The 56,881-nt window shown below is 63.4% G+C and carries 48 protein-coding genes (2 of these 48 only partly in view); 17 read left to right on the forward strand and 31 right to left on the reverse strand.

The genetic code is table 11. From position 1 onward, the window contains the following. The 7 genes from ACYVHC_RS18405 to ACYVHC_RS18435 form a co-directional block, all read left to right on the forward strand. Window positions 1-564, forward strand: partial view of an alpha/beta hydrolase fold domain-containing protein gene (locus ACYVHC_RS18405; RefSeq protein ID WP_460615260.1) — the 3' portion only. 306 nt of this gene lie to the left of the window's left edge; only the last 564 of its 870 coding nucleotides appear in the window; its start codon lies beyond the left edge, outside the window; it ends in the stop codon at window positions 562-564. A gap of 84 nt (window positions 565-648) precedes the next feature. Next, window positions 649-1,968 (forward strand): serine hydrolase domain-containing protein, encoded by a 1,320-nt coding sequence (locus ACYVHC_RS18410; RefSeq protein ID WP_460615261.1) that lies wholly within the window; start codon window positions 649-651, stop codon window positions 1,966-1,968. A 126-nt stretch (window positions 1,969-2,094) separates the two neighbouring features. After that, window positions 2,095-4,218 carry a family 43 glycosylhydrolase gene (locus ACYVHC_RS18415; protein ID WP_460615262.1) on the forward strand — a complete coding sequence of 708 codons (2,124 nt, stop codon included), beginning with the start codon at window positions 2,095-2,097 and terminating at the stop codon, window positions 4,216-4,218. 370 nt (window positions 4,219-4,588) lie between these two features. Then, window positions 4,589-6,004 (forward strand): MBL fold metallo-hydrolase RNA specificity domain-containing protein, encoded by a 1,416-nt coding sequence (locus tag ACYVHC_RS18420; RefSeq protein WP_460615263.1) that lies wholly within the window; start codon window positions 4,589-4,591, stop codon window positions 6,002-6,004. 61 nt (window positions 6,005-6,065) lie between these two features. Then, a complete protein-coding gene (locus ACYVHC_RS18425; protein WP_460615264.1) occupies window positions 6,066-6,818 on the forward strand; it encodes an LOG family protein in 753 nt (250 codons plus the stop codon). A gap of 73 nt (window positions 6,819-6,891) precedes the next feature. After that, window positions 6,892-7,911: a 2-hydroxyacid dehydrogenase gene (locus ACYVHC_RS18430; RefSeq protein WP_460615265.1), complete on the forward strand. Its 1,020-nt coding sequence runs from the start codon at window positions 6,892-6,894 to the stop codon at window positions 7,909-7,911. 75 nt (window positions 7,912-7,986) lie between these two features. Next, window positions 7,987-8,850, forward strand: coding sequence for a universal stress protein (locus ACYVHC_RS18435; protein WP_460615266.1), 864 nt, complete (start codon window positions 7,987-7,989; stop codon window positions 8,848-8,850). A gap of 53 nt (window positions 8,851-8,903) precedes the next feature. On the opposite strand, the gene ACYVHC_RS18440 is transcribed toward ACYVHC_RS18435, so the two are convergent. The 9 genes from ACYVHC_RS18440 to ACYVHC_RS18480 form a co-directional block, all read right to left on the reverse strand. Then, window positions 8,904-11,471, reverse strand: coding sequence for a cation-translocating P-type ATPase (locus ACYVHC_RS18440; protein WP_460615267.1), 2,568 nt, complete (start codon window positions 11,469-11,471; stop codon window positions 8,904-8,906). A 297-nt stretch (window positions 11,472-11,768) separates the two neighbouring features. Further along, window positions 11,769-14,984: an efflux RND transporter permease subunit gene (locus ACYVHC_RS18445; protein ID WP_460615268.1), complete on the reverse strand. Its 3,216-nt coding sequence runs from the start codon at window positions 14,982-14,984 to the stop codon at window positions 11,769-11,771. A gap of 109 nt (window positions 14,985-15,093) precedes the next feature. Next, a complete protein-coding gene (locus tag ACYVHC_RS18450; protein ID WP_460615269.1) occupies window positions 15,094-16,239 on the reverse strand; it encodes an efflux RND transporter periplasmic adaptor subunit in 1,146 nt (381 codons plus the stop codon). After that, the gene (locus ACYVHC_RS18455) at window positions 16,223-16,837 is read right to left on the reverse strand and encodes a hypothetical protein (protein ID WP_460615270.1); all 615 of its coding nucleotides are present in this window, start codon (window positions 16,835-16,837) and stop codon (window positions 16,223-16,225) included. Before ACYVHC_RS18455 ends, ACYVHC_RS18450 begins: the two co-directional genes overlap by 17 nt. A 1-nt stretch (window position 16,838) precedes the next feature. Then, on the reverse strand, window positions 16,839-18,083 hold the full coding sequence (locus ACYVHC_RS18460; protein WP_460615271.1) for a TolC family protein: 1,245 nt from the start codon (window positions 18,081-18,083) through the stop codon (window positions 16,839-16,841). Between the two features lie 102 nt (window positions 18,084-18,185). Next, window positions 18,186-18,731 (reverse strand): heavy metal-binding domain-containing protein, encoded by a 546-nt coding sequence (locus ACYVHC_RS18465; RefSeq protein ID WP_460615272.1) that lies wholly within the window; start codon window positions 18,729-18,731, stop codon window positions 18,186-18,188. Between the two features lie 43 nt (window positions 18,732-18,774). Further along, window positions 18,775-19,506 (reverse strand): DUF305 domain-containing protein, encoded by a 732-nt coding sequence (locus ACYVHC_RS18470; protein WP_460615273.1) that lies wholly within the window; start codon window positions 19,504-19,506, stop codon window positions 18,775-18,777. Window positions 19,507-19,556: 50 nt separating this feature from the next. Further along, window positions 19,557-20,519 (reverse strand): heavy metal-binding domain-containing protein, encoded by a 963-nt coding sequence (locus tag ACYVHC_RS18475; RefSeq protein ID WP_460615274.1) that lies wholly within the window; start codon window positions 20,517-20,519, stop codon window positions 19,557-19,559. Window positions 20,520-20,853: 334 nt separating this feature from the next. After that, on the reverse strand, window positions 20,854-21,342 hold the full coding sequence (locus ACYVHC_RS18480) for a hypothetical protein (RefSeq protein WP_460615275.1): 489 nt from the start codon (window positions 21,340-21,342) through the stop codon (window positions 20,854-20,856). 378 nt (window positions 21,343-21,720) lie between these two features. Here ACYVHC_RS18480 and ACYVHC_RS18485 point away from each other — a divergent pair, with 378 nt between their 5' ends. From ACYVHC_RS18485 to ACYVHC_RS18510, 6 genes are all read left to right on the forward strand, one after another. Beyond that, the gene (locus ACYVHC_RS18485) at window positions 21,721-23,994 is read left to right on the forward strand and encodes a heavy metal translocating P-type ATPase (protein ID WP_460615276.1); all 2,274 of its coding nucleotides are present in this window, start codon (window positions 21,721-21,723) and stop codon (window positions 23,992-23,994) included. Between the two features lie 4 nt (window positions 23,995-23,998). After that, complete coding sequence (locus tag ACYVHC_RS18490; protein WP_460615277.1) at window positions 23,999-24,376, forward strand: cupredoxin domain-containing protein; 378 nt, start codon at window positions 23,999-24,001, stop codon at window positions 24,374-24,376. A gap of 361 nt (window positions 24,377-24,737) precedes the next feature. Then, window positions 24,738-25,889: a DUF4856 domain-containing protein gene (locus ACYVHC_RS18495; RefSeq protein WP_460615278.1), complete on the forward strand. Its 1,152-nt coding sequence runs from the start codon at window positions 24,738-24,740 to the stop codon at window positions 25,887-25,889. Window positions 25,890-25,937: 48 nt separating this feature from the next. Then, window positions 25,938-27,047: an imelysin family protein gene (locus ACYVHC_RS18500; RefSeq protein WP_460615279.1), complete on the forward strand. Its 1,110-nt coding sequence runs from the start codon at window positions 25,938-25,940 to the stop codon at window positions 27,045-27,047. Then, a complete protein-coding gene (locus tag ACYVHC_RS18505; RefSeq protein ID WP_460615280.1) occupies window positions 27,047-28,414 on the forward strand; it encodes an HTTM domain-containing protein in 1,368 nt (455 codons plus the stop codon). Before ACYVHC_RS18500 ends, ACYVHC_RS18505 begins: the two co-directional genes overlap by 1 nt. Next, window positions 28,395-30,872: a TonB-dependent receptor domain-containing protein gene (locus ACYVHC_RS18510; RefSeq protein ID WP_460615281.1), complete on the forward strand. Its 2,478-nt coding sequence runs from the start codon at window positions 28,395-28,397 to the stop codon at window positions 30,870-30,872. The genes ACYVHC_RS18505 and ACYVHC_RS18510 overlap by 20 nt, the downstream gene beginning before the upstream one ends. A 60-nt stretch (window positions 30,873-30,932) precedes the next feature. On the opposite strand, the gene ACYVHC_RS18515 is transcribed toward ACYVHC_RS18510, so the two are convergent. After that, window positions 30,933-31,223: a hypothetical protein gene (locus ACYVHC_RS18515; protein WP_460615282.1), complete on the reverse strand. Its 291-nt coding sequence runs from the start codon at window positions 31,221-31,223 to the stop codon at window positions 30,933-30,935. 313 nt (window positions 31,224-31,536) lie between these two features. Here ACYVHC_RS18515 and ACYVHC_RS18520 point away from each other — a divergent pair, with 313 nt between their 5' ends. The 3 genes from ACYVHC_RS18520 to ACYVHC_RS18530 all read left to right on the forward strand — a co-directional run bounded on the left by ACYVHC_RS18520 (window position 31,537) and on the right by ACYVHC_RS18530 (window position 35,887). Next, the gene (locus ACYVHC_RS18520; RefSeq protein ID WP_460615283.1) at window positions 31,537-33,135 is read left to right on the forward strand and encodes an amidase; all 1,599 of its coding nucleotides are present in this window, start codon (window positions 31,537-31,539) and stop codon (window positions 33,133-33,135) included. Between the two features lie 200 nt (window positions 33,136-33,335). Continuing rightward, window positions 33,336-34,544: a metal-dependent hydrolase family protein gene (locus ACYVHC_RS18525; protein ID WP_460615284.1), complete on the forward strand. Its 1,209-nt coding sequence runs from the start codon at window positions 33,336-33,338 to the stop codon at window positions 34,542-34,544. 11 nt (window positions 34,545-34,555) lie between these two features. Beyond that, entirely contained in the window at window positions 34,556-35,887 is a 1,332-nt protein-coding gene (locus ACYVHC_RS18530; RefSeq protein WP_460615285.1) for a Zn-dependent hydrolase, read from the forward strand. 767 nt (window positions 35,888-36,654) lie between these two features. Here ACYVHC_RS18530 and ACYVHC_RS18535 read toward each other — a convergent pair. The 8 genes from ACYVHC_RS18535 to map form a co-directional block, all read right to left on the reverse strand. After that, window positions 36,655-37,065: a DUF6691 family protein gene (locus ACYVHC_RS18535; RefSeq protein ID WP_460615286.1), complete on the reverse strand. Its 411-nt coding sequence runs from the start codon at window positions 37,063-37,065 to the stop codon at window positions 36,655-36,657. Between the two features lie 12 nt (window positions 37,066-37,077). Further along, window positions 37,078-37,638, reverse strand: a complete 561-nt coding sequence (locus ACYVHC_RS18540) for a YeeE/YedE family protein (RefSeq protein WP_460615287.1) — start codon at window positions 37,636-37,638, stop codon at window positions 37,078-37,080. 11 nt (window positions 37,639-37,649) lie between these two features. Beyond that, window positions 37,650-38,291 (reverse strand): class I SAM-dependent methyltransferase, encoded by a 642-nt coding sequence (locus ACYVHC_RS18545; protein ID WP_460615288.1) that lies wholly within the window; start codon window positions 38,289-38,291, stop codon window positions 37,650-37,652. A gap of 27 nt (window positions 38,292-38,318) precedes the next feature. After that, complete coding sequence (locus ACYVHC_RS18550) at window positions 38,319-38,657, reverse strand: rhodanese-like domain-containing protein (protein WP_460615289.1); 339 nt, start codon at window positions 38,655-38,657, stop codon at window positions 38,319-38,321. A 78-nt stretch (window positions 38,658-38,735) separates the two neighbouring features. Then, window positions 38,736-40,091, reverse strand: a complete 1,356-nt coding sequence (locus ACYVHC_RS18555) for an MBL fold metallo-hydrolase (protein ID WP_460615290.1) — start codon at window positions 40,089-40,091, stop codon at window positions 38,736-38,738. Between the two features lie 79 nt (window positions 40,092-40,170). Then, window positions 40,171-40,983, reverse strand: a complete 813-nt coding sequence (locus ACYVHC_RS18560; RefSeq protein ID WP_460615291.1) for a sulfite exporter TauE/SafE family protein — start codon at window positions 40,981-40,983, stop codon at window positions 40,171-40,173. Between the two features lie 71 nt (window positions 40,984-41,054). Beyond that, a complete protein-coding gene (locus tag ACYVHC_RS18565; RefSeq protein WP_460615292.1) occupies window positions 41,055-41,372 on the reverse strand; it encodes an ArsR/SmtB family transcription factor in 318 nt (105 codons plus the stop codon). A 328-nt stretch (window positions 41,373-41,700) separates the two neighbouring features. Then, window positions 41,701-42,465: a type I methionyl aminopeptidase gene (gene map / locus ACYVHC_RS18570; RefSeq protein ID WP_460615293.1), complete on the reverse strand. Its 765-nt coding sequence runs from the start codon at window positions 42,463-42,465 to the stop codon at window positions 41,701-41,703. Between the two features lie 173 nt (window positions 42,466-42,638). Between map and ACYVHC_RS18575 the strand changes: the two genes are divergently transcribed. Continuing rightward, window positions 42,639-43,481: an alpha/beta hydrolase-fold protein gene (locus ACYVHC_RS18575; protein WP_460615294.1), complete on the forward strand. Its 843-nt coding sequence runs from the start codon at window positions 42,639-42,641 to the stop codon at window positions 43,479-43,481. Window positions 43,482-43,648: 167 nt separating this feature from the next. Here ACYVHC_RS18575 and ACYVHC_RS18580 read toward each other — a convergent pair whose 3' ends face one another. From ACYVHC_RS18580 to ACYVHC_RS18640, 13 genes are all read right to left on the reverse strand, one after another. Further along, window positions 43,649-44,695: an LLM class flavin-dependent oxidoreductase gene (locus ACYVHC_RS18580; RefSeq protein WP_460615295.1), complete on the reverse strand. Its 1,047-nt coding sequence runs from the start codon at window positions 44,693-44,695 to the stop codon at window positions 43,649-43,651. 68 nt (window positions 44,696-44,763) lie between these two features. Continuing rightward, window positions 44,764-45,888, reverse strand: coding sequence for an LLM class oxidoreductase (locus ACYVHC_RS18585; RefSeq protein WP_460615296.1), 1,125 nt, complete (start codon window positions 45,886-45,888; stop codon window positions 44,764-44,766). A gap of 60 nt (window positions 45,889-45,948) precedes the next feature. Beyond that, window positions 45,949-46,077 carry a hypothetical protein gene (locus ACYVHC_RS18590; protein WP_460615297.1) on the reverse strand — a complete coding sequence of 43 codons (129 nt, stop codon included), beginning with the start codon at window positions 46,075-46,077 and terminating at the stop codon, window positions 45,949-45,951. A gap of 17 nt (window positions 46,078-46,094) precedes the next feature. After that, window positions 46,095-47,000, reverse strand: a complete 906-nt coding sequence (locus ACYVHC_RS18595) for a Rossmann-fold NAD(P)-binding domain-containing protein (protein ID WP_460615298.1) — start codon at window positions 46,998-47,000, stop codon at window positions 46,095-46,097. Between the two features lie 72 nt (window positions 47,001-47,072). Next, window positions 47,073-47,930, reverse strand: coding sequence for an SDR family oxidoreductase (locus ACYVHC_RS18600; protein ID WP_460615299.1), 858 nt, complete (start codon window positions 47,928-47,930; stop codon window positions 47,073-47,075). A gap of 56 nt (window positions 47,931-47,986) precedes the next feature. Continuing rightward, window positions 47,987-48,433, reverse strand: a complete 447-nt coding sequence (locus tag ACYVHC_RS18605) for an organic hydroperoxide resistance protein (RefSeq protein WP_460615300.1) — start codon at window positions 48,431-48,433, stop codon at window positions 47,987-47,989. 54 nt (window positions 48,434-48,487) lie between these two features. Continuing rightward, on the reverse strand, window positions 48,488-49,261 hold the full coding sequence (locus ACYVHC_RS18610) for an NADPH-dependent F420 reductase (protein ID WP_460615374.1): 774 nt from the start codon (window positions 49,259-49,261) through the stop codon (window positions 48,488-48,490). A 64-nt stretch (window positions 49,262-49,325) separates the two neighbouring features. Next, entirely contained in the window at window positions 49,326-49,601 is a 276-nt protein-coding gene (locus ACYVHC_RS18615; protein ID WP_243514952.1) for an ArsR/SmtB family transcription factor, read from the reverse strand. 78 nt (window positions 49,602-49,679) lie between these two features. Then, on the reverse strand, window positions 49,680-51,107 hold the full coding sequence (locus ACYVHC_RS18620) for a TolC family protein (protein WP_460615301.1): 1,428 nt from the start codon (window positions 51,105-51,107) through the stop codon (window positions 49,680-49,682). Between the two features lie 4 nt (window positions 51,108-51,111). Continuing rightward, window positions 51,112-54,303, reverse strand: coding sequence for an efflux RND transporter permease subunit (locus tag ACYVHC_RS18625; RefSeq protein WP_460615302.1), 3,192 nt, complete (start codon window positions 54,301-54,303; stop codon window positions 51,112-51,114). Between the two features lie 12 nt (window positions 54,304-54,315). Then, a complete protein-coding gene (locus tag ACYVHC_RS18630; protein ID WP_460615303.1) occupies window positions 54,316-55,476 on the reverse strand; it encodes an efflux RND transporter periplasmic adaptor subunit in 1,161 nt (386 codons plus the stop codon). Between the two features lie 255 nt (window positions 55,477-55,731). Beyond that, entirely contained in the window at window positions 55,732-56,019 is a 288-nt protein-coding gene (locus ACYVHC_RS18635; protein ID WP_460615304.1) for an ArsR/SmtB family transcription factor, read from the reverse strand. Between the two features lie 397 nt (window positions 56,020-56,416). After that, window positions 56,417-56,881, reverse strand: partial view of a GNAT family N-acetyltransferase gene (locus ACYVHC_RS18640; RefSeq protein ID WP_460615305.1) — the 3' portion only. It continues 12 nt past the right edge of the window; the window shows 465 of its 477 coding nt (coding positions 13-477); its start codon lies off the right edge, out of view — the gene reads right to left on this strand; it ends in the stop codon at window positions 56,417-56,419.

The following is a 56,881-nucleotide window of genomic DNA, read 5'->3' on the forward strand; positions in this document are numbered from 1 at the left end:
CTGAAAGGGTACGTGACCCTGAATGTCAACTACCGGCTAACCGGCGAAGCCCCGTTTCCAGCCTGCATCGAGGATGTAAAGACGGCGGTGCGCTGGCTGCGGGCTCATGCCGACACCTACCACGTGGACCCGGAGCGGGTTGGGGCCTACGGGCATTCGGCCGGGGCCCACCTGGCCCTGATGCTCGCCATGACGCCGAAGTCAGCCGGCCTGGAAGGCGACGGCGGCTGGAACGACTACTCCAGCGGGCTGCAGGTGGTGGTCGGCGGTTCTCCCCCCACGGAGCTGGGCCGGGATCTGCCCATGGCCAACCCCGTCTGGTGGCCGATCGGCTACGTGGCGGCCAGCCAGCCGCCCATGCTGCTTATCCAAGGCAGTGAGGACCCGGTGGTGCGCCCCGAGCGAACCGAGGCGTTTGTCCAGCGAATGAAGCAGGCCGGCGCCCCCATTGAATACCTGAAAATAGAGGGGGTGGGCCACGGGGTAGCCTACGCCGACAAGCTCGAGGTAACCGATCCGGCGATCGAGAACTTTCTCGCCAAGCACTTAAAGCCGCGGGAATAAAGAGGTGGATGCATTTCAAACCCAGGGGGGCTGAGCCGTTGCGTGCCTGCGCCAGACCTCCCTTACTACCAAGCCCCAGCTGCTATGCCTAACGCCTACCTGACTACCGTTTCCCTAGCGGCCGCCTTGTCCCTGCTGGGCGGCTGCACCGCCCCGCGCCACACCACGGCCGTCCCCCAACGATTTACCCCGACCGCTGCCGGGACAAATGCTGCGGTCAGCGCCCGTAACGTTGCCAGCATGGACTCCCTGCTGCAGTCCTTTGTCAACCAAAAGAAAGCGAGCAGCGTGGTGGGCTTCGTGGCCAAAGGCGGCACCATCGTCTATAAAAAGGCCTTTGGCTGGAAGGACCTTGCCAACAACACCCCGGCTACCGCCGACGACTACTACATCCTGTTTTCCCAAACCAAAGCCGTAACCAGCGTGGCCTTCATGACCCTGGTGGAGAAGGGGTTGGTGAAAGTTGATGATCCGGTGGCCAAGTATTTTCCCGGCATTCCCGATAAGGTAGTCACGGCCGTCCACGCAGACGGAACCTATGAAACCCGCCCGGTAGCCACGCCCATGACCTTTGCCCACCTGCTGTCTCACTCCTCGGGCCTGAACGCCGGCCTCGTGGGCGATATCCGCCGGGCTCAGAATACGCAAGGCCGCCCCGCGGCGGCCGCGGCCCCGGCTGCGCTCAAGGGCCAACGCACGGGCGGGCAGGGGGAGGCCAAGTACCTGGAGGAAGAGATGCTGGCCCTGGCCAAGTACCCGCTGGGCTTTGATCCGGGGACGGAGTGGAACTACCACCTCAGCACGAACATGCTGGCCTACCTGATTGAACGCATTTCCGGCCAGCCGCTACGGCAGTATGTCAAGGCAACCATTCTGGAGCCGCTCGGCATGCGGGACACCGACTGGTACTATGAGCCCGCCAAGCTAGGCCGCTTCGTGAAAGCCTACAACGCGGTGGACGGCAAGCTCGAGCCGGCTTCGAATCTGTACAGCGAAGCTACCGTCAGTGCCGAGCAAACCTACGCCGAAGGGGCTATTGGCTTAAACGGACCGATTGAGGACTATGCCAAGTTCTGCCAGATGCTGCTCAACCAAGGCGAGTTCAACGGGCACCGCATCCTTAAACCCGAGACCATTGCCCAGATGCGGGTAAACCAATTGCCGGCGGTAAACGCGGGCGGCCCCGGATTCCAGTTTGGGCTCGGCTTTGAACTGTACAATGCCACCAAGAAACCCGCCCCGGCCGTGTCTAACACCGCCTTTGCCTGGGGCGGTTTGTACGGTACGGAGTACGTTATTGACCCGGAAAACAACCTGATTGCGCTGTTCTACCTGAACATGCCCCGGCGCGAGCCCCTGTACCCGACCTTCCTGCAGAAGGCCTATCACCTATTTAACAAGTAACATTCGCCCCGCGGCATTCCTACCCCTTACCCCAGGGCGGCTCCTGGACGGCGCTTACGGGAATGCCTAGCCCCCCGGGCGGCGCAGACCAGGGAATCACCCACTACGTACAGAAAGTCACTACCCATGAAAGTAAATCGTCTACTTGGTAAGCTGCTGGGCACACTGCTCGGGCTGTGCCTGACGGCGGGGCTGCCCGCGCTGGCCCAGAAAAAAGCGGCTGCCAGCATACTTGCGGCCCCCACCTGGACGTCGGACAACGGCAACGGCACGTTTACCAATCCCCTGTTCTACGACGAGTTTTCCGACCCCGACCTGATCCGGGTGGGCACGGACTACTACCTGACGGGCACCACCATGCACGCCATGCCCGGCCTGCCGGTGCTGCATTCCAAGGACCTGGTTAACTGGGAGTTTCTAACTTATGCCGCGGGCACCCTGGACTTCGGGCCCGCCTACCGGCTGGAAAACGGCCAAAGCATTTATGGGCAGGGAATCTGGGCGCCGAGCTTCCGCTACCACAACGGTACGTTCTACATCTTCACCAACGTGAACGGGCGCAAAACCCAGCTGTACACCGCCACCAATCCCCGGGGGCCCTGGAAGCACACCGAACTCAAGCAGTCCTTCCACGACCTGTCGGTGCTGTTTGACGACGACGGCAAGGTGTACGCCGTCTGGGGCTACGAGGACCTGCACCTGGCCGAGCTCACCGACGATTTAACCGACATCCGGCCCGGAACCGAGCAGATCATCGTGACCAAGGGCAGTGGGGCGGGCGAGGGCTGCCATTTCTACAAAATCAAGGGCCAGTACTACATTACCAACACGATCTACGATCCGCTCTGCTACCAGGTGTGCCTACGGGCCGCTTCCCCGCGCGGCCCCTACCAGGTGCAGGTAATCAGTGCCGAGGAAAACCTGGGCTTCGGCACCGGCTACCTGCTGGCCGGGGGCACCCAGCCCCCGTTTGCGCTTACGCCCCCCGTACCCAACCTCGTGCGTAGTGTCACCCTGCACCAGGGCGGCCTGGTGGAAACCCCCTCGGGGGAGTGGTGGGGCTGGTCGATGATGGACCACAATTCGGTGGGCCGGCTTACCTGCCTCTCGCCCGTGACCTGGCAGGAGGGCTGGCCGTACTTTGGGCTTCCCGGCAACCTTACCCGGACGCCCGGCACCTGGGTGAAGCCCGCCACCGGGACCAGCGGGGCGCCGCGCGCCCCTTACCGCCGCAGCGACGACTTCGCCGCCGCCAGCCTGCAGCCTGTCTGGCAGTGGAACCACGCCCCGGCCCCGGGCCAGTGGTCCCTGGCCGAGCGCAGGGGACACCTGCGCCTGCACTCCCTGCCCGCGCCCGATTTCTGGCAGGCCCGCAACACGCTCACCCAGCGCGCGGTCGGCCCCGAATCGGAGGTAACCACGGAAGTGGATCTGCGTAACCTGCAGCCCGGCGACGTGGCCGGCCTGGCCCTGCTTAACTGGCCGTATTCCTGGCTGGGCGCGGCCCGGGGAGCCGACGGGCTGGAACTGCGCCAGTACGACCATGTTACCGGCCAAACCGTCCGGCGGCCGCTGGCCGGCAAGCGCCTGTGGCTGCGGGTAAGCTGTAATTTCGATACCGAAAAGGCCCGGTTTAGTTACAGCCCCGATGGGCGCACGTATACCGACCTGGGGCCGGAGTGTACCATGGTATTTCAGCTGCGCACGTTCCAGGGGGTGCGCTACGCGCTGTTCAACTACAACACGCAGGGCCAGCCCGGCGGCTACGCTGACTTCAACGACTTCGTGGTGCGGGAGCCTCGCCCCCGGGGCCTGACCCGGCCGATTCCCTACGGTCAGGAAATTCAGCTTACGAGCCTGGCCGACAGCACTGTGCTGGTCAGCTGGAAAAACCTGCTGCGGCCCCTGCCCGCCCGCGATAAACTCGTCGCCGGCCCCGCCAGCCGCTTCCGGGTGGTTGACCGGGGAAAGGGACAGGTGGCGTTGCAGTCCGTCGCATCCGGCCACTGGGTAACCGTGCGCGGGTTGGGCGGCCTGGCCGAGGTGCGGTTGGAGAAAGAGGAGCAGGGGGCCGCTTCCCTGTTTCAGTGGCAGGACATGCAGCGCGGGGATCTGATGCTCCAGTCCCTGCTTACCCACCGCTACCTGTTTGCCGACCCCCACGCGGGCAGCCTGTGCTCGGCCGATGCCCCAGGCACCCGCCCGGATCGGCGCGATGGGGCCTGCTTCGCTTGGTCGGTGGCCAACTGAGGTGGCCAACTGGTGTTTGCCCCCCCCCGCCCGTCTGCACTCTGCTGGTGTAGGAGGCGGTTCGGAGTGCCGCCGGGGCCCGGCAGATCCCGGCCGATTAAGAGTCTGATGCAACCAGCCGGACGGCATCCTGGCAAACTGAAATAGCCTAAAGAACATTCTTGCTGCTACGGAAAACGGGCTTCAGTAAGCCTACCGCAACTAGGTAATAAAGTGCTTGTGCCGGACAAGACAGCCGGCTGCGAGTAGGGCGGAACCAGCATTCCGGGGGCCGGCGGTAGAATATTAGGCTTCCGGCTGATTTTTGTCATGGCACCTGAGTGGCTGGCGGGCTAATCTTGTGGTAGCTACCCCTTTTGCTTGCCACCCTATGGATGTCAGCCTGCAATTTCTCGGCGCGGCCCACTGCGTTACGGGCTCCAAGTACCTGCTCACCCTGGCGGGCGCTCCTCCCTCGGATGGGCCCACCCGCCGCCAGCAGGTGCTTATCGACTGCGGCCTGTTTCAGGGACTCAAGGAGCTGCGGCTGCGCAACCGTGCAAGCCTGCCCTGCGACCCGGCCGAGCTGGCGGTGGTGGTACTCACTCATGCCCACATCGACCACAGCGGCTACCTGCCCAAGCTGGTGCGGGACGGATTCCGGGGCCGCATCTTTTGCACCGAGCCCACCGCCGATCTGCTCAGCATCATGCTGCTTGACTCGGCCAAGCTCCAGGAAGAAGAAGCGGCTTTCGCCAACCGGAAAGGGTATTCCAAGCATCACCCCGCCCAGCCCCTCTACACCCAGGCCGACGTGCTGCAGGTGCTGCCCCTGGTGGAAAGCGTGGCCTACGACGCTCCCCTGACTTTCCTCGACGGCGCCCTTACCCTAACCTTTCGCGAGGCGGGCCATATCCTGGGGTCGGCCGTGGCGGAGCTGGCCGTGCAGGGAAGCACGCAGCGCAAGCAGCTGGTGTTCAGCGGGGACCTGGGCCGCTACAATAACCCAGTCATGCACGACCCGGCGCCCATAGAGCAGGCCGATGTGCTGCTGGTAGAGTCCACCTACGGCAACCGGGATACGCGCCTAAACGACCCGGAAGCCGAGCTGGCGCGCGTCGTACATGACGCCGTAAGCCGGGGGGGCGTCCTACTGGTGGCCGCGTTTGCCGTGGGCCGTACCCAAACCGTGCTCTACCACCTCAAGAAGTTACGAGCCGAGGGCCGCGTACCCCTGGTGCCGGTGTACGTGGACAGTCCCATGGGCATTCGCGTGTCCGACCTCTATCCCCGCCATCCGGCGGCCCACCGGCTGGGGGACGGCAACGTGCTTGGCTTTCCCGGGCTGCGCTTCGTGACGGATGCGTCGGACTCAAAGGCTTTAAACGACAAGGCCGGGAAGGCGATTATTATTTCAGCCAGCGGCATGTGCACCGGCGGCCGCATTGTCCATCACCTCTACCATCGCCTGCCCCGGGCCCAGGATACGCTGCTGCTCATTGGCTATCAGGCCGAGGGTACGCGCGGCCGCCGCCTGCAGGATGGGGAAACGGCCGTGAAGATGTTTGGGGAGCTGGTGCCCGTGCGCTGCCGCCTGGAGCACCTGGACGGCTTCTCCGCCCACGCCGACCGGCAGGAGCTGCTGCGCTGGCTGGGCAATTTCCAAGCGCCCCCCAAGCGCACCTTCGTGGTGCACGGGGAACCCGCGGCCGCGGATGCCCTGGCCGCCACGCTGCGGGAGCGGGGCTGGCCTAATGTGGCGGTGCCCGAGTACCTGGATAGTGTTCGTCTGTTCGAGGGAATATAGGGGATCTCGCCGGCTGGCCCGCGGGTAGCGGCCCTCATCACCACTTCTTACGCGTTTTCCAATGGCTGCTGCCCGAACTTCTGCGCCGGTTTCCCCGCCTGCCGCCCGCCGCGAGAACCGGGCCGAACGGCGGTTTCTGGCCGGTCCCCGCAGTCGGCGCAGTGAACTACGCTTTCTGTGGACCGTGGTAGGGGAGTTTATGCGCGGGTTCCGGACCCTGCATTTCGTGGGGCCCTGCGTGACGGTGTTCGGGTCGGCCCGGGTAGCGCCGGGCACCCCCTACTATGAGCTGGCCCGGGCGGTGGGGGCCGGCCTAAGCCGGCAGGGCTTCACGGTGCTTACCGGCGGCGGACCGGGCATCATGGAAGCCGCCAACCGGGGCGCCCGGGAGGCCGGGGGGCCATCCGTGGGGTGTAACATTGTCCTGCCCCAGGAGCAGCAGCCCAACGCCTACCTGGACCGGTGGCTGGCCTGCCGCTACTTCTTCGTGCGCAAGGTGCTGCTGGTAAAGTATTCGTACGCCTTTGTTATCATGCCTGGCGGCATCGGCACCCTCGACGAGCTGTTTGAGGCCCTGACCCTGATTCAGAACCGCAAAATCCAGAGTTTCCCGGTCGTGGTGGTCGGCCGCGCCTACTGGCAGCCGCTTTTGGCCCTGCTGGCCCGCATGCAAGGGCAGGGCATGGTCGCCGCCGCGGATCTGCAGCTGCTCACCTACACCGACTCGGTGGAGGAAGCCCTGGCCCACATTGAGCGGCACGCCGTGGTCAAGTTTAAGCTGGCCACCCGCCGCCGCTGGTGGCTGGGGGAATGACAGCTACCTAATAACCCCGGGCGGTGCCCCCGCCGGCCAGGCACCCATCTCACCGGCGTAAACCTTACTTCTCATGCACGTTACCGTCTACAGTGCCCGCAACTACGAGTGGCCCTTTCTGCTGCAGGCCACGGCCTCGCATCACGTCCTGCACCTGCGCGCCGAGGCCCTGGGTCTGGCGTCGGCCGAGCGGGCGCAGGGAAGCGAAGCCGTGGCCATTTTCGCCAACGATGACGCCTCCGCCCCGGTGCTGGCCCGTCTGGCTGAGCTGGGAGTCCGCTACGTGGTAGTGCGGGGGGCGGGCTTCGACCAGGTTGATCTGGCGGCGGCCCAGCGGCTGGGGGTGCGCGTGGCCACCGTGCCCGACTACTCGCCCTACGCCGTGGCCGAGCACACCGTCGCCTTGCTGCTGGCCCTCAGCCGGCAGCTCTGGCGCAGCCAGCAGCAGCTGCGCCGCCATGACTTTCGCCTTGACCATCTGGTGGGATTCGACCTGCACGGTAAAACGGTGGGTATCGTGGGCTGCGGCCGCATTGGGAGCGTGCTGGCCGGTATCCTGCACGGCTTCGGGTGCCAACTGCTCGGCCATGATGTGGCCCCCAACCCCGAGCTGACCGTGCGCTACGGCCTGCGCTACCTGCCCCTGCCGGAGCTGTGCGCGCAGGCCCATATTATCAGTCTGCACACGCCCCTGACGGCGGCGACCCACTACCTGTTTGGGGCGGAGCTGCTGGCCCACTGCCAGCCCGGAGCCATGCTGCTCAACACCGGCCGCGGGGGGCTGCTGGATACGCGGGCCGCTTTGGCCGCCCTGCGCTCCGGCCGCCTGGGCTACCTGGGGCTGGATGTATACGAGCACGAAAAAGGTATTTTCTTTGAAAATCATGTGCCCGAGCCCCTGCAGGACGCGCTGCTAACCCAGCTGCTGGCTCAGCCCAACGTTTTGATCACCGGCCACCAGGCCTTCCTCACCCGGGAAGCCCTGGCCAATATTGCCACCACCACCGGGGCCAGCCTCGATGCCTGGGCCGCGGGCCAGGTGGCCATCCACGAGCTGGCGCCCCCGGCATTGGCCCCCGCCGGGGGCCGGTAGCCCGGCCGTATTTTTTCTGCCACCTTAACCCTCAGCGCGCTATTGCCCGCGCGCCTCGTTAACCTCTCGGTCGCCATGCAACCTACCTTCTTAGTCTTGGCCAGCTTAACGCCCTCGGGGGAGCTGAGCGCCCGCTACGCCGCCGCGCTGGGCGCTTGCCTGCCGGCGCACCTGCGCCTGCTGCATATCTATCACGACCCGGGGCTGGACCCCGAGCTGGTGACCATCACGACCGCCCATGCCATCCGCAGCCAGGAGGAAACGCTGGCCCAGCTCACGCACCTGGCCCGGCAGCTGCCGGTTCCCGCGCAGGCGCGGCTGTCGGTGCAGGGAGCCTTCGAGGCCGTGCGCGAAGCGGTGCGCTGCTACCAGCCGCTGCTGGTGGTAGCGGGCCTGAGCGCCGAGCAGGATCTGCTGGATTATTTTCTGCACAACCAGGCCCTGCCGGCGCTGCGGGCCACGCACCGGCCGCTGATGCTGATTCCGGAGGCCGCGGCGCCGCCGGCACTCCCGCGGCGGGTGGCCGTTGCCGTGGATGCCGAGTCGTTCACGCTCAATGCCGCCTCCCACGCCCTGGCTCCGCTGCTGGCTTCCTGGCCCGCGGAGTACACGGTGGTGCACGTGACGGTACCCGGGGAGGCGGAGGCCTTTCCGGGGCAGCGCGCCCTGGGCCACCTCCGCGCCAGCCGCCTGCTGCCGAACCCCGCCGGCCCGGAGCTGTATGCGCCCGCGCATATCTCCGCCGCCGCCGGCATTCTGCAGGCCGTGGAGGATGTCCAGGCCGACCTGCTGGTGCTGGTTGCCCGGCCGCGCAGCTTTCTGGGGCGGTTGTTTCACCGCAGCTGCACGGCCCAGGTGCTGCGGGGCAGCCGGGTGCCGGTGCTGCTGCTGCCGGCGGAAGCCCCGACCCAGCCGGGCTGGATGCCCAGCCTGAGCTGATTTCTGCGCCCCGTGCCGTTTTGCTTGGGTGGCCGGGGGGCGGGCCGAAGCGGTTAGCGAAGGGGCTCCGGCCGTTCGGCTCGCCGCCCTTTGTAAAGCTCAAACCAGCCCGTGCTCAGCACGGCTACTCCCAGGCATCCGGCCAGCTGGGGCAGCGTGAGCCCTTGCAGCTGAAACAGCTGGCGCAGGGCCGGCAGCAGTAGGCACAAGGCCAGCAGGGCCAGGGTGAGCGCAAGCATAAGCGGGAGCAGGGGGTTGGGGTAGCGCCAGGTTTGCCGCAGCGTGTAGCGGCGCGAGCGGCTTACCAGCGTGAGCAGCACGTTGGCCAGCACCAGGGTGGTAAACACCAGGGTCCGCGTCAGCACCTCACTGTAGCCCAGGGTGATGGCGATGGTGGCCACGCCCAACACCCCGGCCGTCACCCCGGCCCCCTGCAGCAGGGCCATGCCCAGCTCCCGGAACCGCAGAAAGGAGCTGCCCGCCGGCCGGGGCGCCTGCTGCATGGTTCCGGCTTCCGTGGGCTCGTTTTCAAACACGATGGAACACGTCGGCCCCATCAGCAGCTCCAGAAACACCACGTGCACCGGCCCCAGCAGCACGGGGTACTCCCAGCTCAGTAGCGAAGGCACGAGCACGGTCAGAATAAGCGGGATGTGGATGGTGATGATGTACTGCACGGCCTTTTTCAGGTTCTGGTAGATGCGGCGGCCATACTCGATGGCCGTCACCATGCCGCTCAGATCGTCGTCGAGCAGCACCAGGGCCGCGGCCTGCCGGGCCAGCTCGGTCCCGCGCCCGCCCATGGCCACCCCAATGTGGGCCGCCTTGAGGGCGGGCCCGTCGTTGACCCCATCGCCGGTCATGGCCACTACTTCCCCGTTGGCTTTCAGGGCTTCCACCACCCGGAGCTTAGCTTCGGGGAACATGCGCGCGAACACGCTGACTCCACCCACCCGGGCGCGCAGCGCGGGCTCCTTCAGGGCCATAACTTCGGCACCGGTCAGCGGGCTGCCCTCGTGCCGCAACCCTACCTGCTGGGCGATGGCGCTTGCCGTAACGGCATTGTCGCCGGTAATCATCTTCACCTGCAGGCCCGCCGCGTAGAACGCCTGCACTACGGCCGCGGCGGTGGCTTTGGGCGGGTCCGCAAAGGCCACCAATCCCACAAACTCCCAGGCAAAGGCTTCCTGCGCCGCGGGGTAGGCCGCCGGTATTGCCGGGCAGCGGGCGACGCCGAGCACCCGCAGCCCGGTGGCCGCCAGCTGCTGCAGCGCCGCCAGTGCCGCCTCGCGGTCCGGCTCCGGCAGGGCGCAGCGCGCCAGTATGCCTTCGGGCGCTCCCTTCGCGGCCACGAGGCGGTGCCCGGCGGCGTCGGCAAAGACGTGGGTCATCATGGGGGGGAGCCCGCCCAGCGGGTACTCGTGCACCAGCCGGTACGCGGGGCGGCGGTCGGCCGCGCCGGCCTGCTCGCCGTAGGCCCGGTGCAGGGCCTGCTCCATCGGGTCAAAGGGGTGGGGCTCGCTGGCCCACATGGCCGTTTCCAGCAGCCGCAACTCCTGCTCGGACAGGGGGGAGGCTTCCGGGCGATAGGGGTGAGCGGCCTGCTGCCCGGGGCAGTACAGCTGGTCTAAGCGCATGCAGTTTTCGGTGAGCGTACCGGTTTTGTCCACGCAGATCACGGTGGCGGAGCCCAGCGTTTCCACCGTTTGAGGCTTCTTGGTAAGCAGGCGGCGGCGCATAAGCCGCCACGCCCCCAGGGCCATAAAGGAGGACAGGGCCACGGGTATTTCCTCGGGCAGCACGGCCATGGCCAGCGTCAGCCCGTGCAGCAGCCCGTGCACGAAGCTGCCTGACTCCCACCAATTAAAGCTGAAAACCAGCGCGAAGGCGCCCGCCCCGACCAGGGCCATGCGCCGGACAAAGGAAGCCACCTGATGCTGCAGGGGGGTGGGCGGAGTTTTTACCTGCTCGATCAGGCCGCCGATGCGGCCCAGGCGGGTCTGCGGCCCCACTGCCGTCACGCCGAGCACGGCGCTGCCCCCGCTGACGGAGGAGCCGGCGTACAGCAGCTGCCGGCCGTCGGCGGTCTTGTCCACCGGCAGGGACTCGCCGGTCAGAAACGACTCGTCGGCCTGCAGGTCGTTGGCTTGCAGCAGCACGCCGTCGGCTACCACCTGCTCGCCCTCGGCCACCCGCAGTACATCCCCGACCACCACCTCGGCGGCGGGAATATCGGCATCCTGGCCCGCGCGGCGCACTCGGGCCCGCGGCTGGGTAAGCTGCTGCAGGGCCTGCAGGGCCCGGTCACTGCGGGCTTCCTGGTAGAGCGAGATGCCCGCCACGAGGATGGTGGCCGCCAGCATCGTGATGCTCTCCGGGTAGCTGCCAATCAGCCCGTAGACTACGGCTGTGACGACCAGCAGAATAAACATGGGCTCGGAGCCAATGCCGCGCAGAATGCCCAGCAGCCGATTCCGGGCGGCCGGGGCCAGCGTGTTCGCGCCGTAGCGCTGCCGCTGCACCAGTACCTGCGCGGGCGTAAGCCCATCCGGGGTGGTGTCCCCCGCCCGGCTGGGGGCTGACCGGGGCCGGGAAGGAGGCGGCAGAAAGGGCGTGGGCATACACAAAAAGTAATCCAGGCGCCTGGGGTGCGGCAAGGAAGGGGTACACCCTAAATGTCTGCGATGCTGCCAGCAATAACAATGAGAAAAGTCAGGTCCCCGCCTGCTATTATGCAGCCGGTCAGGTCGTAACCCCCACGGTAGCTCTCTGCCGGCCGGGCGCCGTTGACTAGATTATTTTCTAAAGCTTGGAAAAGCGGGGGTGCTGATCATCCTTCCGCCGGTAGTAAGGGGACAGAGCCCCACCTGACGGTCAACAATGGGGCGGGCGATGAGCTGACCGGCCTATTTTACCGACTAGGCCGCCCCGGGAGGCAGATCGGAAGCGGGGGGCAGGGGGGGCGTGTCCAGCTCCTGCGGGTGGTCATCCAGGCCTACCTCCTGGTGGGAAGCAAAGTACTGGGCCAGGGCTTTTTCGCCCACCAGCCAGAACACCACCGGGGTGACGATGATGTCCAGGAAGGTGGAGGACAGCAGGCCCCCCAGGATAACCGTGGCCACGGGATAAAGGATTTCCTTGCCCGGCGCGTCCTTGGCCAGGGTAAGCGGCACCAGGGCCAGGGCCGCCACCAGGGCCGTCATCAGCACGGGCACCAGTCGCTCCAGGGAGCCCCGGACAATCATTTCCTGGCCGAACTTTTCGCCCTCGTGCTCCACCAGGTGGATGTAGTGGGAAATCATCATGATGCCATTGCGCGAGGCAATGCCGGTAAGGGTGACAAAGCCCACCAGCGAGGCGATGCTGAAGGTGCCCCCGGTGAGCAGCACGGCCACCACCGAGCCGATCAAAGCCAGAGGAATGTTTAGCATGATTTGGCCCACCATGAGCGAGGACTTGAAGTGGGAAAACAACACCAGAAAAATTCCCGCCAGCGAAAACAAGCTTAGCCACAGAATCTTCTGGGAGGCCGACTGCTGGCTTTCAAACTGCCCGCCGTAGGTTAGGTAGTAGCCCGGGGGCAGCTTAACCTGCTGACTTACCTTGGCCTGAATCTGCTTGACGGTGGAGCCCAGGTCGCGCCCGGCTACGTTCAGGGAGATGGTAATGCGGCGCTGGGTGTTTTCGTGGTTGACCGTGTTGGGGCCGGGCTCGTAGAGGATGTCGGCCACCTGGCTGACGGGAATCAGGGCCCCGGAGGGCGTTTCAATGCGGGTCTGGCTGATGGCGGCCAAATCGTTGCGCTGGGCTTCGGGCAGCTTTACTACCAGGTCAAAGCGCTTCTGCCCGTCGAGCATCTGCGAGACGACGGCCCCTTGAAACAAGGTTTCCAGGTCCCGCACGACTTCGCCGCGGGCCATGCCGTAGGCCCGCAGGGCCTCGTCGCGGGGGCGGATCAGCAGCTGGGGAATCTGCACCTGCTTTTCCACCTGCAGGTCCACCACCCCGGGCACGGCGGCGGCCACGGCGCGGATGTCATTGGCGTAGCGGCGCAGCTCCAGCAGGTCGTTGCCGAACACCTTAATGGCCACCTGGGCGCGCACCCCCGAGAGCAGGTGGTCGAGGCGGTGGGAGATGGGCTGGCCGATGTTCACGTTGACGCCCGTGATCAAGCTAAGCTTCTGGCGCAGGTCGGCCAGGATTTCGTCGCGGCTGCGCCTGGTTTTGCCTTCCTTTTCCAGCTCCTCTTCGGTCTTGAAGGCCACCTCGATTTCCGAGTTGTTGACCGACTCGGCGTGCTCGTCGAGCTCGGCCCGGCCGGTGCGGCGGGCAGTGTAGGCCACCTCCGGAATCTTCAGCATCTGCTGCTCGCCCAGGGTGCCCAGGCGGTTGGACTCCGTGAGCGAGGTGCCGGCGGGGGCGGAGAAGTTTACCGTCAGCGAGCCCTCGTTGAAGGGCGGCAGAAACTCGGTGCCGAAAAACGGGACCATAGCCGCCGCTGCCACGAACAGCGCTGCCGTGGTCGAGAGCACCAGCTTGGGGTGCGTTAGTCCCCAGCTCAGCAGGCGGGTATCCTTTTTCTTAAGCCAGCGCACCAGGCCCCCGTCCGTTTCGGGGTGGTGCATCTGCTTCATCCCGGGCAGCAGGTAGTAGCAGAGCACCGGCGTGACGGTGAGCGACACGAACAGGGAGGCAACGATGCTGGTGATGTAGGCAATGCCCAGGGGCGCGAAAATGCGGCCCTCCATGCCCTCGAGGGCAAACAGGGGCAAAAACACCAGCACCACGATGATGGTGGCGTACACGATGGAGTTGCGTACCTCCGAGGAGGCCGCGTAGATCACCCGGAGCACCGGCTGCGGATTGGGCTGCTGCTGGTTTTCGCGCAGGCGCCGGTACACGTTCTCCACGTCCACGATGGCGTCGTCCACCAGCTCCCCGATGGCAATGGCCAGCCCGCCCAGGGTCATGGTATTGATGCTGATGCCCGCCAGGCGAAACACCAGGGCCGTCACCAGCAGCGACAAGGGAATGGCCACCAGGGAAATAAAGGTGGTGCGCACGTTCAGCAGAAAAGCAAACAGCACGATAACCACCAGGACGGCCCCGTCCCGCAAAGCTTCCTCCACGTTGGTAATGGAGGATTCAATAAACTCGGCCTGCTTGAACAGGCGCGTGTTCACTTGCACGTCCCGGGGCAGGGAGGGCTTAAGCTCCACCAGGGCCTTTTCCACGGCAGCGGTGAGGCCCACCGTCGCCGCGCCGGGCTGCTTCTCAATGCTCAGGATAACGGCCGGCTGGCCGTTCACGCTGCCGTCCCCGCGCTTGAAGCGGGCCCCGAACTCCACCCGGGCCACGTCCGCCACCCGGATGGGGGACTGCTCCCGGTAGCCCACGACGATGTTCTCGATGTCCTGCACCGAGCGCAGGCGCCCCAGGTTGCGAATCAGCACCTCCGAGCCCTGCCGGTCAAAGAAGTTGCCGGTGGTGTTCAGGTTGGAGCGGCGCAGGGCCTCTTCGACCTGGTTTACCGTCAGGCCGGTGGCATTCAGGCGGGGCATATCCAGCAGGACCTGGTACTGCAGGTTGTCGCCCCCGATGGGAATCACCTGGGCCACCCCGGGAATGGAAAGCAAACGCTGGCGCACGGTGTAGTTGGCCAGGGTGCGCAGCTCCGCCGCGTTGGTTTGCGGGCCGCCCGACAGGCCGACGAGCATAATCTGGCCCATGACCGAGGAGATGGGCCCCAGCACCGGCGTGATGCCCTCGGGCAGCTGCTCGCCGGTGGTTTGCAGCTTTTCGCTGACAATCTGCCGGGCCGTGAAGATGTCGGTGCCGTAGTCGAACTCCACGAACACCATGCCCAGGCCAATGGCCGAGTTGGAGCGCACGGCCGACACGCCGGTAGCCCCGTTCAGGGCCGTTTCCACGGGCAGGGTCACCAGGGCTTCCACTTCTTCCGGGGCCATGCCCGGGGCCTCCAGGAATACGGTCACCCGGGGGCGGTCCAGGTCGGGCAGCACGTCCACGGGCAGCTGGCGGGCGGTGTAGGAGCCCGCCAGGAGCAGGCCCAAGGCAAAGGCCAGCATGAGCAGACGGTTCTGCAGGGCAAAGCGAATAATCTTATCGAGCATGTTTTTTCGTAAGCGGTTAACTGACAGCGGCTAGCCGATAGCTCCGGGTCAAAAATGCGAGTAGCGGTTATCAGTCAGCCGTTAGCGGTTCATCGCGGGCAGCTGGTGGCTACTGATTAAGGTAGATGGACTTGAGCTGGTAGGTGCCGGCGGAAACCACCCGGTCGTTTTCGTTGACCTGCCCCTCCGCCAGCACGGTTTGCTCGCCCGTCACGGCCCCCGGCTGCACAAAGCGAATCTTGAAGCGCTCGGGCTCAGTGTGCACAAACACCACGGGCTTACCATTCAGATCGGTGATGGCGGCGGTGGGCACCACGAGCTGGGGTTTGCCCCCGCCGGTCTGGCCTACGACCTGCACGTTCACGGCCTGGCCGGCGCGGTAGGCGCTGCCCGGCTGGGCGTCGAGCTCCAGTACCAGCTGGCGAGCCTGGTTCACGGGGTTGACCACGTTGCTGAACACCACCAGCCGGGCCGGCACACTGGCTTGCCCCTGCAGGCCTTCAACCCGGAATTGGGCGCCGGGCGTGACTTTGGCCAGGTCCTGGGCAAACACCTGGGCTTCCACGCGCAGCTTGCCGGGGTTGATAACCCGAAACAGCTCCTCGCCCTGGCCGACCTGCTGGCCGACGGCCAGGTTAAACACGTCCACGGTCCCGCTGATGGGTGAGGTGATCGTCACGCGGCGCTGCCGGGCCTGGCCGTTGTAGATGGCCGCGTTCTGCCGGGCCTGGCGCAAACGCAGCTCGGCGGCCACCACGTCCTTGCGGGCGGCAATGTCGGCGATGCTCTGCAGGCGGGCGTAGTCCTGCTGGGCGGCGCGCAGTTCGGCCTGGGCGTTGGCCCGCTCGGTGCTGAGGCCGATCTGCTGGGTGGCATCCAGGGTTTGCTCGATGACGGCCAGGGTCTGCCCGGCCCCCACCGACTTCCCGACTTGTGCGGCGAGGCTCACGATGCGCCCGGTTTGGGGCACCACGATGCGGCCTTCGCCGCCCGCGGCCGCCGCTACCGTGCCGTAGAGCGTGGCCCGGCTGTAGGTCGTGGAGTAGGCCGCCAGCTGGGTGCGCACCTCGAACAGAAACTGGCTTTCCTTGGGCAGCAGCACCTCGTCGGTGAGGGCCACGCCGGTGCTGGCCTGGGCTTCCCCGCCGTGGTCTTCGCCGCCGTGGGCCTGCACCAGGCCCGGGGGAGGCAGCAGCAGAGTCAACACCAGGCCGGCGGCGGTGGTAACCGCCAGAAATTTATGCGTGGTTTTCATAGACGGCGGGGGTAGAAGTGGAAACTGGAGCGGCCGGGCGGCGCCGGCGCAGCAGCAGGAAAGTCAGGGCAATCCCCAACGCGAAAGCGCCCACTAACGCCAGGATCGTTTTCCCGGAAGAAAACAGCCCGGGAGCCTCGGCGTGTGGGGCGGCCGCTACGGGCAGCTTCTGCCCGACGTTGATACCTTCGAGCAGCAGCAGGTCCGCCTGTTCTCCCGCCACGATGTTGAGGGCGAAACTGTAGGCTTTATTGGCCGGAAACTTTCCTTCGACCAGGTAGCTGCCCGGCTCCTGCTCGGTTACCGCCCACTGCAGGGTGGCATCTTCCGGGTTAGTCAGGGTCAGCTTGGCGCCCTTGATGGGGGCGTTGGTGGCGTAGTCGGAGAGGAACAGGCGCAGGTCGGCGGGCTGGCCTCCTTCCAGGGGCTCGTAGCGCAGCAGCACCTCGAACTGCTCCGAGAGTGCCGCCACGGAAAAGGAGGTAGCCCCGGCCGGCGTAGATGCTTTTGCTTCGTCGCCGTGGTCTTCGCCCCCGTGGGCCTGGGCTTTCCCGCTCAGCAGGAGCAGGCCTAGCAGCAAAATCAGGAGTTGTTTCATGTTATTCACCCCGCAGGTAGTTAAGTTCGATGAGGGCCTGGCGGTAATCCCGGATAATCGTCAGGTAGGTATTCTGGATGGCAAAGGCCTGGTTTAAACTCAGGATGAGCTGCAGGTAGCTGGCTTCCCCGGCCCGGAACAGGCGCTGAGACTGGCTGATGATGGCCCGCGACTGCGGCAGGCCGGTTTGCTCGTAGTAACCCAGCGAGGCCCCAAACTTGCGCGTGTCGGCCAGGGCCTGCTCGTACTGGGTGCTCAGCTCCAGGCGCTGGGTTTGCAGCTGGTAGCCGGCGGCCTGGGCGCGGGCCGTGGCCGCCTGCAGCTGGGCGCGGTAGGTCCACAGCCAGAGGGGCACCGACAGGCCAAACTGAAAGCGGTACTTGAGTTGGGAGTTCTCAAAGGCCTGGTTCTGATAGCCCAGCGTGAGGGCCGGCGTGCGCCGGGCCCGTACCAGGCTGATGCCCGACTGGCTCAAAGCCACGTTCTGGGTGGCGGCCGCCAGCGTGGGGCTGGCCGCCAGGGCCGTGCTGTCCTCGGTGGGCAGGCCCGCAAGCAACGCCCCGCCCGTCTGGGCCAGCTCCGGGCCGCTACGGCCCAGGTCGGTGCTGGTGGCGAGGGCCGCGGTGGGCTGACCGAGCAGCAAGCCCAGGCGGCGCTGGGCGGCTTGCCGGTCGGCAGTGGCCTGCAGCAGCAGCACGCTCACCTGCCGGGCTTCGGCGTCGGTGCTGATGCGCTGCAGGGAGGTGACTTCCCCGGCGGCGAACAGACGCTCAGTAGCCAGCCGCAAGACCTGAAACAGGCTGTCCTGGTAGGTGAGCTGCCGCACCTGGGCCTCGGCGAACTGCAGATTCAGATACGCCAGGCGGGTGTCGCGCAGCACGCTGGCCCGGCTTACGTCGCGGTTGCGCTCGGCCAGCGTGATGCCGGCCTCGGCTACTTGGCGCTGGCGCCGGTACACGTTGGGCAGGTCGATGGTTTGCACCACGCCCGGCGCCCACATCTCGCCCGTGGGGGCCGAGAACAGGAAGTCCGGGTTGGCCGGGGCAAACGAGCCCCGCTTAAGGGCGCGCTGCTCCGCAATTTCCCGATCCGACTGCCGCAGCCGGGGGTGGCGGCGCAGGGTCAGGGCTACGGCGCTGTCTAAGCTGATGACGGTTTGGGCGCGCGCGGCCTCGAAGCTGAATCCCAGCAGAAGGGCCAGAACCAGCAGAAAACGCCCGCTGCATGTCAATTTCGGATACTTCATAGATTCAGGGTAGAACGAGCCAGTGGGCCGCCCGCCGTTGCAGCGGCAGACGACCCCGACCAAGCGGGTCGGGACGCCCGGCGTCCGAAAAGCCCGCGCCGGCTAGGACTTTTTCACCAGGGCCATACCGCACTTCGGGCAGCTGCCGGGCTGGGCGCTGGCCGAGCCTTCGCAGTTCATGGGGCAGGTATAAGCCGTGGCCTTGCCGGCTTTGGCGGCCGCGTCAAGCTTATCAAAGCGGGCGCTGAGCAAGCTACCGTTGGCTTTCACACTCACGATGGCCGTGCGCAGGGTGGTGCCGGCGGGCACGGCGGCCACGAAATGGTTGCCGCTCGGCGTCAGCTTCACGCTGGTGGTTTTGCCCGCCGTGCTCAGCAGCAGGGCCGTGCCGGTGGAGCGGGTCAGGGGCAGGGTTTTTTCGTTCTCGTCGAGCAGGTACACGTGCACCCCTCCGGCTTGCTGCACCAGCTCGAGGTGGTACTTGCCGGCGGTGCGCACCGTGCCGCCGTGGGGGGATTTATGGGCGTGGGATTCGCTGGCTGCCTGGTGGCCGTGGGCGGCGGTGCCGGGCTTGTGGCGGTGCTGGGCCAACACGGAGAAGGGCGCAGCCAGCAGGGCAGCGAAGAGGAGAGCTTGCGAGAATTTCATCAGTTGGGGGTTAAGAAATGAGGGGTGGGGCTGGGCGGCGGGCCTACATCTTATCGCCGTTTTTGCTGCGCCAGTCCTTGAACTGCTGGATTTCCTTTTCCTGGGCCGTTATCATCTGCTGGGCCATCTCCTTGAGCTTGGTGTCCTTGCCGTGGGCCAGCTCCGCTTTGGCCATGTCCACCGCGCTTTGATGGTGCACGGTCATGAGCAAGTTAAAATTCACGTCGGGGTCAGCTACCGGCTGGGGCATGTTCTGCATCATTACGTCCATCGAGGCCTTCATCTTGCTGGTGAAGGGGTCGGAGAGGTCGGAGGGCTTGTAGTTGGTAGGAGCGTTGTCGAGACGAGTGGCGGCGGCCTCCAGGGCGGTGATTTCCTGAAGCTGGTCGGCCTTGATTTTTTCGGCCATCTGGCGCATGGTAGCGTCTTTGCCGTCGCGCAGCTGGATGTCGGCCATCACGACCGCGCCCTTGTGGTGCTCCAGCATGTGGTGGGCAAAGTCGTGGTCGGTGTTGCCCTGAGGCTTGGTGGCATGCATCTTCTGCATCATCGCGTTCATGGCCCCCAGCTGCGGGGAGGCACCGGCTGCGGCCGCCCCGTCGTGGCCCATGGCCGAGTGGTCCATGCCGGCCATGTCGCCGGTAGCGACGGTGTCGGTGGCAGGCATTTCAGTTGGGGTGGTCGCCGTGGAGCCAGCGGTTTTGTCGCTGTTGCAGGAGGCGAGTAGCAGGGTGCCCGAGCAAAGGGCCGTGAGGAAGAAAGCAAACTTTTTCATGGGATTGGGTTGGGGCTAAGGAAAAGTGAAATGGGCCTAAGCACTTGTGCTTAGCTAGCAGCCGGGTTCTTCACGTTGATGGTGAAGTCGCCGGTGTGAATCTTGCCCGCGTGGTTGAACTGCAGGAAGACGCGGTACAGGCCGGGCTTTTCGAAGTTGGTGTTAAAGCCGATGTTCGGGCCTTTATCGGCCTGGTCATTGGGGTGCACGTGCAGGTACTGCTCCGTGTCCTCGCTGATGACCACCACGTGGCCCAGGGCGCCGAGGTAGTTGGCCAGGTCGGTTACCGGCTGCCCGCCTTTGGTGAGGTTGATTTTCATGCCCAGCAGCTGGCCCGTGGTCAGCGGCTTGTCGAAGGAGAGCGTGGCCTGATAGCCGTCTTTGTCCCACTGCATATCGTCGTTTTTAAATTTCACCGGGGCGTAAGCCGGGCCCTTCACCGTGAGGGGCTGGCGGCCGAGCTGATGGCCCGAGCCCGTGGGCGTGTAGTCCTGAAACAGCACGTAGTCGCCGCCCTTGGGGAAGGTGTACTTTACTTTGTAGTCGCCGGCCGCGGTGTATTCGGGGTGCTCGTGGTAGAACTGGCCTAAGTCCTTGCTGACGATAATGAGGTGGATTTTTTTCTCGTGCACCACGGCCAGCGGCACGGGGGCTGACTCGTTTCCAATTTCATAGGGCGTGAACCTGAGGGTCGTGGGCTGCCCGGCAGTGACTTCCGTGGGGGTGGGCACGAGCTGCATCTCATAGGTTTTGCCGCTCCCGGCTACTTTGTCATTGTGCTCCAGGTTCATGCCGCACTTGGGGCACTTGTCGCCCTCCTTGGTGCTGGTCACTTCGGGGTGCATGGGGCAGGCGTAGGTGTGGCCGCCGCCGTGCTCAGCGGTGCCTTCGGCCGGGCCGGTGGTAGGTGTAGTGACGGTGTCAGTCGCGCTGCTCGATTCCGCTTCGGAAGAACAGCTGCTAAAAGTGAGGACGCCGGCCAGAGCCAGCAGGGAAAACGGTAAGCGGTACATAAAAAAGGGGTTGGGTTGATCAGGCAATTGCCCTGGCTTCAGTCGCCCGGGAGCTCCTAGCGCGGCCTCAGGTTTGCCACTGCTGCCCGAGCGCGCAGCCCAGCACAGGGGCAACCACGGCGCACCAGCAGGTGGGAAAGCAGGCGGCGACCCGGTCCTTGGGGAGCGGGGCCACCGGCTGCCTTGCAACAACGCTTCTTTGTTGGGCAGGGGTAAACCAGGAAGAGGAGGGAGGGGGTGGCGCAGCCGGGCGCCGGGCGGACACGACAAGGCAAAGGCCCGCCCCGGACATAGCAGAGCTATGCCAGGGCGAGCCTAGGGCGCGTCAAACCAATCAGACCGTCAGGGACTGAATAAAAATGCGGATGTCGGGTATTTTGGGGGGCAGGTGCTCGCCGGGCACCAGAACAACCGAATGGGTGCGGTCCCACTGTCCGGCAACGGGCCGGAAAAAGAAGTCGTTGCTGGCGGGCAGCAGCGCGGGGGCAGCCGTCAGCAGCTGCTTTTCAGCGGGCGTGGTGAGCGACTTGAGGATAGCCGCGGAATTGTCCTTGCAGCAGTCCGACTTTTTGGAGGGGTCTTTGGACTTGCTGTCGGGGCCATGCTGGGCCTTGGCCGGCTTTTGCTTGGTGGGGGCTTTGGCGTGGCCGTGGCAGCCGGGGTGGCTGGGCTTGGCCGCCGGGGTAGCCTTGGCCACCGCCACGGGCGCAGCCAGCACCGGATTCAGGGTTGCGCACCAGCACTGGCCCACGAACACGTTGACGAAGACGAGCAGGAGGCTCGTCGCCAGCAAACGGCGGAAAGGCAGCAGGGTACGGAACATGACAAGCGTTAAGCAACCGCAAAAGTAAACTTCTCCACGAAAGAGCGGTACGGCTTATTTACCCCGTTTCTAGGTAAAGAGTTTCCCGGCGTCCTCCCGGCGCCCGGCGCTGATCCGCATAATGTGCCACACTTGAGTTGATGCGCAGCTTTTGATCAACAGAGCCGGAAAAGCCCAGTACCCCTGACTACAAAATTATGCAAGTCGGCGGCCGGATTATGTAAACCCATTCGTGACGGGCTGCGTGCAAATTATGCAAGTTTCGAGTGAGATTCCGTACCAACTCTCTGGAAGGGTAGCTGTTCTTTTGTAAAGTGCTTTTAAGCCCTGGGCGTCTTCATTCCCGGGCTCTATACGGCAGTAGTACTGTTTATTCCTATGGAACCAACTACCAAAACTGAAACCCTCGACATCGAAGGCATGACCTGCGCCTCGTGCGCGTCCTTTGTCGAGAAGTCCCTGACCCGCACGCCCGGCGTGCAGCGGGCCGTGGTCAACTTTGCCACGGAAAAAGCCACTATCGACTACCTGCCCACCCAGGCAACCCCTGCCACGCTAAAGGAAGCCGTGGTGAATGCCGGCTATGGCGTAAGCGAGCGGGCCCCGGATACCAGCGCCGCCGATCGGCAGGCGGAAATTGACGAGCAAAAGGCGCTGGCCTACGTTAAGCTCAAGCGCCGCTTCTGGGTAGCCACGGGGCTGGCTGTTGTGATTATGCCGCTGAGCATGCTCATGCTCTGGCCCGCAATGATGCAGCGCCTCAACATGCAGTGGCTCAACTACGGCCTGCTGGTGCTCACCCTGCCCGTGCTGCTCTACAGCGGCCGCGAGTTCTTTACCTCGGCCTGGAACGGCTTCAAGCACCGGGCCGCCAACATGGACACCCTGATTGCCGTGGGCACGGGGGCGGCGTTTCACTACAGCCTGGCGGCCACGGTGGTGCCGGGCTGGTTTATGCGCCGGGGCATTATGCCCGAAGTGTACTACGACACCACCGCCACCATTATCGCCCTGATACTGCTGGGCAAGGTGCTGGAGCTGCGGGCCAAAACCCAGACCTCGGCCGCCATCAAGGCCCTGATGGGCCTGCAGGCCAAAACGGCCCGGGTGGTGCGCCCCGACGGGCAGGAAGTCGACGTGCCCATCGAAGAGGTGCAGCTCCAGGATGTCATTGTAGTACGACCGGGCGAAAAGGTGGCCACCGACGGCGTGATTGAGGAAGGCCAGTCGGCCGTGGACGAGGCCATGCTCACGGGCGAGAGCCTGCCCGTGGAGAAGAAGGCCGGTGATCCGGTGTTTGGGGCTACGCTCAACAAGACGGGCTCCTTCCGCTTCCGCGTGACGAAAGTGGGTGCCGACACCATGCTCTCGCAGATTGTCAAGCTGGTGGAAGATGCCCAGGGCAGCCGGGCCCCCATCCAGCGGCTGGCCGACAAGGTCAGCGCCATCTTCGTGCCCACCGTCGTGGTCATTGCCATCCTCACGTTTGTGCTCTGGTTTGACCTGGCCCCCGTAGGGGTGCGGCTGCCCCTGGCCCTGGTTAACTTTGTGGCCGTGCTCATCATTGCCTGCCCTTGCGCCCTAGGCTTGGCCACGCCCACGGCCATCATGGTGAGCACGGGCAAGGGCGCCGAGCACGGCGTGCTGATTCGCAACGCCGAAGCGCTGGAGAAAGCCTACCAGGTGAACACCGTGCTGCTGGACAAAACGGGTACCATCACCCGCGGCGAGCCGGCCGTAACTGACTTCGTGCCGGCCGAGGGGCAGGACGCAACGCACTTGCTGCAGGTAGTAGCCGCCGTGGAGCGGCAGAGCGAACACCCCTTGGCCGAGGCCGTGGTGCGCTACGCCGATGCCCGGCATGCCGCCGTGGTTTCTGCCACGGGTTTTAAGGCCATCGAAGGCAAGGGCGCCCAGGCGTTCGTGAACGGGCAGGTGGTGCTCATCGGCAACTTCCGCCTGCTCGACGAGGCCGGGATCAGCCCGTCGCCGGCCGTACGCCGGCGGGCCGACGAGCTGCTGGCCCAGGCCAAGACCGTCCTGTACGTCGCCGTTGACCAGCAGGCCGTGGGCCTCGTCGGCGTGGCCGACACCGTGCGCGAGACGTCGGCCGCGGCCATCAAGCGGCTGCAGGGCCTGGGCATTGAGGTGATGATGATGACCGGCGACAATCCCCAGACGGCCGCCCAGGTAGCCGAACAGGTGGGTATCAAGCGTTACTTTGCCGAGGTGCTGCCCAGCGGCAAAGCGGGCAAAGTCAAGGAGCTGCAGGCCGAGGGGCGCGTAGTGGCCATGGTGGGCGACGGCATCAACGACGCGCCGGCCCTGGCGCAGGCCGACATTGGGCTGGCCATGGGCGGCGGGACGGATGTGGCCATGGAAGCGGCGGGCATCACGCTCATGCGCTCCGATTTGCAGGGGGTGGTGACGGCCATTGAGCTCTCGCGCCAGACCATTCGCACCATCAAGCAAAACCTGTTTTTCGCCTTCATCTACAACACGCTGGGCATTCCGGTGGCCGCCGGCCTGCTCTACCCCTTCTTTGGGCTCCTGCTCTCGCCCATGCTGGCGGCCGGGGCCATGGCCCTGAGCTCCGTCTCGGTGCTCACCAACTCGCTGCGGTTGCGCAGCTTTGCTCCCGCTAAAAACTAACGCCATGGATACTACCGCAATCATCGTGACCCTGATGGGCCTGGCCCTGGCTGGCTTCGTGGTCTGGTACTTCTTTTTTTCTGCCCGCCCGGTGGTCAGCGCCGTTTCCTCCGCTACCGGGGTGCAGCAGGTCGACATCCTGGTGCAAGGGGGATACTCCCCCGATGTAATTGAAGTGAAGCGGGGCCAGCCCGTCCAGCTGAACTTTTACCGGGCCGAAGAAAATACCTGCTCGGAGCAAGTGCTCTTGCCGGACTTTAGCATCCGCCGGGACCTGCCGGCCTTTCAGACTACCCTGGTGGAGCTGCTGCCCCAGCAGGCCGGCACCTTTGCTTTTACCTGCGGCATGGGCATGCTCCGCGGGCAGCTGGTGGTCAAGTAAAAGCTCCCGCGCGCTCCTGCTGGCTACCTGGCCCGCGCGCTTGGGGCTCTTTCCCAGCTGCCTTCTGCCGCGAAGTCCAACAGGTCGGCCCTCTGGCAGTTTGAGAAACGAAAAGCCGGGCCCGACCGGGCCCGGAAGTAAGCCAACAAAGACTACGCGTTAGCCAGCTGAAATAGGCTGTTGACCGGCGTGGGTTGGGGTAAGTGCCTTTATAGGAGCGCCCCGGGAGGTAAAGAATGCCTGAGGCTGAGGTAGAGCAGGAGGAGTAATTAGAAAAAGTCTAAGTAAATCCTGCTCTCTATTTGTAATATTTCCAAATAAGGAAATACCTTTGCCGCATCATTCCCCTAACCCTTGCTTTATGTCGTTTAAATACGCTTCGCTGCCGCTCCTCGCCCTCGCCCTTGGCTTCACTTCCTGTGACAGCAAGGACAACGAGCCAACGCCAGCCCTGCGCCCCAAGATGGATGCCAGCTCCCTGACGGCCACATCGCGGTATACCGAGTCATTCAAGGATGCCAGCGGCCAGAGCACCGTTGATCTGGGAGCCGCCGCCCAGCGCCTGAACATGTTCTCGGAGTTTAACTCCTACATGGCCCTGGTGGCCGTGGCGCCCCCGGCTACCCCCCAGACCCTGGACGTCGCCAAGCTGCGGGGCCTCTACGCCAACACCGGCAGCTTCTTTACGGGAGCGGGCCTAAACACCGCTGGCTTCTCGCTGCGCACGGGTACGGCCGCATCGTTTGCTGGCACGTCGGCCGAGGCCGCGCGCACCTACATCGATAACAACATCACCAAGCTGGCCACCGCCAGCGAGTCGGTAAACCAAGTGGCACTGCCCGGCTCGGCCGGCCGTCTGGGCCGCTACCTGGTCGACGAGAACGGCATCGAGGTAAACCAGGTGATTCAGAAGGCCCTGATCGGGGCCGTGCTGCTCGACCAGATCGACAACGTGCTGCTGACCGACAACGCCCTGCAGGCTAACAACAGCCAGCTGGTAGAAGGCAAAAGCTACTCCGAGCTGGAGCACAACTGGGATATGGCCTACGGCTACCTGACCAGCAATGCCATCATGACCACGGACATCAACCAGACGCCCCGCGAGCGGTTCCTGGCCGGGTACCTCAACGAGAAAAACGGCCCCGCCTCGCCGGGCGTGTACATGGCCTTCCTTAAGGGGCGCGCGGCCATCGTCAACAATGATGCGGCCGGCGTAAAAGCCCAGGCCACCATCATTCGCACGGAGCTGGAGAAAACAATTGCCCTGTCGGCCGTGTCTTACCTGGCCAACTGGAAGGCGGCAGCCGACCCGGCGGTGAAAGCCCACGCCCTGGGCGAGGGCCTGGGCTTTATTTACTCCCTGCGCTTCTGCACCAAGTTTGGGGCCGATGCCGCCTTCTCGGACTCGTTGCTGTCGGGCCTGACGTCCGGCACGAACGGCGCCTGGAGCCTGACCAATGCCCAGGCTGACGTGGCCATCAACGCCATCAAGGCCAAGTTCAACCTGCAGTAATCCGGGTGCCGCCTAGCCTGTAGGCCCCGGCCACTCTATCCGCTTCTCATGAAAAAGTTTCTTCTGTTTGCCCTGACCCTGGTGCTGGTGGCCGTGGGCCTGATCAGCTGTCAGAAAGACGCCGGCGGCGCGCCCGAGCCCAGCACGGGCCCCGACCGCCGGGCCCTGCTCACGCACTGGGCTGACAGCCTGGTGAAGCCCGGCTACCAGCGCTTCAATGATAAGTTAGGGGTCCTGAAGGCCAGAACCACGGCCTTTACCGCCGCGCCTACCCCCGCCACGCTGGGCCTCCTGCGCCAGGCCTGGCAGGAAGCCTACGTGGGGTGGCAGCAGGTGGAGCTTTACGAGTTCGGGCCCGCCGAGCAGGTCAGCCTGCGCAATCACTTCAACATCTACCCCGCCGATGTGCCCGGCATCAACCGCAACATCAGCAGCGGCAGCTACAACTTTGAGCTTTCCTCGGCCATTCCCCAGCAGGGCTTCCCCACCGTGGACTATCTGCTTAATGGCGTAGCGAGCGGGGACGAGGCCATTGCCCGGCAGTACGCCGCCTCGGCCAATCACCGCCAGTACCTGACGGACGTGGTTGCCAAAATGGAGCAGACCTTCGCGCCGGTATACACGCAGTGGAACGGCACCTACCGGGAAACCTTTATCCAAAGCACCGGCACCGACGCCAGCTCCTCCCTCTCGCGGGTGATCAACGCCTACTCCCAGTATTTTGAGCGCTACCTGCGGGCCGGCAAAATCGGCATTCCCGCCGGGGTTATGACCGGCACGCCCCTGCCCGAGAAGATTGAAGCCTATTATAGGGGCGGGGCGCTGCCCCTGCAGCTGGCCACCACGGCCCACGCTACGGTGCAGCGGTTTTTCAACGGCCGCCCCGGTCAGCCCTCGCTGAAAAGCTACCTGGATGCCCTCGACGCCAAAGACAGCCGCACGGGCCAGGGCCTGACCGGCATCATCACCACCCAGCTTGACGCCTCGGCCCAGCAGCTGGCCGCCCTCGGCCCGGACCTGCACCAGACCATAACCGCGCGCAATGCTGCCGCAGTCTCGGCCTACAACGAGATGCAAAAGGCCGTGCGCCTGCTCAAGGTGGACATGACCTCGGCCCTGGGCATCACCGTGACCTACGTGGATAACGACGGCGACTAATGCCCACCCGCTGGCTTTCTGCCTACCTGCAGCGCACTACCGCTGCCGCCCCGCTGGCTACGTTCCGCATGGCTTTTGGCCTGCTGGTACTGGCCAGCGTGGTGCGTTTCTGGGGGAAGGGCTGGATTGCGGAGCTGTACCTGCAGCCCAAGTTCTTTTTTACTTACTACGGCTTTGAGTGGGTGCGGCCCCTGGGGGGCTACACCTACGGGCTGTTTGCTTTGTGCGGGCTCTGCGCCCTGCTCGTGGCCCTGGGCTACTGGTACCGGACCGCCGCCGTGGGCTTGTTCCTGAGCTTTACTTACATCGAGCTCCTGGACAAAAGCACCTACCTCAACCACTACTACTTTGTGAGCCTGGCGGCCCTGCTGCTGGTGCTGCTGCCGGCGGGCCGCTACTTTTCCCTGGATACCTACCGGGAGCCGGCGCGCTGGCGCAGCGAGGTGCCGGCCTGGACGGTGGACGCGCTGCGCCTGCTCCTGGGCATCGTGTACGTGTACGCCGGGCTGGCCAAGCTGAACTCGGACTGGCTGGGGCAGGCCATGCCCCTGCGCATCTGGCTGCCGGCCAAAAACGATCTGCCCCTGGTCGGGCCCCTGCTGGGCCAGCCCTGGGTGGCTTACGCCTTCAGCTGGTTTGGGGCGCTCTACGATTTAACGGTGCCGTTTTTTCTGCTTTACCACCGCACCCGCCCCTGGGCCTACGCGACCGTGGTGGTGTTTCACGTGCTGACGGCGGTGCTGTTTCCCATCGGCATGTTTCCCTACGTGATGATGGTCGCAGCCCTGATCTTTTTTCCCGCCGCCTGGCACGAGCGCCTGCTGCGGCGCCTGCGGGCCCTGGGCCGGCTGGCGCCGGTTACCCCAGGGCCGCCGACTCCGCTGCAGTACGGCCCCGCCCGCCGCCGCCTGCTGCTGCTCGCGCTGGGGGTGTTTTTCACCGGGCAGCTGCTGCTGCCGTTTCGCTACCTGCTCTACCCCCACGAGCTGTTCTGGACCGAGGAGGGCTACCGGTTTTCCTGGCGCGTGATGCTCATGGAAAAGATGGGCCAGGTGCAGTTCAAGGTGGTGGACGGCGTCACGGGCCGGGCCCGGCTGGTCAACAACTACGAGCACCTGAGCGTGCTGCAGGAGAAAATGATGAGCACCCAGCCCGACATGCTGGTGCAGTTTGCCCACTACCTGCGCGACTACTACGCCCGGCGCGGCGTGCGCCGCCCCCAGGTGTACGCCGATGCCTACGTGAGTTTAAACGGGCGGCTGGGCAAAAGCTTTATTGACCCCACGGTGGATTTGGCCCGCGTCCGCGACGACTGGCGCCCCAAGTCCTGGATTTTACCTTTTGACGATGAGATTACCGGTTTATAGTGCCGTGCTGACGGCGAGTGTGCTCGCCGGCTTTTCCGCCGCGGCCCAGCAGGTACGCTGGCAGGGCCGGGTGCGCGAAGAAGCCACCGGCCGCCCCGTGGCCGGCTGCGAGGTGTACGTGCGCGGCTCCCGCCAGATTGCCCGCACCGACTCGGCCGGTTTGTTTACCCTGGCCCGGCTGGCGCCCGGCCGGCAGCTGCTGCAGTTTTCCTCCATCGGCCACGAGCCGCTGAAAGTGGAGGTACTGGTGTCCGCGGACGGGAGCATCCCGGAGTTTACCCTAACCCGCCGGGAGCGGCAGCTCCAGGAAGTCGTGGTGGCCGCGCCCCAGGCACGCTTCGGGCCCCAGCGCCTGCGGGAGGTGGAAGGCACCGCCATTTTTGCGGCCAAGAAAACCGAGGTGATCGTGCCCGACAGCCTGGTGGCCAACCTGGCCACCAACAACGCCCGGCAGGTGTACTCGCGGGTGGCGGGACTCAACATCTGGGAAAGCGACCAGGGTGGGCTGCAGCTCAGCATCGGCGGCCGCGGCCTCGACCCCAACCGCACCAGCAACTTCAACGTGCGCCAGAACGGCTACGATATCTCGGCCGATGCCCTGGGCTACCCCGAAAGCTACTACACCCCGCCCGTGGAAGCCGTCAAGCGCATCCAGCTGGTGCGCGGGGCCGCCTCCCTGCAGTACGGCACCCAGTTCGGGGGGCTGCTCAACTTTGAGCTGCGCGCCCCCGAGCCAACTAAAACCGTCGCGGTGGTGTCCCGGCAGACGATGGGCTCCTTTGGCTTTTTCAACTCCTTTAACAGCGTAAGCGGCACGGTTAAAAAGCTGAGCTACTACGCCTTCGCCCAGTACAAGCGCGGGGACGGGTGGCGCCCCAACAGCCGCTTCGACAGCAAAACGGCCTACGCCGATCTGCGCTACCAGTTCACGGAAAACCTCAAGGTAGGCGCCCAGGTGACTCACATGAACTACCTGGCCCAGCAGCCGGGGGGACTCAGCGACCGGCAGTTTGCCGACGACCCCCGGCAGAGCAACCGGGAGCGCAACTGGTTTGAAGTCAACTGGAACCTGTTCAATATCTCGGCCGACTGGAAGTTAAGCTCCCGCTCCCAGGTAAACCTGACCACGTTCGGGCTGCTGGCCTCGCGCCGGGCCCTGGGCTTCCGCACCAACTTCGTGGAGCGCCCCGACGCTGACACCCAGCAGCGCGAGCTGATCACCGGCGACTTCCGCAACGTGGGGGCCGAGGCGCGCTACCTGACGCGCTACGCGCTGGGGGCTACGAAAAGCGGGGTGCTGCTGGTGGGCACGCGCCTGTACCGCGGCTTTAACCACAGCCGGCAGGGCGCCGGGCCGGCCGGGCGCCGGGCGGAGTTTCGCTTTGAGGAGCCGGGGGCGGGCCTGAACGCGCCCTCGGCCTCCTCGGACTACCGCTTCCCGAATCACAACGCCGCCCTGTTCGCCGAAAACATCCTGTACTTCGGCGAGAAATTCTCGCTCACGCCCGGCGTGCGCCTGGAATACATCCGCACCCGCGCCCAGGGCACGTACCAGACGGTATCCCGGGACCTGGCCGGCAACATCACCGCCGTGCAAACCACGGCGGAGCAGCGCACCAGTTCCCGCACGTTTGTTATCGGCGGCCTGGGCGCCAGCTACAAGCCGGTGGAGGGGCGCGAGCTCTACGCCAACGTGTCCCAGAACTACCGCTCCATCACTTTCGGGGACATGCAGATTGTCAATAACTCGCTGGTGATTAACCCCAACCTGCAGGACGAGCGCGGCTACTCCGCCGACCTGGGCCTGCGCGGGGAGCAGGGCCAGTGGCTAACCTACGATGTGAGCGTGTTTGCCCTGGGCTACAACAACCGCATCGGTGAGATTGCCACCTACGACGCCTTCGACCGGCCCTACCGCTACCGCGACAACATTGGCCGGGCCCTGATTCTGGGCCTGGAAGCCTACGCCGAAGCGGATGTGCTCCAGGTGCTGCGGCCCGGGCGCGAGCCCGGACCCTGGCGCTGGTCCACGTTCGGCAACGTGTCGTTGATCCGCAGCCGCTACACGCGCAGTGCCAACCCCGAGGTGGTGGGCCAGCAGGTGGAGTTTGTGCCGAACGTCAACCTGAAGGCCGGCCTGCAGGGCGGCTACGGGCCGGTGAAGGCGTCCGTTCAGTTTACCTCGCTTTCCGACCAGTTCTCGGAAGCCACTAATGCCGACAACAGCCCCCGGGATGCGCGTCCCGACCCCACGGCGGCCGTCGTCGGGCTGATTCCCGCCTACCGCCTGCTGGACGCTTCCGTGTCCTGGGAGCGGCGCTGGCTAAAGCTGGAAGGCAGCATCAATAACCTGACCAACGCCCGCTACTTTACGCGCCGCGCTACGGGCTACCCCGGGCCCGGCATCCTGCCCTCGGATGGGCGCAGCTACTTTCTGACCGTAGGCGTGAAGTGGTAACCCGCGGCTAGCCGCTCCGCCAGGAAGGTTGGCCCCGGCCGGTTTCAGGGGGGGCGGGGGCTAGTGCGGCCGCTTTTGCCTCAACGCGCAGTAGGTCCAGGTGCCGGCCCAGGCGGCCAGGATAGGCAGCGCGGCCGAGGCCACCGTGTGCCCAGCTGGGCGAACACGGGCTCGGGGCAGGCGCCGGTCAGCGCCCAGCTTAAAGATGATGCAGCCAATCCAAGTGCCGTGGTTGTACTTTTTGTCGGAAATTATGATTTCCTGGCCGTTGATTGTTTTAAGAAGGTTGCGCTTGCTAAGCTGAATGGAAATTAGCCCTGCCTGAATAATCGGGCCGATAATGCCGTCCATGGGGTTCTTGTTACAACGGGGCGAAAAATGCGGACCGCCCAGGGCTGGTAGTCGGAATTTTCGGGCCTGGGCTACCTGGTGTTGTGCTCGCAGACCAGGCGCTTGACCGTGCACTCTCCGTCCCCGACGGCCACTACAAGGTGGTTGTGGACGGCCTCTAATTGCTTGACCTCGGCCCATAGCCTAGTCTTCGCTTCGGAACCATTCCCATCCGCGTCGTCCGGGGGGAAGCAATGGGGCGCGGTCGCACAAAGAGAACCACGAGGGCGCGGCGAAAAAACACTATTTTCGGACATCCTTCCCGCGCCCCGCCATGCTGCCAAAGATTGGTTTCCTGCTTTTTCGCTTGCTTAGTATTGCCTGGCTAGCCACCGGCTGCGGCCGTTCCGCCCCGCCGGAGCAGCCAGCGAACCGCCCGCCTTTCGACGTGACGGAGGCCTCGATTAGCGACGTGCAGCGGGCCCTGCAGCGCGGCGACTGCACTTGCGAGCAGCTCGTGCGGGCCTACCAGGCCCGCATTGCCGCCTACGACCAGCCCACCCGCCTCAACGCCATCGTGGTCACGAACCCCTCCGCGCTGGAAACCGCTCGGCAGCTCGACGCCGAATACCGCCGTAGCGGCCAGCTGCGGCCGCTGCACTGCACGGCCCTGATTGTGAAGGACAACTACAACACGGCCGGCCTGCAAACCGCGGCCGGCTCGGTGGCCCTCCGGGGCTTTGCCCCCGACGCGGACGCCACGGTGGTAAAGGCCCTGAAAGCCGCGGGCGCCATCGTGCTGGCCAAGTCCAACATGGCCGAGTGGGCCTTCAGCCCCATGGTCAGCATCAGCTCGATTGCCGGCGAAACCCGCAACCCCTACAACCTGGCCCACGTGCCGGCGGGCTCGAGCGGCGGCACGGCGGCGGCCGTGGCCGCCAGCTTCGGCACGGCGGGCCTGGGCACCGACACGGGCAACTCCATCCGCGGGCCCTCGTCGCACACCGCCCTCGTCGGGTTCCGGCCCACGCTGGGGCTGCTGAGCCGGGCCGGCATCGCGCCGCTCTACCTGCGCAACGACACCGGCGGCCCCATGGCCCGCTCCGTGGCCGACGCGGCCCGGCTGCTCGAGGCCATGGCCACCGGCCCCGACCCCGCCGACCCGCTCACCCACTACGGCGCCGGCCAGCGGCCGGCCGCGGGCTACCCGTCGTTTCTGGACCCCAAGGGCCTGCAGGGGGCCCGCATCGGGGTGCTGCGCACGCTGAGCGAGCGTAACCCCGACCCGCAGATAAAAGCCCTTTTCGAGCGGGCCGTGGCGGATTTGCGCCGGGCCGGGGCAACGGTCGTGGACGTGGAAATACCGGATTTTGACCGGGTGAGCGCCAACCAGTGGAGCTCCGTGTTCAAGCACGACGTCAACCAGTACCTGGCCGCGCTGGGGCCGCGTTCGCCGGTGCACAACATCGATCAGGTACTGGCCGCGGGCCAGTATTCGGCTTACATCAAGGAAAACCTGCAGGACGAACTAGCCCACGGCGTGAGCCCCAGCGCCGCCGAAGCCGGCCGCGGCGAGGCCTACACCGACCCGCGCCGCATCGCCTTTCGGGCGGCGGTAACCGCCGCCATGGATGCCCATAACGTGGGCGCGCTGGTGTACCCCACTTGGAATAACCCCCCGGCCAGAATCGGCGATCTTAAGGGCTACCAGGGCGACAACAGCCAGCTGATTGCCCCGCATACCGGGCAGCCGGCCTTCACGGTGCCCATGGGCTTTACCTACGACCAGCTGCCGGCCGGCCTGCAGTTCCTGGGCCGCTCATTTGCCGAGCCCACGCTCATCAAATACGCCTACGCCTACGAGCAGGCCACGCACCACCGCCGGGCGCCGGCCCGCTTTCCCGCGCTGCCCGGGAAAGGCCCGGTCCAGTAGGTTGTTTTCCCTCCAATCGCATGTCCCAAAGCCCCTTTGTGCTGCTTGCTTTCCTGCTGGTGCACTGTCCTTCCCAGTTGAGCGCCCAGGTGAAGGCCCTGCGCTTCGGCCAGGTGATTGACGGCCGGGGGCGGGTGCTGCCCAACGGCGTGATCCTGGTGCAGGCCGACCGCATCGTGGCGGTCGGCCCGGAAAAGGACGTGGTGATTCCCGCCCATGCTGAAACCAGCGACCTGCGGGCCTACACCGCCATTCCCGGGCTCATCGACGCGCACACCCACCTGACTTTTTACTGGGACCAAACGCCCGGCAGCACCCCGTGGCAGCAGCTGGGCACGCTAGGGCCGGCCGTGACGGTGTTTCTGGCCCAGGAAAACGCCCGCAAGGCGCTGGAAACGGGCGTCACCACCGTCCGCGACCTGGGTTCTTCCGACGGCATGGACCTGGCCATGCGCGCGCTCATCAACCGGGGCGCCATGCACGGGCCGCGCATGTTCGTGGCCGGCAATGGCCTGCACATCAGCGGACCGCCGGACATGGCGGGGGCCGTGCCCGACCCCGGGCAGTGCGACGGCGTGGCCGAGGTGCAGCACGCGGCGCGGCAGCAGCTGGCCGCCGGGGCCGACTGGGTGAAGATGTACGGCTCGACCGGCAGCGACCAGGACGTGACGGGCTTCCAGACCTTTAGTTACGAGGAGATGAAGGTCGCCGCCGACGTGGCGCACCGCGCCGGCAAGCGCATCGCCATTCATTCCTACGGCCCCGACGGGGCCCGCGACGCGGTGCGGGCCGGCACCAACACCGTGGAGCACGCCATTGACCTGGACGACGCCACGCTGGCCGCCATGGCCCGGCAGGGCACGATTTACGCACCCACCGTCGAGCACAACCGCTACTACATCGCCCACCGCGCCGAGTACGGGTACGACTCGGCCGTGGTGGCCGGGTTAAACCAGTACGGGGCCAAAAACTTTGCGACGGTGCAGCGGGCGGTGAAAGCGCACGTGAAAATGACCATGGGCTCGGACGCCGTCTTCACGGGCTTCGGCGAGAACACCCGCGAGCTCGCCTGGTTTGTCAAAGCCGGCCTGAGCCCGGCGCAGGCCTTGCGCACCGCCACCACCACCGGGGCCGAGATGTTGGGCATGGAAAGCTCCCTGGGGGCCCTCGCGCCCGGCTACTACGCCGACATCGTGGCCGTCGACGGCGACCCGCTCCAGGACATTCAGGTAGTTATCGAGCACGTGAAGTGGGTGATGAAGGGCGGGCAAGTAGAAGTCAACCGCACGGGCGCCAACCCCGCGGCGAGGGGCTGGGGCGGACGCCGGCCCCTGCACGCCCCGGTTTTAACCCAGGCCCGCTGGTTAACCCCTGCTGAGGGCTTGGCAGAGGCCGTTTCGCTTAACTAGAAAAAACCGTGATGAAAAGAAGAACCTTTATCAAGAATGCGTCGGTCATCGCCTTGGGTACCAGTGCCCTGGGCCTGCTGGGTGCCTACGGGCAAAGCGCGGCGGCGGGCACCCCCTTGCGGGTGAACGAAGCGCGCCTGGTGGCCCGCCTGGCCGACCTGGCCAAGTTTGGCCGGGACGACCGAGGCCACGGCTACCGGGTCGCGTTTACCAAAGGAGACATCGACGGAAGAGCCTGGCTTATCGCGCAAATGAAACAAGCGGGGCTAAACCCGGCCATCGATGCGGCCGGCAACATTGTGGGCAAGCGGCCCGGGAGCAATCCCAAGCTTGCCCCCATTGCCTTTGGCTCGCACATCGACATGGTGCCCGACGGGGGCAACTACGACGGCCCGCTGGGGGCGCTGGGCGCGCTGGAAGTCATTGACGTGCTGAACGAGCGCAAAATGCGCACCGAGCACCCGCTGGAAGTTATCATTTTTTCCAACGAGGAAGGCGGCACCGTGGGCAGCATGGCCATGGCCGGGGGCTTAACCCCCGCGGGGTTGCAGCAAAAAAGCCAAAGCGGGCTCACCATGGCCGAAGGCATCCGGGCGATTGGGGGCAACCCCGACAACATCCAGTCGGCGGTCCGCCAAAGGGGAGCCCTGCGGGCCTGGGTGGAGCTGCACATCGAACAAGGAGGAATTCTGGCGCGGGAAAACGTTCAGATTGGGGTGGTGGAAGGCATTGTGGGCATTGTGCATTGGGAAGTCACCGTGGAGGGGTTTGCCAACCACGCCGGCACCACCCCCATGAACGCGCGGCAAGACGCCTTGCTGGCGGCGTCCCGGCTGGTCATCGCCGTCAACGAAGTTGTCACCTCGGTGCCCGGAAACCAGGTGGGCACGATTGGTAAACTAGCCGTCACCCCCAGCGCCTACAACGTGATTCCCGGCAAAGTGGTCCTGGGCTTGGAAATCCGGGATTTGGACGCCGCTAAAATCGAAACGCTCTTTCAAGAAATCGAGCGCCGGGCGGCGGCCATCGCCACGGCCAGCCGCACCACCATCCGGTTCGAGAGGCAAGCCAACGCCTCCAAACCAGCGCTCACGGATAAGGCATTGCAGCAAGCGGTCCAGACCGCGGCCAAGGGCCTGGGGCTGAGCACCAAGCTGATGCAAAGCGGGGCCGGCCACGATTCCCAGGAAATGGCCGTGATTGCCCCCGTGGCCATGATTTTCGTGCCCAGCGTAGGGGGCATCAGCCATTCGCCCCAAGAATTGACCAAACCAGGGGATGTCGCCAACGGCGCCAATGTGCTGTTGCAGACCATCCTGTTGATTGATAAGGCCAAATATTAATAACCAGCCCCAAAAGGGTATTTCCCATGGGCAGCTCGTCCTGCCGGTGTACGGTACCCAACTTCTTCCCCAGCAGGTCGGCCCCGGTACCAGTTGACAAATCGTTCGCCATTTGCTTCATAATAGGCTACTTATGCTGCCTTTCCGCCAGCTGATTACCCGTCTCTGATACGAGTACGCTTAAGTTGGCAGTTTCGCAACGGCCACGTCCGTTTAGAGCCTGTTCTGAGCTAGTGTTCTCAATCGGATGCACCAGCACGTCGCCGGACCAGCCGTGGCTTCGCTATAGAACAGGCGAGTCGGTTCGTCTTTGCTTTCTTCAGCAGCGACAAGTGATGGTAGCAAGGTATTTGTGCAAGGGTAGCTTGCACAAATGCTTCGTGCGGGTAGGCTTGGGCAAGGCGGCGTATGTACTTGAGATTGTGCCTCGAGAGCCCTTGCAGGGCTCAGAATTCGCGCTGCAGTTCCGTTGCTGATTAATCGGTGACTTTCGCTTCTCATCCTTGCTGGGCCTGCTGCTCCAGAATGAGGCGGACGAAGCGGCAGTACCAGACGAGCAGTTCGCTGGTGGCGGCCCGGGCCGCCCGCCCCGCATCTGGGCTCGGCGAATCTCCTGTTTTACCTCATTTAATAGACCGGCAAAAGCCGGCAGATCATTAGAAAGCAACATCAATAGAAGCCAGGAGGAAAGCTGGAAAAGACGCTGCGCAAGGATAAGCGGGTTGCGAAGCTAGTCCGGTTTCGACCGGTTTCAGGGGGGGCGGGGGCTAGTGCGGGAGCTTTTCGCGCAGGGCGCTGTAGGTCCAGGTACCGGCCAGGGCGGCCAGGATAAGCACCGCGGCACCGGCCACCCCGCTGCCCAGCTGGGCAAACAGGGGCCCGGGGCAGGCGCCGGTCAGGGCCCAGCCCAGCCCGAAGATGACGCCCCCGATCCAAGTGCCGTGGCTGTACTTTTTGTCGGCAAGGATGATGGCATCCCCACTGATAGTTTTGAGGCGGTAGCGCTTGATGAGCTGGATGGACACGAGGCCTACCAGAATAGCCGAGCCGATGATGCCGTACATGTGGAAGGACTGGAAGCGGAACATCTCCTGGATGCGCCACCAGCTGATAACTTCGCTTTTGGTCAGGATAAGGCCGAACAAGACGCCCAGCACCAGGTATTTCAGGTTTTTCATGAAGCAGGCGGGTTAAAACAGGAGAGGATACACCACCCAGGTCATGAGCAGGCCGCCGACAAAGAAGCCGACCACGGCCACCAGCGACACCCACTGCAGGTTGGCCAGGCCCGAAATGGCGTGCCCCGAGGTGCAGCCGCCGGCGTAGCGCGTGCCGAAGCCGACGAGAAAGCCCCCCAGCACCAAAAACACCCAGCCTTTCCAGTTCGTGAGGTTTTCCAGGGCGAAGAGCTCCTGGGGCAGCAGGCCGCTGAAGTCCGTCAGGCCCATCTGCGCTTGCAGGTCCCGCACGGTTTCGGGGGAAATAGCAATGTTTTCTGGGTGGCCCAGGAGCTGGTAGCCGATGAAGCCGCCGAGGCCGATGCCGAGCACAAAGAAGAGGTTCCAGATTTCCGCGCGCCAGTGGTAGGTCAGGAAGGGGATGCCGGCGGGCAGGCAGGCGGCGCAGACGTGGCGCAGCGAGGAGCTGATGCCCAGGGCTTTGTTGCCCAGGAGCAGCAGGGCCGGTACTGTCAGCCCGATCAGGGGGCCGGCCACGTACCAGGGCCAGGGCTGGCGAAGTAACTCAAGCATAGGGCAGAATGTCAGAGGGACAGTGCCTCCGCCGTCCGGCGGAATGCACAGAATAAAAAAGATTGAGTGGTCTGAAAAGGGGTGAGGTGGTCCTGCTGCCGGCAGCGTACTTTGGAAAACCCCTCGGGCACCCGCGCCGAAAGCGTGGCCTCACTGTATTGCTGCACGGGCAGCCCGCTGCACCGGTCCGGCCCTGTCAGGGAAAATGTGCCCAGCACCAGATAGCCCCCGGGGGGTAGGGCCTGCCGGGCAAGCGCCAGGTAGCGGGCCGCTTCAGGGGGCGCAGTCAGGAAGTGAAAGGCGGCCCGGTCGTGCCACAGGGCGTAGGAGCGGTCGGGCACAAACTCCCGAATATCCTCCTCGATCCAGCGGACTTGCTGGCTTTGCTGGCCTAGCCTCTGCCGGGCTTTGGCCAGGGCGGTGCCGGAGATGTCGAGCACCGTCAGGTTGTGGTAGCCCTCCGCCAGCAGGTGATCCACCAGGCGGCTGTCGCCCCCGCCAATGTCGATGATGGGAGCATCGTGGGGCAGATCACTAAAACGAATAAAGTCCAGGGACGCCGTGGGCACCGGTTGGGTCCAGCTGACCTCCTGGGGCTGCTTGGTTGCATACAGGGTATCCCAGTGCTGTTTGGAATTTGGTAGGGAGCTCATGGTCGGGGCAAAAAAGGGGGCAAAAGGTTAGCAAACCAGCTTTCCGGGCCAATCCAGTACGCCGGCGAGCAGGTTGGCCACGGTGGTAAAGCCCGCTTTGGTGAGCTGCGTTGCGGCCGTGGCCGAGCGCGCCCCACTGCGGCAGTACACGTAGGTGGGCTGGGCCTGGTCGAGGGCGGCTACGCGCCGGGCAAAATCCGGACTGGTCACGTCGATGTTTATGGCTCCGGGCAGGTGGCCTAGGGCAAACTCATCGGGGCGTCGCACGTCCAGCAGCACGGCGCCGGGCTGGCGCAGGCCGGCTGCAAACTCCGCCGGCTTCAGGTTTTGGTACGCTTTGGCAGCGGAATAAAAAAGTTTGAACATGGTGAGATAGGGTAGGGGAGGGCTGCGAAACCAGGCCGCCGCCCCGTCAGGGCCGGGCGGCGGCATACTCCGGCGGGGTTAATGGGTGGACGTAGCCGTCTGGAAGGACTTGACTGCTTCGCCTAGGTCATACACTGTAGCCTGGGGCCGGGCGGCCGCTACGATACTGGAGCCCGCGGCCGAGCGGTAGCCGCCGGCGCAGTGCACGACCACAGGCTTGCCGGTGGGGATTTCGGGGGCCCGCTCGCGCAGCTCGGGCAGCGGGATGTGCAACGCGCCGGCAAACAGCGGCTCGGCCTTGGTTTCCGGGGCGTTGCGAATATCCACGATGGTGTAGGCCTCCGGGTGCTGGCGGAACTGCTTTACGTTGAGCTGGGGCATAGAAGCCTCGGTGGAGGGCGAGCCAACCAATGCGCCTTTAATCAGGGCTTCGTAGCCGATTTTGGTTGTTTTCCGGATCAGGTCCTCAAGAATCGCCTCGTCGGCGGCGATCAGGTAAAAGGACTCCCTAGGCCCCACGATGGAGCCCAGCCAGGTTTCAAACTTGCCGCCCTGCTGGATGTTGAGGGCGCCGGCTACGTGGCCTTGTTTGAACTCGGCTTCGGGGCGGGTGTCCACTACTGATACACCGGTTTCCAGGGTGGTGCCGGGCGCCAGGCGCGGCACCCGCTGCACGCTGGGCGCGCAGGCCGGAGCCCCGGCCTTGTTCAGGGCCACGTCGTAGCCAAAGTACTTGGGGATGAAGGGCTGGTCCTGGAGCAGCTCTTGTACAAACTCCTCCTCGCTCAGGTCCCGCAGCATTGGGTTACTGAACTTCTCGTTGGCCATGGTGCTGCTGCTAGCCCCGCTCAGGGCCTTGCCGCAGAGCGAGCCCGCGCCGTGGGCGGGGTAAACCAGCACGTCACCGGCGAGGGGCATCAGTTTCGCGCGCAGGGAGTGGTACAGCTGCCGGGCCAGCTCCTCGCGCAGGGCGGTTAGGTTGCCGGCCTTCTCGCGCAGGTCAGGGCGGCCTACATCCCCGATGAAGAGGGTGTCGCCGGTGAACACGGCCACGTCCTGGCCTTCGCGGCGGAGCACGATGCTGATGGAGTCCGGCGAGTGGCCGGGGGTGTTCAGGGCCCGGAAGGTGAGCTTGCCGATGGTAAACTCCTGGCCCTCGTCGAAGGCTTCGTGCGCATAATCGGCCCCCAGTAGCTTACTCACGCGGATGGTGGCGCCGGTCTGCCGGGCAATTTCCAGGTGGGAGGATACGAAGTCGGCGTGGGGGTGGGTTTCGATGATGCTCACGATGTTGGCGTCGTGGGCCCTCGCGTAGTCATAGTAGGGCTGCGGGTCGCGGGCCGGGTCAATCAGCACGATTTCGCGGGCGCACTCGCTGAGGATGGCGTAGGAAAAGTGGGCCAGGCCCTTGTCGTCAAACTGTTCGATTTTCATTACCAAAAGCGGTTGGTAGGGTGAGGAGGAAAAGTTGTAGGAAACGGGAAGAGCACCGGCTTAGGACGGGGCAAGGGGCTTACTGAAACAGCAGCTCCCGGATCAGGATAAAAGTGCCCATGGCCAGGGTAAACCAGCCGAAAGCCGGTTTGAGCCGGGCCCCCGGGATAAAGCGGGCGAGGTAGGTGCCGAGCACGATGCCGGCCACGGCAAATGCCAGAAAACCCAGCAGGAAAGTCCAGTCGACGGGGGTACCCGCGCTCAGGTCCCCGGCAAACCCCATCAAGGAATTCACCGCAATGATGACCAGGGAGGTTCCCACGGCCCTTTTCATGGGCAGGCGGGCCAACAGCACCAGGGCGGGAATAATCAGAAAGCCTCCGCCCGCGCCCACAAAGCCGGTTAGCACGCCTATCACGGCGCCCACCGTTAAAATAAGCGGGTAGTTGATGCTATGGCTATGATGCAGATCATCTTCCAGAACTTCTTCGGCCTGGCGGGTGCGAATCATAGAAGCCGCGGCCGCCACCATCAGCCCGGCAAAGGCCACCAGCACCAGCAGATCCTTGGTGAAAGCCAGGCTGCCGATGGTGAACAGATCCTGCGGAATGGCGGGCATCACCACCTTGCGAGTGAGAAACACCGACACCAGCGAGGTAGCCAGGAAAACCAGCGCCGTGGGAATGGACACGAGGCCCTTGCGGAAGTAGCCCGAGGCGCCCACCACCGAAGTGGAGCCCACCACGAACAGGGAATACGCCGTGCTCAGCACCGGGCTTACCCCCATCAGGTACACCAGCACCGGCACGGTGAGAATAGAGCCGCCCCCGCCCATAATGCCGAGGGACAGACCGATGACGATGGCCGCGAAGTAGCCGAAGAGGTGGTACATGGATGAACAGGTGAACGTATGTATTTATGAACTAATGTTCATATATTTAGTTAAAAAAAAGCCGGCCTCCTTTACAGGAAGGTGCAGCCGGCCAGGCACTGAATCACGTCCACCACCTCGCGCATCTTCAAGGTGTAGAAGATGTTTTTGCCCTCGCGGTGGGACCTTAAAATGCCCTTGAGCTTCATGCCGGTGAGATGATGGGAAAGTAACGACTGCTCCACATTAAGCTTTTCGCTGATGTCCGTAACCGACAGGCTTTCCTGACTGGCCAGTAGCTGCACGATGGCAATGCGGGTGGGATGGGCCGTGGTCTTCAGGATAAATGCCACCTTCTCCATCTTCTCGGTGGTCAGGTTCAGATCGGCGGCAGGGGCAGAGGTCGTCATAGGTTGCTGCAAATGTATGATCATTTGTTCATGTATACAAGTGTGGCATCTAGGTTAGTTCCATCATAGCTGCATTCCGTGTGCTTATTAGGATGGTAGTTTACTAGGATGGTAACTCATGCTGGCATAAGACGACTAAGTCAGTTTTGTACGGCTTGCTTGTTAGGGCGCGACTATTAAAAAAAGCAAAAAGTATAAAACCCAGCTGCAGGCAACTAATTGAAAGTCATCGAATTAAACAGTACAAATTAGTATAATGCGGTTTAAAAGTTTATAGCGGATTTGTGCTTTTATTTACTGTCATTCTTTGCTGGTATTACCATGACGGCTAGTCCCAGATACCGTTGGCTTCGGTGAGGATGATGGGCTGCCCGTCCGTCACGATGAGCGTGTGCTCGTGCTGGGCCACGTAGCTGCCGTCCTTGGTGGCCATCGTCCACCCGTCGCCGAGTTGGTGGGCGATGCTGGCGCGGGTTGAAATAAAGGTTTCTACGGCTACCACCGAGTGCTTTTTAAAGCGCTTGAGGTTGTGCCGGTCAAAGTAGTTGGGAATCTCCTTGGGTTCCTCATGCAGGCTGCGGCCAATGCCGTGGCCGACCAGGTTTTTGATAACGCGAAACCCGCACTTGCGCGCTTCGGCCTCAATCAACCCGCCGACCTCGGCGATGCGCCCCCCCCCGCGGATGTGGCTGATGGCCGTACGCAAAATCTGCCGGGAGGCATCGACCAACGGGCGGTGCTGGTGTAGGTCGGCGCCGAGCACGAATGAGCCGCCATTGTCGCCCCAGAAACCATTCAGCTCCGCCGACACGTCGATGTTGATCAGGTCGCCCTCCTGCAACGTTTTGCGGGCCGCCGGGATGCCGTGGGCCACTTCCTGGTTGACGCTGATGCAGGTCAAGCCCGGGAAGCCGTAAGCCAGGCGGGGGGCCGAGCGGGCTCCCAGGGCAGCCAGCAGCCGGCCGCCATACTCGTCCAGTTCCAGCGTGCTCATGCCGGGCTGGGCGTAGGCGCGCATTTGCTTGAGGGTGGTGGCCACGGCGGCGCTGACTTGCTGCATGCCATGGAGTTCGGCGGTGGACGTGATGGACATGAGACGAAATTACTTGGACTGCGGAGTAGATCCAGCGCTAGAAACGCCAGGGGCGGCGTAAAGGTAGCACCCCAACGGCTTTCAACTCGAGCGGGCACTCCCCTGCCCGCTGCCCACGGCGCGAAAACTAAGCCAGGACGGGAGCATGCCCGCGCACCGCATGGGGAAAGTTCATGTCGTTTATCGAAAAAGAACTGATTCCCTACATCGACTCTAGGTATCCCACCACCCCGTACAAGACCCTGATTGGCCATTCGGTGGGAGGCTTAGCCGTGGTGAATACGCTGCTGCACCAGCCGAATTTGTTTAACTCTTATGTGTCGCTTGATGGGGCCTTGTGGTGGAAAGACCAACAGGTGGTTAAGGAAGCCAAAACCCTTTTAGCGGCTCGTCAATACAGAGGAAAAAAATTGTACGTCGCGATGGCCAATCGCCTGGAAAGAGGAATGGACACGGTAAGCGTACGACAAGACACCAGTGCCTCGACGGCTCTTATTCGCAGTAACCTGAACTTGCTTCACGAGCTTTCCCAAAACAAGGGCAATGGGTTACGCTTCGCCTCCAAGTTTTATGCTAACGACAACCATGCTTCTGTGCGGTTGATTGGCGAATACGATGCGCTGCGGTTCATTTACGATTTCTATAAGTTTAAAATCTACGACAGTGAATTGAAAAACCCCGAGGTTGATTTAAAGGCCTTGTTGGTTACTCATTACCAGCAGGTGTCGAAAGAAATGGGGTACGTAATCAAGCCCAGTGAAAGCGAGGTAAATAGTCTGGGGTATACCATGCTGCGAAGCAAGCAGTTTAAAAAGGCCGAACGTTTATTTAAACTCAACGTGGCCAACAATCCCGGTAGCGCCAATTGCTATGATTCTCTGGGTGATTTTTACCTGGCCACCGGCAATAAAACCGAAGCCATCGAGAACTTTAAAAAAGCGTTGGCTTTGCAGCCAATACCAGAAACCAAGGGCAAGTTGCAAGCCTTGGTAAATGGCAAAAAAGCGGGCAAGTAACAGGTAGATAGTTAGTGCCTCACGCAAAGATTCAGCCCAGCAGGAACGCCTTATCAAAGCACCTCCTAACAGGTTAGGGGCTTGGTAAGGCGTTCCTGCTGCCTCAAGTACTTGAGGAAATAACTCCCTGTGATCAGGCAGAGTCCCCGTGACGGAGCAGAGTTGCTTTACCTGTTCTCGTTCAGCTCCTGCATAATTTCTGCAAACAGCCGGGTGGATGTGAGCCGGTCTTCCAGGGCGTACATGGAGGATGCGGTAATGAGTTCATCGGCCTGCGTTTCAAGCAAAAAGGCTTTTAGCTGCTGCTTGACGGTTTGCTTGCTGCCGACAAAGGAGTACTTCAGCATTTGCTGCACGGAGGGATGCTGCCACATGTCGTGCAGCTCTTCGGTCATGTCCGTCGGCGGCTGCAGGGGCTCTTTCGTTTGCCCCGTCAACATCCCCACAAACATCCGGATGACGCTCGTGAACTCTCGTTGGGCGGCTTCGTCGGTATCGGCCACGTAGGCGTTGAGGGCCACAATGGTATAAGGCCGGTGCAGTACGGCCGACGGCTGAAACTCCTGGCGATAAATCCGCAGCGCCTGGTGCAGGTGCGTGGAAGCAAAGTGGCTGGCAAACGCGTAGGGCAGGCCCATCTTCGCCGCCAGGTGGGCGCTGTCGGTGCTGGACCCTAAGATGTACAGCGGCACCTCGGTGCCCTCGGCCACGGGAGCCCGCACGGCCGCCGGCCGGTTGGCGGAGGAGAAATACGTCTGGATTTTGCCGACCTCTTGGGGAAACGCCTGGGCGGCCTGCCGGAAATCGGAGCGGATGGCCTGGGCGGTTTGCCCGTCGGTGCCGGCGGCCCGGCCCAGTCCCAAATCGATGCGGCCCGGATAGAGCTGGGCCAGGGTGCCGAACTGCTCGGCCACTACTAGGGGCGAGTGGTTGGGCAGCATAATGCCGCCCGAGCCCACCCGGATGGTGGTCGTATTTTCCGCCACGTACCCGATTAGCAGCGGGGGCGCGTTGCTGGCGATATTATCGGAGTTATGATGTTCGGCCAGCCAGTAGCGGGTGTAGTGGGCGGCTTCGGCGGCCTGCGCCAGCGCCAAGGACTTGTGCAGGGTCTGTTTTATCGTCTCGCCTTGGGAGACGATGGCCAGGTCTAAGATGGAATAAGCGACCGGGGGCTTGGCCGGGCGGTTGAACTCGTTCACAGGAGTAGGCATAACTTCTTAAGGTTAGTGGCCGCTGGTAGCAGCCGGCCAGATGCTTGAATAGCAGCAGGGGGCGCTGGTTAAATGGTTCGGAACGCTGGTTTCGGCAGGCCAAGATTTCCCCGCAGGGTGTGCGCCTCGTACTCCGTATGGAAGAGGCCCCGCTCCTGCAGAATGGGCACCACCAGCTCGATAAAGTCTTGTAGTCCATACGGGTGGTCTTGCTGAACCATGAGCATATCGATTGCTCCGGCTTCATACCACTTCTGGATCTCGTTGGCAATGCGTTCAGCCGAGCCCATGAATAAGGGAACGGGTCGGTGCGAATACGGACCGAGGGCGCGGATGGCCTGGTACTTGGCGTAGGCCTCGGCATCGGTGCGGCCCACGATGGGGTTTTGCGCCACTGACCGTACGAAGTCTGCCGGCGGCCGGCCTTTTTCAACCAGCTTCGCGGTCAGCGAATTGGCGAGCTCTACTGTTTCCTCGAAGGAACTGCCCGCCATGAAGACGCCGTCGGTGTAGGAAGTGGCTAGGTCCACGAAGGTGGGGGAGCTGCCGGCCATGTACAGCACTGGCCGGCCCTGCACCGATCGGCTGATGTTCAGCGGCCCGTCCACCGAGAAGTACTGGCCCCGGTAGTTGATGGGGTGCATCTTGCGCGGATTCAGAAACACGCCGCTCTCTTTATCGCGGGGAAAGGCGTCGTCCTCGTACGTGTCCCAGAGGCCCAGCAGGATCTCCAGAAACTCCTGGTGCATGGGGTACTGGTCGGCTTTGCCCAGGTGGCCCCGGCTGAAGTTGACCATCCCGCCGGGGTTGGAGGTAATGGCGTTCAGCGAGGCCCGGCCCTTGCTGAGCTTGTCCAGCGACAAGACCTGCCGGGCCAGGTTATACGGGTCGGTGTAGGAGGTCGAAGCCGTCATCGAAAGGCCGATGCGCTCCGTCTTCATGGCCAGAGCCGACATGAGGGTCCCCCCCTCGAACATGCTCAAATAGTACGGGATGTTACCGGGGCCGACGTGGCTGACATCGTACAAAAACAGGGTTTCAAACTTGGCCTGCTCCGCCAGCTGCGCCTGTTGAATGAAGAAATCAATGTTTTCGCCGGCATCGGCGGGCATGGCGGGGTGGCGCCAGGAGGAAAAATTCCACCCCGGCCCATCGATGACCGCGGCCAGTTTTAGCGTTTTTCTGTTGTTCATCACGTAGGAGTGTGCATGCGTATTTTTGCCCTGTCAGAACCTTCTCCGCGGGCCTAGACCCTAGCCGATGCAATCCAGCGCCTGTAAGTCCTGCGCAATCAGTTGCAACTCGGCCGTCCGGATGTTCTCTTCCAAATAGTCGAGGCTGCGTGTGCTCGAAATGGGCAGGATGTTGGGGGCGTAGTGCAAAAGCCAACTCAGAGCCTTTACATCGCCCTCGCTGACTTCACAATGGCAGCCTTGTGCTCTTCCAGAAATTCCCGCAGGGTTTTGGCGGGCCGGCCCAGCACGTAGGGAATATCGTTCTGCACCATCGACATATAGGACATCCGGCCGTCGAGCATCTGCGTCACAAACTCAATGTTGGCATTCGCATACCAGCTCTCCCCGCCATTCGCCACTATCTGCTCTATCACCTCTTTAAAGCCGGCGAGCCCTTTGTTTTCATACCTGATTTCTAGGCCGGTCACGTCGCTCAACAGCTCCGCAATTTCCTGCCCGTTGAAGGTTTCCACGCTCAGCCAGTAGTGCTGCCCCCCGTGGCGCTCCGGCCCATCGACGAGGGCTTTGGCGGCCATCGCCGCGATATCGCTGGAGGCAATGTAGCCGATGCGGCGGTCTTCCCAGTAGCCGGTGTAGGTTAGGTTTTTGGGGATGTACAGCCCCGTGAACACCTCCATAAACATGTTCGGGTGGAGGTGGGTCCAGGCAATGCCGCTGGCCTCGATGTACTTTTCAATCATCTGGTGCCAGGCAAAATGGGCATCGGTCGTATCCCACTCCGCAAACACGCCTACGTGCACGATATGGCGGACGCCGGCCTTTTTGGCCGCATCTACCAGGGTTTTGCTCTGCGTGAGCATGGCCACCGTGTAGCCGGTCAGCAAAAACACCCGGTCCACCCCAGCCAGCGCCAGCGCAAAGGTTCTGGGGTCATCCAGGTCCAGGTAGGCGCAGTCTTTGCCTTCGCGGGTAAGCTGCGCTACCACCTCCTGTTTGCGCGAGGTGATGCGCACGTTGACCGCTTGACCTTCCAGGTCTTTAATAACTTGACGGCCGATGGTGCCGCTGGCGCCCAAGACCAGGACGGTCGGGTTCTGCTTATTTTCCATGTGTGGGTGCCTTGCAATGACAGTAAAAAATGTCGTCTGAAGTTGTATGCGGGGGGGTAGGGCCGGGCGCGGCTACTCAGGCGCTAGGGCCGCAAAGCTGGTAGCGGCGGCCACGGCCTGCCACTGTTGCAAATCGTGTTGCACGGCGGCTATTTTGAGGCCGGCCACCTGGTAGGCGTCCTCGCCCAGGAATAAGTGCAGGGGTGGGTTGTCGGCTTCGCTGACCTGGAGTAGGACCGCCGCCGCTTTGGCCGGGTCGCCGGGTTGCTGGCCATTGTAGTGCTGGTCCTGAAGTACCTGCGACTCGTGGATGGCATGATAGGCTGCCAAGGGCTGCTGGGGTAGGGCCAGCGAATCCGGCGTGAGAAAGTCGGTGCGGAAGGAGCCGGGGTACACCACCGTGGCTTGAATGCCAAATTCCTTGACTTCCGCCGCGTACGACTCCGTGAGGCCCGCCACCGCAAACTTGGTGGCGCAGTAAATGCCCCAGCCCGGAAAATTGCCCATGAACCCACCGGCAGAGGAGATGTTCAGCACCCGGCCCGCCCCGCGCTGCCGCAGGTAGGGGGTAGCTACGCGCAGCACGTTGAGCAAGCCAAACACGTTGACCTCGAAGTTTTGGCGGGCTTCCTGGTCGCTGATTTCTTCCAGGCCGCCGAGCTGGCCGTAGCCCGCATTGTTTACCACCACGTCGAGCCCGCCGAGCGTGCCGATAGTGGCTTCGAGGGCCTGACGCACGCTTTCCTCGCTGCTCAGGTCCATGTGCAGGGGTAGGAAACGGTCATCGGCCCCCGGCACGGCTTGCCGGAGCGCTTCCAGATTGCGGGAGGTAGCGGCCACGGCGTAACCGGCGGCCAGCAGCTCCCGCACCAGCGTTAACCCGAGGCCCTTGGAGGCCCCGGTTACAAACCATACTTTCTTGTTAGTCATCTTTTTTACTGCTGTTGGTAAGCAGGCAAGTTGATTGGGGTGGCCGGTACGGCGGCCTAAGCGGCTACTGTGGCGTCGGTGGTGACGGTGAGCTTCACGTCGATATTGCCGCGCGTGGCCCGCGAGTAGGGGCAGGTATGGTGGGCCTTTGCCACAATTTCCTCGGCCTGGGCCTGGTCTACGCCGGGTAGGTTGGCGTGCAGGGCTACGCCGAGGGTAGGCAGGTTTTCTTCGTTCATGAACAGCTCTACCTGGGCATCCACGGAGATGTCGCCCACGTTCACCTTGGCCTGGCGCGCAATGTGAATGACGGCATTGCCGAAGCAGGCGGCGTAGCCGGCGGCAAAGAGCTGCTCGGGGTTGGTGGCGCCTTCACGGGCCAGGCCGCCTAGGCTGCGGGGCATGGTCAGCTCCAGGTTGAGTACGTTGTCGGTTGATTCAATACGACCGTCGCGGCCGCCGATAGATTTGGCTTGCGCCGAGTGCATGATGCTAGTTGCCATGATAGTAGCTTGAAATTTGGTTTAAAAAAGAACCTAGGAAAAAGCATGGTTTGGCTACTCCTTACCTAGCTGCCGGGCGCGATTGCCGGCCACCACTTCTTCGCGGGCAGGCCAGGCTTCGCGTTGCAGCAACTCCGAGATAACCTGGTCGCGTATCTGCGGAGCTTTGCCAGGCACGGCGTTGGCCAGGGCCTGGGTCAGCTCCGGGGCCGTGAGCTCGGTGCAGTAGGCCGGGGTACCGGGCTGCTGCCGCCACGAGTCGGCCAGGCTGCCCCCGTCCACCACGTCGAAGCCGAAGTCGTTGCAGAGGTCGGATAGGATTTGCTTGGCGCGCTCGTCGTCGCCCGCAATGGAAAGGGCAATGCGGCCGGGCGTGCCGGGCGCGGTACCGCCAGTGGCAATTGTCTCGGCCAGCAGGTTGTTGAAGGCTTTCAGAATGGGACGGCCCAGCTGCTCGGCCGCCAGCACGCTTTCGGGCGTGCCCTGTTCCAGCGCGTCGATTTTTTCGTCCCGGAAAGGGTAGTAGTTGCCGGTGTCCACCACGATTACCTCGGGGGGTAGCGACCGGAACAGGTCCTTGGGAAACTCGGCAAGTTCTTTGAAAGGCACGGCAGTAAAAACGAGGTCCACGTCCTGCACCACGTCTTGCAGGGTGGCGGGGCTAGCCCCCAGCTGCTGCGCTTTCTGGGCCAACTCGGCCGGCTGGCGGGTGTTGGTCACTTTCACCTGGTGACCGAGGGCGACCAGGTTTTTGGCCAGGGAGCCGCCGACAGGGCCGGTGCCAATGATTCCGATTTTCATGGGATGAGGGTTGAGTAGGTGATCGATTTCACGACGGCCTCTGTCACGTCCTGGGAGAGGCTTTGTTCAGAAGTAACATGCTGTGTGAGCGCTAGCTCATTTTCAGCAGCTGCAGAAAGCTTTCCAGCTCCTGCAGCTTTTCCGTATTGATGGTCAAGTACATGTTGCGGCCCTCCTTACACGAATTAACCAGCCCCGCGTCGACCAGTGCCTTCACGTGCTGCGACATAGAGGGCTGGCTGATAGGCACAAACTCATACAGATTAGCGCATCCCAGCCGCTGCGCCCGCGCAATCTCCTGCAACATGCGCAGGCGGGTGGGGTCGCTCAAAGACTTGGCTAGCTTGACGAGAGACTTGGTATCCATAGCAGTAGGGTGGGAATAGGAGAATTTTGTGTGGCTAAGCAGGGAATGCGAGCAGAGTGGGTAACGGTTAGCAGGTTACTACTGCCAGCCGCCGCCCACGGCCCGGTACAGCTCCACATTCGCCCCCAGCTGGGTGCGTTTCAGCGAAGCCAGCTCCAGCTCGCTTTGCAGCGCGTTGCTCTGGGCCGTGATGACTTCCAGGTAGCTGGCCAGGCCGCTGCGAAACAGCAGGTTGGCATTGGTCGTCGCCTGGCGCAGCGTGCTGACGCGCTCCGTGGCAATAGCTTGCTGGGCCTGCGTGCGCGTGATTTGCCCGAGGGCATTCGACACCTCGCCCACCGCCACCAGCACCTGCTGGCGGAACTGGATCACCGTCCGCTCCCGGTCAATCTGGGCCTGCTGGTACTGCGTGCGCAGTGCCCCGCGCTGAAACAGCGGCTGCGTAATGCCCCCCGTGGCCAAGCCAAACAGCGAGGCCGGCACACTAAACCAGTTACTGAACTGGAAGGCGTTGAGGCCGCCCTGGGCCGTGATGGCCAGCGTGGGGTAGAGCTGCGCTTTGGTGTAGCCCACTGTGGCATTGGCCCGGTCCAGGGCCAGCTCGGCACTGCGCACGTCGGGCCGCCGGGCCAGCAGCGCCGCCGGCACGCCGCCCGCGGCCACGACCGGCACTTGCACCCGGAGCAGGTTGCCGGTCCGGCTAATGCCGCCCGGCATCCGCCCGGCCAGGATGCTCAGGGCATCTTCCTGCACCGTGATGGCCTGCTCGAACTCGGGAATGAGGCCGGCCGCCGTCAGGCGCTGCGCCTCGACCTGCTGCACGGCCAGGGCCGTCACCTGGCCGGCCGTGAACTGCAGCCGGGTGAAGCGCAGGGTGCTGTCGGTAAGGGCGACGTTGCGCCGGGCCACGGCCAGCTGGGTGTCCAGCATGAGCAGGTTGTAGTAGCCTTCCGCCACTTGCGCCACCACCTGCGTTTGCACGGCCTTGCGGGCTTCCTGGCTTTGCAGGTAGGCAGAGAGCGCCTCCTGCTTGCGGCTGCGGATTTTGCCCCAAATGTCGGCTTCCCAGCTGATGGCTGGGGCTAGATTGTAGTCCTCAATGTGCTTGGCCCCGAGGAACTGGCTGAGGGAAATACCGTTCAGGCTGTTGCTGGAGGGCCGGTTGGTGGTCACGCCCGCTTGCAGGGTAGCGGTGGGCAAGTAGCCCAGCCGCGCCTGCCGCAGGGTCGTCTGCGCCGAGGCGATGTTCTGAATAGCCAGCTGCAAGTCGTTGTTGCGCACCGTGGCGCTGTCGAGCAGTTGCTGCAAGGCTGGCTCGGTGAAGAAGCTCCGCCACGGCAGGCCCGCCACGGACGTGGTATCGGTGTTGGTGGCAGTGCGGTACGTGGCTGGCAGCGGTAGCGTGGGCAAGGGTAGGTCTTTCGACACTTTGCAGGCCGCTGCGAGGAGCACGCCTGCCAGCACCAACGGAAGCCGGTGCCAAGTTTTATTTATCAGAGTAGTCATGGGATTAGCTAACCGTGGCGTGGGCCGGTACCCGCTTCCGCTCGGCCGGAACCGCAGGTGCTTGGGGGCCGGGCGTACCGCTGAGGCGCTCGTTCAGGCGTTGAAAAATCACGAACAGCAAGGGAATCAGGAACAGACCGAGCACGACGCCCGTGAACATGCCCCCGGCCGCGCCGATGCTGATAGAATGGTTGCCCTGCGCCGAAGGACCTTTTACGTTCATCATGGGCAGCATCCCCGCCACGAAGGCCAGCGACGTCATCAGGATGGGGCGCAAGCGGGAGGCCGAGGCATTGAGCGCGGCCTGCACCAGCGGCTCGCCCGCGTGGCGGCGCTGCAGGGCAAACTCCACGATGAGGATGGCGTTCTTGGCCAGCAGGCCGATGAGCATAATCAAAGCCACCTGCACGTAGATGTTGTTGGTGATGCCCGCCAGGCCAATGGCGGCGAATACCCCGAAGATGCCCGTCGGCAAGGACAACAGCACGGCAAAGGGCAGAATGTAGCTTTCGTACTGGGCCGCCAGCAGGAAGTACACGAACACAATACACATGAGGAACACGACGGTCGACTGGTTGCCCGAGGAGATTTCCTCACGGGTCAAGCCTGAAAACTCGTAGGTGTAGCCCGCGGGCAAGTACTTCTCGGCCGTCAGCTCGACCGCCTTAATGGCATCGCCGGAGCTGTAGCCCGGCTTCGGCGTGGCGTTGATGGTGAGCGAGTTGAAGAGGTTGTAGCGCGAGGCCGTTTCCGGTCCGAACACCCGCTTGAGGTGCACCAGCGTGGCCAGGGGCACCATCTCGCCCCGGTTGTTCTTCACGAACGCGCCGTTCAGGGCTGTCAGGTCGGCGCGGTTGGCCTGGTCGGCCTGCACCACTACCCGGTAATATTTGCCGAAGCGGTTGAAGTCGGAGGCTTGGGCGCTGCCGAAGTAAGCCTGCATGGTTTGCAGCACATCTTTCACGCCCACGCCCAGCTGGGCGGCTTTTACCTCGTCTACTTCTGCCTCTAGTTGAGGGTAGTCAGCCCGGAATGAGGTGAAGGCCACGCCGATAGCCGGCTGCTTCATCAGCTCGCCGATAAAGTCCTGCCCCACCTGGCCGAGCTTAGACAGCTCGCCGCCGGTGCGGTCCTGCAACACCACTTCCAAGCCTTCCACGTTGCCGAAGCCCGGCACGGTGGGCATAGCAAACACGAAGATGTCCGCCCCCTTAATGGTGGTCATTTTTTCGCGCACAATGCCCATAATGCCATCAATGTCCTGGACTGCCCCGCGATCTTTGATGGGCCGCAGGCGTGCAAATAGTGTGATAGACGAGGGGCTGTTGGCCGACGCCAAGATGTTGAACCCCGCCATCATGTTGATGACCTCAATAGCCGGCAGGGGGATTAACTGCGCTTCGATTTGCTGGGCAACCTGCTCGGTGCGGTACATCGATGCGCCGGCCGGCAGGGTCACGGACACGGCCACGAAGCTCTGGTCTTCGTTCGGAATGAAGCCGGAGGGCGTACGCTTGGCCAGCCAGCCGGTGAGGGCTATGACCAGCACCAGGCCGCTGACGCCCACCCACTTGTGACGCACCAGAAACTTGATGCTGCCCACGTAGCGGTCCGTGAGTCGCTCGAAGCTGCGGTTGAAGCCGGCAAAAAAGCGGGTTTTAATTGTGCTCGGCGCCGCGTGCTCCCCGTCGTGCGGGGTGTGCGTGAGAAAGAGCGCCGCCAGGGCGGGGCTCAGCGTCAAGGCGTTGACGGCCGAAATGACGATGGCAATAGCCATCGTAAAGGCAAACTGGCGGTAGAATACACCCGTCGGGCCATCCAGCAAGCCCACCGGCAGAAACACGGCCGCCATGACCAGGGTAATGGAAATAATGGCCCCGGTAATCTCGTGCATGGCCTGCGTAGTGGCTGATTTCACCGAGTGGGTACCTTCCTCCAGCTTGCTGTGCACGGCCTCCACCACCACAATGGCGTCATCGACCACAATACCAATGGCCAGCACCAAAGCAAAGAGCGTGAGCAGGTTGATGGTAAAGCCCATCAGCTGCATGAAGAAGAACGTGCCCACGATGGCCACCGGCACGGCAATGGCTGGAATGAGCGTCGAGCGGAAATCCTGTAAGAAGACAAACACAACGATAAACACCAGCACAAAGGCCTCGATGAGTGTGTGCTGGACCTGCTCAATGGACAAGTCCAGCGCCTCCTTGGTACTGAGCAGAGTTAACTGCTTGACTCCTTTCGGCAGGTTCTTTTCCAGCTTCTTCATGACCTTGCCTGCGGCAATTTGCACCTCGTTGGCGTTGGAACCCGCCGACTGGAAGATGGCCACGTTCATGCCCTGCTTGCCCGAAATCCGCACGGAGGTGTTGTAAGTCGTCGAGCCAAATTCCACCCGCGCCACGTCCTTGAGGCGCAGCATCGAGCCGTCGGCATTGGCCCGGATAATCATGTTTTCGTAGTCCGTGGGCTTGTTGCGCTTGCCCTTGTACTTGATGACGTACTCAAACGACTCCTGGCTGCTCTCGCCCAGGCGGCCGGGGGCGGCCTCCAGGTTTTTGTCCTGAATGGCGGCCATTACCTCAGCCGGCGTGAGGCCGTAGCTGGCCAGTTGGGCCGGGTTCAGCCAGATGCGCATGGCGTAGGCCTTGTTGCCCCCAAATACCATGGCCGAGCCCACGCCCGGAATCCGTTTCAGCTCCGGTACTAGGTTGATTTGGGCGTAGTTGTCCAGGAAGGTCTGGTCGTACTTCTGGGGGTCCTCTGAGTAGAGCTCCACAATCATGGCCAAGCTATTCTGCTGCTTGGCCACCGTCACGCCCTGCTGCACCACCTCGGCCGGCAGCTGGCTGGTGGCCTGGGCCACCCGATTCTGCACGTTCACGGCCGCTTGGTCGGGGTCGGTACCCAGGGTGAAGCTCACCTGAATGACGAGCGTGCCATCGTTGCTGGCCGTAGACTTCAGGTACACCATGTTCTCGACGCCGTTGATGGATTCTTCCAGCGAGGGCGCCACCGAGCGCAGCAGCGTTTCGGCGTTGGCGCCGGGGTAGAGCGCCGTCACCTGCACCATGGGGGGCGCAATGTCGGGGAACTGCTGAATAGGCAGCTTCCACAACGCCAGCGCCCCTAGAATCACCAACAAGATGGAGATGACCGTGGCTAGTACGGGCCGTTCAATAAATACTTTAAACATCACTAATACCGATTAATTCTGAACGGATTGAGCGGCTCCCTTGTCCACCACCACGGCGCTGGCTTTAGGAGCCTGGGTGGGCTTGATAATCTGGCCTTCCTGCAAGTGGTCGATGCCTTGCAGCACAATCCGGTCGCCGTCTTTCACACCCTCGCTCACCAGGTAGTTAGCGCCGCTCTTGCCCTGAATGGTGATGGCCCGGCGGCTGACGCGGTTGCTGTCTCCCACCGCATACACGAACACGCGGTCCTGCAACTCGACCGTGGCCGCGGTGGGTACCAGCAGCACATCGGGATGCGCCAGCGCCAGCCGGATGGTGCCCGTATTGCCCGAGCGCAGCAGACCATTGGCATTGGGGAAGGTGGCACGCAAGGTCACGGCCCCCGTCGTTTTATTGAACTGCCCGTCCACCATGTCCACTTTGCCCTTGGTGGGGTAGATGCTTTGGTCGGACAGCACCAGGGCCACCGGGGGCAGGTGCGCGAGCTTGTCTTGCAGCGTGTTACCCGCGTACTGCTGGCGGAAGGTGACAAAATCGTCCTCGCCTAGGGCGAAGTACGTGTGCACCTCGTGCACGTCAGAAAGCTGGGTCAGGGCCTGGGCATCGGTGGGACCCACCAGGCTACCCGGCTTGGTGTGCAGCCGCCCGAGGTAGCCGCTCACCGGGGCCGTAATGGTGGTGTAGCCCAGGTTGATGCGGGCGCTGCTAACCGCTGTCTTGGCGCGCTGCAGGTTGGCCTTCGCCACGGTCAGGGCCGCCTGCGCCGTTTGCAGCTGCACCTCGGAGACGACCTTGTTCTGCACCAGCGGGGCAAACCGGTCGACTTCTACTTGGGCACTGACCACGGCCCCGGCCGCCGCCTGCTGGGCCGCCAGTGCGTTGTTGAGCTGCTCGCGGAACGGCGCCTCGTTGATTTTGAACAGGGGCTGGCCTTTGCGCACGGCCGCGCCCTCGTCCACCAGAATGCGCTCCAGCATCCCCGCCACCTGCGACCGGATCTCCACGTTGACCACGCCCTCAATGGAAGCCGGGTACTCTTGATAGGTAGTTTCGGTGCCGGCATGCAGGGCTTGGACCGGTAGGGCCGGAGGGGCCAGGGCCTGTTGCGGAGCCTGCTGCTCCGCGCAGCCTGCCAGCAGCACGGTGCCGGCTAAAAGAAAAGATAGTTTCATGGGTAAAAACGGCCCAGACAAGGGAAGTAAGTGAAATGACAGGTGCGTTAGAAGGCTACTGCGTAGCGCTAATACATTATCTAATAAGCATGCAATGATGTATTAAGGCAAAAAAAAACCCGGGCGAGGGCCTAACTGGGATACCCTTCTCGCAAAGTGTCGGCAAAGGTATCAACTATAAATGCATAAGCAATCAATAATGTTTTAAAAAAGTAAAAACCCGGTAGCGATATCGCTACCGGGCCTAGGGTGTGGTTAACTTTTGACCACTGCCGGTTTAAGCAAATGCAGGAAGTCTTCCAACTCCTTCAGCTTTTCGGCATTGATGGCCATGTACATATTCCGGCCTTCCTTGTGGGACTCAATTAAGCCCGCCTCGGACAGGGCTTTCAGGTGCTGGGACATCGAGGGCTGGCTGATGGGCACGTATTGAAACAAGTCGGCACACACCGTGATCTCCCCTTTGGCAATCTCCTGCAACAGCCGCAGACGGGTGGGGTCGCTCAGCGACTTGGCTAATTTAACGAGGGACTTGGTATCCATGGAAAAGCAAAGTTAAGTGCTTTTTAGCACTCATGCGCATGAGTTAATCCGTATAACCAAGCGACCAGTAAAAAAGTTGGGCGCCAGTAAATTGTAGCGCACCGGTGAATTATCAAGGCAATTTGCAAAACCCTTGTGCCTAGCGCCGCCAAGCCAACCTGATACAACGCACGCAACGCCTCCTCTAACCAAGGCTACTCGGTATGGTTCTCACCTCATTTCCGCCGTGTCCAAGCACCGGGGTGCTTGGGGGTAGCAACTGCATTACCGTGGTTTTGTGAAACTCCTGGCCCCGATGGGTGCAATAGCGGGGGCATCACAGTAGCGCGAACCCATCCCAGGGCAGGGGAATCGGTTTAGGAAACGGGTTCCGCAATTCAAGGGCATAAGCCGGGCATCAGACGTGTGCTGCCGGCCAGATGGCGGGCAGGACTTTTTGCAGGCACACGCTGTTTTCAATCCCGACGTACGGGCCGTAGTTGGGAATAAAGTGGTAGCCGCATTTTTGATAGAGGCCGATGGCTTCTGGCTGCCGTTTACCCGTCTCCAGCACGCAGGCGGAGTAGTGCAGTTCGTGAGCCCAGCCCTCTAGTGCGTGGAGAATTTTAGCGGCAACTCCCCGCCCCCGGTTGCCAGGTCGAACAAACATGCGCTTGACTTCCACCTGCTCGGGGGTAAACTCTTTAAACGCCCCGCAGCCAATCGGCTGGTCCTGCTCATAAGCCACGACGACGTGTTGCAGCGCCGCGCTGCTATTAAAGGCCGCGTAAAACGTATGATCCTTCCCATCCCGGAAAGCCAGGTCCTGGTCCAGTAACGTCACCAGAGTTTGAAAATCAGCATGGGAACCGGTTGTGCGGAG

The organism is Hymenobacter seoulensis, assembly GCF_054780535.1.

What these genes read in the sequence shown, in the direction of transcription:
- ACYVHC_RS18515 (WP_460615282.1), bottom strand. Translation starts at nt 31,223, where the DNA reads ATGGACGGCATTATCGGCCCGATTATTCAGGCAGGGCTAATTTCCATT.
- ACYVHC_RS18445 (WP_460615268.1), bottom strand. Translation starts at nt 14,984, where the DNA reads ATGCTCGATAAGATTATTCGCTTTGCCCTGCAGAACCGTCTGCTCATG.
- ACYVHC_RS18485 (WP_460615276.1), top strand. Translation starts at nt 21,721, where the DNA reads ATGGAACCAACTACCAAAACTGAAACCCTCGACATCGAAGGCATGACC.
- ACYVHC_RS18510 (WP_460615281.1), top strand. Translation starts at nt 28,395, where the DNA reads ATGAGATTACCGGTTTATAGTGCCGTGCTGACGGCGAGTGTGCTCGCC.
- ACYVHC_RS18520 (WP_460615283.1), top strand. Translation starts at nt 31,537, where the DNA reads ATGCTGCCAAAGATTGGTTTCCTGCTTTTTCGCTTGCTTAGTATTGCC.
- ACYVHC_RS18620 (WP_460615301.1), bottom strand. Translation starts at nt 51,107, where the DNA reads ATGACTACTCTGATAAATAAAACTTGGCACCGGCTTCCGTTGGTGCTG.
- ACYVHC_RS18490 (WP_460615277.1), top strand. Translation starts at nt 23,999, where the DNA reads ATGGATACTACCGCAATCATCGTGACCCTGATGGGCCTGGCCCTGGCT.
- ACYVHC_RS18635 (WP_460615304.1), bottom strand. Translation starts at nt 56,019, where the DNA reads ATGGATACCAAGTCCCTCGTTAAATTAGCCAAGTCGCTGAGCGACCCC.
- ACYVHC_RS18500 (WP_460615279.1), top strand. Translation starts at nt 25,938, where the DNA reads ATGAAAAAGTTTCTTCTGTTTGCCCTGACCCTGGTGCTGGTGGCCGTG.
- ACYVHC_RS18575 (WP_460615294.1), top strand. Translation starts at nt 42,639, where the DNA reads ATGTCGTTTATCGAAAAAGAACTGATTCCCTACATCGACTCTAGGTAT.
- ACYVHC_RS18530 (WP_460615285.1), top strand. Translation starts at nt 34,556, where the DNA reads ATGAAAAGAAGAACCTTTATCAAGAATGCGTCGGTCATCGCCTTGGGT.
- ACYVHC_RS18535 (WP_460615286.1), bottom strand. Translation starts at nt 37,065, where the DNA reads ATGAAAAACCTGAAATACCTGGTGCTGGGCGTCTTGTTCGGCCTTATC.
- ACYVHC_RS18415 (WP_460615262.1), top strand. Translation starts at nt 2,095, where the DNA reads ATGAAAGTAAATCGTCTACTTGGTAAGCTGCTGGGCACACTGCTCGGG.
- ACYVHC_RS18625 (WP_460615302.1), bottom strand. Translation starts at nt 54,303, where the DNA reads ATGTTTAAAGTATTTATTGAACGGCCCGTACTAGCCACGGTCATCTCC.
- ACYVHC_RS18585 (WP_460615296.1), bottom strand. Translation starts at nt 45,888, where the DNA reads ATGAACAACAGAAAAACGCTAAAACTGGCCGCGGTCATCGATGGGCCG.
- ACYVHC_RS18430 (WP_460615265.1), top strand. Translation starts at nt 6,892, where the DNA reads ATGCACGTTACCGTCTACAGTGCCCGCAACTACGAGTGGCCCTTTCTG.
- ACYVHC_RS18450 (WP_460615269.1), bottom strand. Translation starts at nt 16,239, where the DNA reads ATGAAAACCACGCATAAATTTCTGGCGGTTACCACCGCCGCCGGCCTG.
- ACYVHC_RS18630 (WP_460615303.1), bottom strand. Translation starts at nt 55,476, where the DNA reads ATGAAACTATCTTTTCTTTTAGCCGGCACCGTGCTGCTGGCAGGCTGC.
- ACYVHC_RS18550 (WP_460615289.1), bottom strand. Translation starts at nt 38,657, where the DNA reads ATGTTCAAACTTTTTTATTCCGCTGCCAAAGCGTACCAAAACCTGAAG.
- ACYVHC_RS18460 (WP_460615271.1), bottom strand. Translation starts at nt 18,083, where the DNA reads ATGAAGTATCCGAAATTGACATGCAGCGGGCGTTTTCTGCTGGTTCTG.
- ACYVHC_RS18545 (WP_460615288.1), bottom strand. Translation starts at nt 38,291, where the DNA reads ATGAGCTCCCTACCAAATTCCAAACAGCACTGGGATACCCTGTATGCA.
- ACYVHC_RS18475 (WP_460615274.1), bottom strand. Translation starts at nt 20,519, where the DNA reads ATGTACCGCTTACCGTTTTCCCTGCTGGCTCTGGCCGGCGTCCTCACT.
- ACYVHC_RS18435 (WP_460615266.1), top strand. Translation starts at nt 7,987, where the DNA reads ATGCAACCTACCTTCTTAGTCTTGGCCAGCTTAACGCCCTCGGGGGAG.
- ACYVHC_RS18560 (WP_460615291.1), bottom strand. Translation starts at nt 40,983, where the DNA reads ATGTACCACCTCTTCGGCTACTTCGCGGCCATCGTCATCGGTCTGTCC.
- ACYVHC_RS18455 (WP_460615270.1), bottom strand. Translation starts at nt 16,837, where the DNA reads ATGAAACAACTCCTGATTTTGCTGCTAGGCCTGCTCCTGCTGAGCGGG.
- ACYVHC_RS18605 (WP_460615300.1), bottom strand. Translation starts at nt 48,433, where the DNA reads ATGGCAACTAGCATCATGCACTCGGCGCAAGCCAAATCTATCGGCGGC.
- ACYVHC_RS18480 (WP_460615275.1), bottom strand. Translation starts at nt 21,342, where the DNA reads ATGTTCCGTACCCTGCTGCCTTTCCGCCGTTTGCTGGCGACGAGCCTC.
- ACYVHC_RS18465 (WP_460615272.1), bottom strand. Translation starts at nt 18,731, where the DNA reads ATGAAATTCTCGCAAGCTCTCCTCTTCGCTGCCCTGCTGGCTGCGCCC.
- ACYVHC_RS18540 (WP_460615287.1), bottom strand. Translation starts at nt 37,638, where the DNA reads ATGCTTGAGTTACTTCGCCAGCCCTGGCCCTGGTACGTGGCCGGCCCC.
- ACYVHC_RS18615 (WP_243514952.1), bottom strand. Translation starts at nt 49,601, where the DNA reads ATGGATACCAAGTCTCTCGTCAAGCTAGCCAAGTCTTTGAGCGACCCC.
- ACYVHC_RS18595 (WP_460615298.1), bottom strand. Translation starts at nt 47,000, where the DNA reads ATGGAAAATAAGCAGAACCCGACCGTCCTGGTCTTGGGCGCCAGCGGC.
- ACYVHC_RS18495 (WP_460615278.1), top strand. Translation starts at nt 24,738, where the DNA reads ATGTCGTTTAAATACGCTTCGCTGCCGCTCCTCGCCCTCGCCCTTGGC.
- ACYVHC_RS18505 (WP_460615280.1), top strand. Translation starts at nt 27,047, where the DNA reads ATGCCCACCCGCTGGCTTTCTGCCTACCTGCAGCGCACTACCGCTGCC.
- ACYVHC_RS18425 (WP_460615264.1), top strand. Translation starts at nt 6,066, where the DNA reads ATGGCTGCTGCCCGAACTTCTGCGCCGGTTTCCCCGCCTGCCGCCCGC.
- ACYVHC_RS18470 (WP_460615273.1), bottom strand. Translation starts at nt 19,506, where the DNA reads ATGAAAAAGTTTGCTTTCTTCCTCACGGCCCTTTGCTCGGGCACCCTG.
- ACYVHC_RS18600 (WP_460615299.1), bottom strand. Translation starts at nt 47,930, where the DNA reads ATGACTAACAAGAAAGTATGGTTTGTAACCGGGGCCTCCAAGGGCCTC.
- ACYVHC_RS18440 (WP_460615267.1), bottom strand. Translation starts at nt 11,471, where the DNA reads ATGCCCACGCCCTTTCTGCCGCCTCCTTCCCGGCCCCGGTCAGCCCCC.
- ACYVHC_RS18580 (WP_460615295.1), bottom strand. Translation starts at nt 44,695, where the DNA reads ATGCCTACTCCTGTGAACGAGTTCAACCGCCCGGCCAAGCCCCCGGTC.
- ACYVHC_RS18420 (WP_460615263.1), top strand. Translation starts at nt 4,589, where the DNA reads ATGGATGTCAGCCTGCAATTTCTCGGCGCGGCCCACTGCGTTACGGGC.
- ACYVHC_RS18410 (WP_460615261.1), top strand. Translation starts at nt 649, where the DNA reads ATGCCTAACGCCTACCTGACTACCGTTTCCCTAGCGGCCGCCTTGTCC.
- ACYVHC_RS18555 (WP_460615290.1), bottom strand. Translation starts at nt 40,091, where the DNA reads ATGAAAATCGAACAGTTTGACGACAAGGGCCTGGCCCACTTTTCCTAC.
- ACYVHC_RS18565 (WP_460615292.1), bottom strand. Translation starts at nt 41,372, where the DNA reads ATGACGACCTCTGCCCCTGCCGCCGATCTGAACCTGACCACCGAGAAG.
- map (WP_460615293.1), bottom strand. Translation starts at nt 42,465, where the DNA reads ATGTCCATCACGTCCACCGCCGAACTCCATGGCATGCAGCAAGTCAGC.